Below are 41,699 nucleotides of genomic sequence, written 5' to 3'. Positions count from 1 at the left end.
AACACGACCGCGAATACCGCATCAACACCGAACGCGCCCGCAACGCACGCGAACTCGCCCTCGAACACACCCGCGGACAGACCCCGCCCACCTACCCGCGACCACCGACAAACCGAACCCACGGCTACTTCGCCACCACCACCACCTACACCGACAGCGACCCGCCACCGTTTTAGCGTTGCCTGTCAGCGACTTTCAGCGGCGATACCCGCAGAGCGGGCTGCCAGCGGCGAGTCGCGCGCAGCTTCGCGATGCCCAGCACCGCGAGGACACCGGCGACCGTCGCGAGCAACAGCGCGAGCACGATCAGCGGCGGGTAATAGATCACGGTCGTCATCGCCGGCTCGCCCTCCAGCACGGGTGGCAACTGCTCAGCCGAACGGGATGCGAGCCAGCTGAGGACACTGCCGATCAGGGCCACGACCGCCGCCGACAACTGGGCCACCGCGGTCCGCCTCATGTCACCGGCTCCCCGACCAGCGACTCCAGCGCCGCACGCAGGGTGCGATGCTTGCGCGCCCAGGCCTGTCCGGTCCGCTTGTCGGTCAACTTGATCCCGATCCCGGTCCGGCCGCGCGGCACCCCGCTCAGCTCTCCGAACGCGCGGTAGGTCTGCCACTTCTCGCTCTCACCGCGTTTGAGTTCCGGGTAGATCTTCACGATGTCGGCGATCAACACCCGCTCGGTGCCCTGCCGCAGGATCGTCGGCGTCAGTTCCACCGAGGTGTGGATTCGGGCCGCCTTGATCTGGATGGCCAGGAATCCGCTCACCAGGATGCAGAACATGGCGGGGACGCCCAGGCGCCAACCCGCCCCACCGGACACCTGGATCAGCGCCATCGCCAGGCCGGCTGCCGGCCCGGCGAGCAGCCACCACCAGGTCCCTCCCGGCTCGTGGAAGAGCACCGGCTCGGTGGCCAGGTCCCGCTCGCCCGCGTGCTGGTCCGTCATTGCACTTCCAGGTACCAGTCCGAGGCCGCCGGCCGCATGAACAGGGTCGCCCCGATCACCACCGGGACCACCCCGAACAGCGTGGGCAGCGTGACGGTGAACGGCGCCAGCAGCGTGAGTAGGAAGACCATCACCGCCACCGCGACGGCCATCACCACGACTGACCGGCGGAACCGCAGATCACCGTTACGGGCCCGTCCCACCAGAAAGCTCAGTGCCATTCCGACCAGGACCCACAGCACGCTCAACCCGCCCAGCAGGATACGAAGGTTCTGCACGGCATCCGGGGACACATTCTTGCCGAACACCGCATCCTCTGCGCTGACCGCGACGCTGATTCCCAGCAGCCCGCCCGACAGCAGCAGCACCGCACCCACCAGAACCAGCCAGAAGGCGATGTTCACGATCGTCGGACGCGCGGGCGATGTGGGTTGGGTCATGATCCGGGCAGCCTATCGGGTGAGATATTCGTGGGCGTCCTTGCGGTGCAGCAGCACCACTCCCCCGATGATGAGCACCGAACCGATGATGGTGCAGGCGGCATACCCGAAGGCGGCGGCAGCGGCGCTGCGGTGCACGGTGAACAGACTGGTCACCGAGTACACCACCGCTGTCAGTCCACCCGCGGTCAGCAGAGTGCGCGGCCAGCGGTACCCGTAGCGCAACAGCCAGGTGAACGCGGCCGTCACCGCGGCGACGACGATGACGAACAGCACGGAAGCGGCGTAGACGTATCCGGCAACCTCGAGCGGCGCGGTGAACAGATCGATGAGGTAGCCGATGACCATCAACACGAGCGCAATCGCGAACAACCACACGCCGGTGTCGACATCCTCGGGACGACCGGCGGGGGCCGGCGGTTGTTCGGTCACGCCAGCCAGCCGGCAGCCTCGGCTGCCCAGTAGGTCAACACGATGTCCGCGCCCGCGCGCCGGATACCGGTCAGCGACTCCAGTGCCGAGGCCTGCAGATCGATCCAGCCGTTCGCGGCGGCGGCGTTGATCATCGCGTATTCGCCGGAGATCTGGTACGCCGCCACGGGTACCGGCGAGATCTCGGCGGCGGCCGCGACCACGTCGAGGTAACTCATGGCGGGCTTGACCATCACCATGTCGGCGCCCTCGTCGATGTCCAATGTGATCTCGTGTACGGCCTCGCGCGCATTGCCCGGATCCTGTTGGTAGGTGCGCCGATCGCCGGACAGGCTCGAATCCACCGCCTCCCGGAACGGCCCGTAGAACGCCGAGGCGAACTTGGCCGCATACGCCAGGATCGCGACATCCTCATGCCCGGCAGCGTCCAGGCCGTCACGGATGGCGGCGACCTGGCCGTCCATCATGCCGCTCGGGCCCACCACGTGCGCACCGGAATGCGCCTGCGCCACAGCAAGTTTGATGTACTGATCATTGGTCGCGTCGTTGTCGACCCGGCCGTGCGCGTCCAGCACGCCGCAATGGCCGTGATCGGTGAACTCATCCAGGCAGGTATCGGCCATCAGCACGGTGGCATCACCGAGATCGGCGCTCAGGTCGCGCAATGCGGCGTTGAGGACACCATCGGGATCCAGACCCACCGAACCCGAAGCGTCCTTGTCCTCGGCCCGCGGCACCCCGAACAACATCAATCCGCCGACCCCGGCGGTCACCGCGTCGGCGGCCGCGCGGCGCAGCGAATCCCGGGTGTGCTGCACCACGCCCGGCATCGACGATATGGGCCGAGATTCCGAGATACCGTCGGCGACGAACATCGGCAGCACCAGATGCCGGGGCTCCAGCGTCGTCTGCGCGACCAACCGGCGCATGGCCGGTGTGGAACGCAGCCTGCGTGGACGGATCCGCATCTATTCTTCCCGTCGCATAGCTCGGCCGGATCTAGCGCCGGCGGCTCTTCTTGCGCGGCGGCGGCAGTGCACCCTCGGCGCGCAGCCGGGCGGCGTGCTCGGCCAGCGCCTCGACCAGCGGTCCGACGGCGGCCGTCTCGGGCTGCACGTCGACGCGCAGACCGAATTCGACTGCGGTCTCGGCGGTCTTGGGCCCGATGCAGGCAACGATGGTGCGGGCGTGCGGCTTACCGGCGATACCGACGAGGTTGCGCACCGTCGAGCTCGAGGTGAAGCAGACCGCGTCGAACCCGCCGGTCTTGATCATCTCGCGGGTGTGCGCCGGCGGCGGTGCCGCGCGGACGGTGCGGTAGGCCGTGACATCCTCGATCTCCCAACCGCGTTCGCGCAGGCCTTCGGCCAGCGTCTCGGTGGCGATATCGGCGCGTGGCAGCAGCACCCGGTTCACCGGGTCGAAGATCTCGTCGTACGGCGGGAACTCGTCGAGCAGACCCAGCGAGGACTGCTCGCCGACGGGCACCAGCTCGGGGTTGATACCGAAGGCACGCACCCGATCCGCGGTGGCCTGACCGACGCAGGCGATCTTCACACCGGAGAACGCGCGGGCATCCAAACCGAACTCGTTGAACTTCTCCCAGACCGCCCGCACCGCGTTGGTGGAGGTGAACACCACCCACTGGAACCGACCGTCCACCAAACCCTTTACGGCCCTTTCCATCTGGGCCGGGCTACGCGGGGGCTCGACGGCGATGGTCGGCACCTCGACCGGCAGCGCGCCGTGGGTGACCAGCCGGTCGCTCATCTCGCCGGCCTGATCCTTGGTGCGCGGCACCAGCACGGTCCAGCCGTACAGGGCGCGGCTCTCCCACCAGTTCAGCTTGGCGCGGTTGGCGACGGTCTTGCCGATCGTCACCACCAGCGGGCCGGACAGCGGACCCGGCGTCCCACCGGACGGCTCGGCCGCATTGAGGATCGCCTTGTCGCCCAGGCCGACCAGCGTGGTCTCCACCGAATGCTGCTGGCAGGTGGTGCCGTGCGCGGTGACCACGGCCGGGGTGTTCTCGGCCAGGCCGTACTCGACGAGCGTGCGGGCCGCGTCGGCCAGGTGCGTCGCGGTCGCGTGCAGGATCAGCGGACCGGGGGCGGCGGCCAGCGCAGCCCAGTCGACGTTCGGGTCACGCACATCGGCGACCGTGTGCGAGGAGCCCAGCGGCAGACCGGCGTAGGTCGGCACCGCGGTCGTGTCCGGCAGGCCCGGCACGATCTCGAAGTTCAGGTGGGTCCGGGCCAGCGTGTTGACCTCGGTGATGACCGCGTCGATCGACAGCGGGTCACCGGCGACCAGGCGGACCACGTCGACGCCGTGCCGAGCCTCCGCGGCCAGCGTCTTGGCGACCTCGGCGGGGTCACCGAGGGCGGGCCGCACATCGGGACCACCGGGGACCACCGCGGTGACCGTCTCTCCGTCGGATGTCTCGGTCGCGGCCGGCTCGGGACCCGAGGCCGGCGGCAGTTCGCAACCGACCAGCGCGAGCACCGCCTCGGGCACATCGGGATCGGTGAACACCGTCGCGGCGTTGGCCAGCACGGCCCGCGCGCGGGATGTCAGCAGGCCCGGATCACCCGGGCCGGAACCCACGAAGGTGATGCGGCCGGGCCGAATCTTGCGGCCCCGGTTACCTGCGTGCCCAGTCATCTGTCACTCCCAGCATCTGCCAACACGTCCCGTGCGCCCAGTTCGAACAGCTCCGCGGCCACCGAGAGCCCCAGCTCTCGTGCCCGCTCGGGAGTCCCGATGCCGGACGCACGGATCACGTCGGATCCGTCCAGCGCCGCCACGCAACCGCGCAGCGACAGCTCTTCGAAGACCCGGCCGTCCTCATCGATGGACTCGACCACCTCTGCGATGGCGCCCACCGGTGCGGAGCAACCCGCCTCCAGTTCGGCGAGCAGGACACGTTCAGCGATGACCGCGGCGCGAGTGTCGGCGTCATCCAACTCCGCCAGCGTCGCGGCGAGGCCGTCGTCCCCGGCGCGACACTCGACCGCAAGCGCCCCCTGAGCCGGTGCCGGCAACATCTGCACCGGTTCCAGGGCCTCGGTGACAACGTCCAGCCGTCCGATACGGGCGAGGCCCGCTCGGGCGACGACGACGCCGTCGAGATCACCGCTGCTTACCCTGTTCAACCTGGTGTCTAGGTTGCCTCGTAGGGGGCGGATTTCCAAACCGAGACCCAGTGCTCTAAGCTGCGCGGCCCGGCGCGGGCTCGACGTGCCGATCACCGAGCCCGGCGGCAGCTCTCCGAGCACCAGTCCGTCCCGCGCCACCAGCGCATCCCTGGAGTCCTCGCGGGGCGGCACGGCGGCGATGGTGAAGCGCGGGTCGACCGCCGTCGGCAGGTCCTTGTAGGAGTGCACGCAGGCGTCCACCTCGCCGGCGGCCAGCGCCTCGCGCAGCGCGGCGGTGAACACGCCCACCCCGATCTCGGCGATGGGGCCCTGATTGCGGTCGCCCTCGGTGGAGATGATCACGAGTTCGGCGGCATGCCCGTTCGCGATCAACGCGTCGCGGACGGTGCCGGCCTGGGTGGTCGCCAGCAGGCTGCCCCGGGTACCGATTCGGATCACTGAGTGTCGTTATCTGATGCGATCAAAGGCAATTCGCCACCGGCGACGGCGTCGACGGCCTGCGGGTCGAGCTCGAACAACTCGCGCAGCGCCTCGGCGTAGCTGTCCCCGCCCGGGGCTCCGGCGAGCTGCTTGACCCGCACCGTGGGCGCGTGCAGCAGCTTGTCGACCACCCGGCGGACCGTGCGGGCGACCTCGTCACGGTGGGTGGAATCCAGCCCCGGCAGTCGGTTGTCCAGGCGCAGCAACTCGGCCTCGACGACGTCGGCCGCGCGCTGGCGCAGCGCCGTGACCGTCGGGGTGACCTCGGCCATGCGCTGGCCGGCCAGGTAGTTGGCGACCTCGTTGGCGACGATCGTGCGGGCGGCCTCGGCATCGGAGGAGGCCGCCCGGGCGCGGGGCTCACGCTGGATGCGCTCCATGTCGATGACGTGCACGCCGGGCAGGCCCTTGACCGCGATGTCGATATCGCGGGGCATGCCCAGATCGCACATCACCAGCGGACGTTCCTCGTCGTCGCGGGCGGCCAGCGCGTGGTGCACATCGGCCAGCGTCATCACGGGACGGACGGCGCCGGTGCTGCTGACGACGACATCGGCGGTCGCCAGCACGGCGGCGATGTCCTCCAGCGGGTAGGCCTCGGACTGCACGCCGAGCTCGGAGATGTTGTGCGCCAGCCGGCGGGCGCGCGGGAGCGTGCGGTTGACGACGTCGATGCGCTCGACACCGGCCCGGACCAGGTGCTTGGCGGCCAGGGCGCCCATGGCACCGGCGCCGACGACGACGGCGGTGGCCCCGGCCAGACCGCCGACCCGCTTGTCGGCCATCTCGAGTGACACCGAGACCACCGAGGCGCCCGCGGAGTCGATCCCGGTCTCGGTGTGCACGCGCTTGCCGACGCTCAGCGCACGCTGCGCGAGTTCGTGCAGCGTGCGGCCGACGCTGTGGTTGGCCTCGGCGGCGGCGTAGGCGCGGCGGACCTGGCCGAGCACCTGCTGCTCACCCATCACCAGTGAATCCATGCCGCTGGTGACCGAGAAGAGGTGTTCGACGGCCGCCTCGGCGTACCGCACATAGGCGTATTTGGTGAGGTCGTTCAGGCCCATCCCGGAGTGCTCCGAGAGCACCTGCCCGATGACCGACAGACCGCCGTGGAAGGCGTCGACGACCGCGTAGATCTCCACGCGGTTACAGGTCGAGAGCACCATGGCCTCGGTGACCAGCGAGGATTGCAGGATCTGGTCGACGATCTTGGCCTGATCAGCCTCGTCGGTGCTCAACTGCTCCAATACGGACACCGGCGCGCTGCGGTGCGAAACCCCGAATAGCAGTACGCTCACGGCATCATCACCACGGGGTCCAAAGTAGCCTTTACCAGCGCAGCCACCAAATTAGCTGAGATCTTTCCGTAACTGGGCCACGTCGACCTCCCAGTAGCTGTGTTCGGCGCCGTCGAGCAGCACCACGGGCAGCCGATCGCCGTACTCGGCACGCAGCGCGGGGTCACCCGCGTCGGCGGCCGCGTCGACATCGGTCGACTCACATACGAAGCCCAGTTCGGCGGCCAGTCCGGCCAGTGCCGACGCGGCTTTCTCGCAGAGACTGCAGCCTGCGCGTGTGAGCAACAACACCTGATGGTCCACACACCCAGTATCGACCCGGCGTGACTTAATGTTGAACGGTGTCCGAGACGCCCCCGCCGCCGCCGCCGGACCTGACCGCGGCAGCGTTCTTCGACGTCGACAACACCCTTGTGCACGGGTCATCGCTGGTGCACTTCGCCCGCGGGTTGGCCGCACGCAAGTACTTCACCTACCGCGATATCGCCGGAATCGTCTACGCGCAGGCCAAGTTCCAGTTCACCGGCAAGGAGAACAGCGACGACGTCGCCGAGGGCAAACAGAAGGCGCTGGCGTTCATCGAGGGCCGCTCGACCGCGGAGCTGGTCGCCCTGGGCGAGGACATCTACGACGAGATCATCGCCGACCGGATCTGGCCCGGCACCCGGGCGCTGGCCCAGATGCACCTCGACGCCGGCCAGCAGGTGTGGCTGGTGACGGCGACGCCCTACGAGCTGGCCGACACGATCGCCCGCCGGCTCGGCCTGACCGGTGCACTGGGCACCATCGCCGAATCCGTCGACGGTGTGTTCACCGGACGCCTGGTCGGCGACATCCTGCACGGCGCGGGCAAGGCGCACGCCGTGCGGTCGCTGGCGATTCGGGAGGGGCTCAACCTGCGCCGGTGCACGGCGTACTCGGACAGCTTCAACGATGTGCCGATGCTGTCGCTGGTGGGCACCGCGGTCGCGATCAACCCCGACGCGGCGCTGCGTGACGTCGCCCGCGAGCGTGGCTGGGAGATCCGCGACTTCCGGACCGCACGCAAGGCGGCCAAGATCGGGGTGCCCTCCGCGCTGGCCCTGGGCGCGGTCGGCGGGGCACTGGCCGCGGTGGCGTCCCGCCGCGACGCCGGTCGCTGACTGCGCGCGCGGTAAGCTCACCCGCCATGGGCATTGCCGAAGAGATCGTGGGAACCCACTACCGGTACCCCGACTATTTCGAGGTCGGCCGCGAGAAGGTCCGCGAGTTCGCCAACGCGGTGCAGGATTTCCACCCTGCACACCACACCGAGGAGGGTGCGGCCGAGCACGGCCACGACACCATCCTGGCGACGCTGACCTTCATCGCCGTGGCAGGCCGCCGTGTCCAGCTGGAGATCTTCAACCAGTTCGATGTGCCGGTGAACCTGGAGCGCGTGCTGCACCGCGACCAGAAGTTGATCTTCCACCGCCCGATCAAGGTCGGCGACAAGCTGTGGTTCGACTCGTACCTGGATTCGGTCATCGAATCGCACGGCGCCATCCTCACCGAGGTCCGCGCCGAGGTGACCGATGACAATGGGGAGCCGGTGCTCACCAGCGTCATCACCATCCTGGGCGAGGCCGAGCACGAGGGTGAGGCCGACGAGGTCACCGCACAGATCGCCGCCGCGCGTGACGCCACCATCGCGCGGATGGTCGCCAACCAGAACAGCTGACCTCGCGCCCGCCGCTCGCCGCGAGATCGACGTTTACGCGGCTTGGGGGCCCGTTCGAGCGCAGAAGCGTCGACCTCACGCATGCCATCCGCGGGACAGCAGCGCGGTACGAGCCTCCGCAATGATGTCGCGTGGCCGGTCTTCTTTGATCACGTGTAGGACGTGCCAGCCGAGTCGGCGCAGTTTCCGGTCCACGAGGACGTCGTTCACATAATCGGAGCGACTGGTCAGGTGCTGCTGGCCGTCATATTCCGCGCCGACCTTGAACTCTTTCCAGCACATGTCGATGCGACGGATGTACGTCCCGTCGACGTCGTAGATCACGCACTGCGTCGTCGGCCTCGGCAGCCCGGCGTCGACGAACAACAGCCGCAACCAGGTCTCCTTCGGAGACTCCGCGCCTCCGTCGACCAGCGGCAGAGCGGTCCGCAGCTGCTTCAACCCACGAGCCCGCGGATGCCGCTCGGCGATCATCGCCACCTCGTCGACGGAGAACCGGCGCACCCGTTGCAACGCGTCCAGCCGGGCGACGGCGCGATCACGCGGATGGCAACGGGCCAGGTCGAAGGCGGTCCGCGCCGGCGTGGTGACACGGACACCCGAGATCGTCATCACCTCGTCGGGACACAGGAAATCATTGCGTATGACGAGTCCGGACTGCGCCCGGCGCCCTCCCATCACGACTTCGATGGGCTCGTCAGCGGCGACCCACTTCGCGCCGTGCAGCGCTGACGCGGCCACCCCTGCGACTATCGCCCCTGGCGCGGCCAATCCGAGTCCGATGACGCGATCTCGGAGCGTGACCTCATGATCGGCACGGACGTAGATGCCGCGGTAGATCGGGCGGTACCAACGACGCAGCTGGAACGGTGTCAGCTCGCCCGAGGCGATCGCGCGCGAGCCGACGAACGGGGTACGCATATCCGATCAGACGCAGCAGCCGACCGATCGGCTCCATCGAGGTCGTGAGATCAACGCTTCTGCGCTCAGTTGGCGCCGCAGACCACAGAAATGTCGATCTCGCGGCCCCAGCCGGGACTCAGCCCAGGAACGTGTTCCGGCGATTGGCCAGCAGCTGATACAGCGTGTGCTGAATCGTCTCGCGGACATGGTCGGTCAGCTCGAAGGTGACCATGGGGTCATCCGCGGCGGACTCGTCGTAGCCCTCGGTGGAGATCGGCTCACCGAACTTGATGTGCCACTTCGACGGCAACGGCACCAGACCCAGCGGACCGGCCAGCGGGAACAGCGGCGTGACCGGGAAGTACGGCAACCCGAGCAGCCGCGCCAGCAGCTTGATATCGCCGATCTTGGGATAGATCTCCTCGGACCCGACGATCGAGCACGGCACGATCGGCACCTGCGCGCGCAATGCCGCGGAGACGAACCCGCCGCGGCCGAAGCGCTGCAGCTTGTAGCGGTCCTTGAACGGCTTGCCGAGGCCCTTGAACCCCTCCGGGAACACCGCGGTCAGCTCGCCGGCCGCCAGCAACCGGTGCGCATCCGAGGTGCAGGCCAGGGTGTGGCCGGCCTTGCGGGCGGCCTGGCCGACCACCGGCAGATCGAACACCAGGTCCGCGGCCAACGTGCGCAACACCCGGTGGCGCGGATGATGATCGTGCACGGCCACCGAGGCCATCAGTCCGTCGAAGGGCAGCACCCCCGCGTGATTCGCCACCACCAGTGCCGCACCGTCGAGCGGCAGGTTCTCGATACCGCTGACCTCGACCCGGAACCAGTTCCGGAAAAGCGTACGCAGCAAAGGCAATACGACGGCGTCGTTGAGGTGCGGATCGAAGCCGAACTCGTCGACGGTGTAGTCGCCGGTCATCCGGCGGGTGGCGAACTCGGCGATGGCCGCGATGGCCTTCGACAGCTCGTTGGGGACATCCTCGGCCGGAACACCGGTCGAGGAGTTTCCGCGGTGCTGATCGATCTCGCGGACGACGGCGGCGATGTCCTCGGCCGACGCCCGGCCGTCCGGGTCAGTGAGCAGCGAGGGGTGCCTGCGCGCGCTGTCGGCACGCTGCGCGGCCCGTCGCGCGGCCGTTGTCCGACCCGAATTCGCGCGCAGCGGAATCACTTTCGCTTTTGATTCACCCGCCACGTGTCAACCTCTCCCCAAACTCCGACTTCGAGCCGTCCCCTAGCCGCCGCAGCGCTGCGCCAGCGCCACCGCCCGGCTTTCCACAGAGCGTACCCAGTTCGGGTCCACGATCGGAGTCAGACCACGTCCCCGTACGTAATCGTCGAATGCCTCCGCAGTGGTCCACTTCGGGTTATAACCTAGGTCGTTTCGCATCCGCGAGGTGTCCATCACCCGGCCGTAACTCATGTAGTTGAGCTGCTCGCGGTCGAGCTCGGTGTAGCGGGTGGCCCGGCGCAGCGAATCGACGGCGGACAGTGCGGCGCGCGGCACCGGAAGCGCCACCCGGCCGGACCGCCGGATGGCCTGACTCATCATGATGATGCCGGCGGCGCCGACGTTGAACGTGCCCGGCCGCCCGGCCACGGTGGCGCGCTCGAGCACCCCCAGAGCGTCCTGCTCGTGCAGTAGTTGCAGTCGGGCGTCCCGGCCGAGCACCGACGGGACGACGGGACCGGCGAGGTACCGCGAGAGCGCGGTGTCCATGGCGGGGCCGATCATGTTGGCCAGCCGAAGGATGGTGACCGCGATGTCCGGGCGCCGCCGGGCCAGCCCGCGGGCATAGCCCTCGATATCGATACTGTCCCGGGCGAAACCGTCGCCCGGGGGCCGGCGCGCACTGCCGTCCTCGGTGAAGTACACCGGGTCGCGGGAGCTGGAGCCGTAGACCTCGGAGGTCGACTTGAGCACCACCCGTCGCACCGACGGCGCCTTCTGCGCGGCGGCGAACAGCTGGATGGCACCCATCACGTTGAGCTCTTTGAGGGTGGCCCGACCGCCGGCCCGCGGCGCATAGGACGCCGCGGCGGCGTGCACCACGGTATCGACGTTGCCGTTACGGATGACCTTGGCGATGAACGGATTACGGATGTCGGCGCGCACGAACTCGGCGCGCCCCATCCGGCGCAGCAGATCCTTGCTCGGCGCGATGGCATCCACCGCGATGACATGGTCGATCGCGGGATTCTGCACCAACCGCGCGGTCAGGTACCCGCCGAGAAATCGGCAGGCTCCGGTGACCAAGACGACCTTCGGTGCGGATCCCTGCTCATCCATCGGGTCAGCCTAACGGCCGAAGCTGAAAGCTACTTGCCGAGTTTTCTGCGCTGCACCCGAGTGCGACGAAGCAGCTTACGGTGCTTCTTCTTCGACATGCGCTTACGCCGCTTCTTGATTACTGAACCCATGAACTCCGCTACCTACCGATGAGTGAACTGACCGAGTCACCTTACCCGGGTGCCCCAGCCGGAAACCAATCAGCCGGCGTCGAAGTACGACGTCTCCAGCAGGTCGTGCACCGCCTTGGCGTGCACGCGGAAGGAGCGGCCCACCCGTACGGCAGGCAATTCACCGTTGTGCACCAGGCGGTACACGGTCATCTTGCTGACCCGCATCAAGCTGGCAACCTCTGCGACGGTGAGAAATTGAGCCTTCGGCTGGCCGTCGCCAGCGGAATCCCGCGCCGATGGCCCGTTCATTGACGTCATCGCAACCCAATCCATAAGGCACGGCCGGGCCAGCGGCTTCCCCACCGCTGGCACGTACGCGTGCATACACGAGGAGAATAGCGTGGCCACTGGGGTTATTGCGACGGGTGTGGGCTAATCCGTTCGAAATTCATGAACTACTCGGATGTAATTCCTAGCTGCTCAGAGCGTGTTTTTGCCGCTTGTACGGCATCCGCCACGGCGCTGCGCAACCCCCCACGCTCGAGTTCTCGCAGACCAGCGGCGGTGGTCCCACCCGGTGAGGTCACGATAGCCCGCAGCGCGGCCGCAGAGGTGTCCATTGCGCCGACCGGTGTGGAATCCCGACGGTCCAGCAGCATGGCGGCCGAACCTGCCATGGTGTGCACCACCAGTTCGGTGGACACCTCGCGCGAGAGCCCGGCCGCGACACCCGCATCGACGAGCGCCTCGACCATCAGGAAGAAGTACGCCGGCCCCGAACCCGACACCGCGGTCACCGCGTCCATCTGGACCTCGGTCACCGTCAGCACATCCCCGACCGTGTCGAAGATGGCCGCGACCTCCTTGAGCTGTTCGGGTGTCGCGAACCGGCCGGGAGCCACCGCGCTGACGCCCCCACCGACGACCATCGGCGCATTCGGCATCACCCGCACCACCGGCGAGCCGGCCGGCAGCTTGTTCTCGAAGAAGGTGGTGGCCACGCCCGCGGCGACGCTGACGAAGACGAGCTCATCGCTGTCGTTGTCGGCCTTGGCGACCACCTCGGCGATCTCGGCGGTGACCGCCCCGACGTCGCCGGGCTTCACCGCGACGATGACGTACTGGGCGTTCTCGACGGCGTCGGCCACCGAGGTCACCAGCACCTGATGGGTTTCGGACAACTGTCGGGCGCGGTCGGGATGTTTCTCGGCGACCACCAGATCCTTGACCTGACGACCCGCCCTCAACAAACCCGAGAGCAGCGCCTCGCCGATGCTGCCTCCGCCGATGATCGCAATTCTTGCCACCGGGAAAGCATGGCACGCGCCTGCCGGGGCGAGCGAAGCGACGGGAGAAGGCTCCGGGGCGAGCGAAGCGACGGGAGAAGGTTCAGGAACCGGGCACCAGCGCCAGCTGCCGGCTCTGCACGATGATGCGGCCCCGCGCGTCGACCACCACATGGTCCTCGTCGAACCAGTCCTGACCGATCTGGGTCGTGGTGCACAGCACCCGCAGCCAGCCGTCGGCCGGCACGGCCCGCAGGAAGGCCGTCAGCTGCACGGTGGGCGCCCAGCCGAACCGGTTCACCCCGAAGGTCACCGGGGCCGACACATCGCCACACAGCAGCGCGAACAGCACGTCGGGTGCGGCACCGCGCGGCCGCACCCAGTACTCGATGACCGGCGGGCCGCCGTCGGACCGCGGCTCCATGGTCGTCAAGGACGGCCGGATGTCGCAGCCGTGGGCCAGGTGCACGATGTCGGCCATCGGATGGCCCGGGCCGATCGGCTCCAGCCCGGGCGGGGGCTCGGGCGTCATCAGCGGCACCACCGGATTGGTGGACAGCAGCGGGACGGTCTCGTTCTCCGGGGTGCCCAGGGTGATGGCCGCGCGGACGGCGACCCGGTCGCCCTGCTGCAGCTCGACGTCGATCAGGCTGATCCGGCGGCCACGCTTGCGCACATCGGTCACGACGCGCACGGCCCCGGGGTCCGGAGCCCACAGGAAGTTGCCGGACACCGCGATGGGTTCGACACCCGCGACCCCCAGCTCGGTGCGCGCGGCATTGGCGCACAGCGCCAGCATGGCCCCGCCGTGCACCTTCGGCCCGATGGTCCAGTGCTCGTCGAGCACGCCGAGATAGACGCCGTCACCGGCGGCCTCCAGCCGCATGGCGTCGGTGAACAATGCGCTCATCGCAGCAGATGCTCCCGGGCGAACAGCAGGGACTCGGTCAACAGGGCCTCCCGTTCGGCGGCGGTGCGCGCCCCCGAGGTGGTGACCTCGAGGATGACGTGGCCGGTGAAATCGGAGCCGGCCAGTTGCCGGCAGATCTGCGCGGCGGGCTGGCTGCCGCGGCCGGGGACCAGGTGCTCGTCGGTGGACGCGCCGCTGCCGTCGCACAGGTGCAGATGCACCAATCCCTCCCCCATCCGTTGCGCCATCTCCAGGGCGTCGGTGCCCGCGGTGGCGCTGTGCGAGAGGTCCAGTGTGTAGTGGGCGTGGCCGCCGTCGAGCGGGTCATAGGACGGGGCGAACGCCGAGATCGCCGGGCCGGGGTGGCCGCCACGCCTGCGCATCCGCTCGATCGAGGGCTGCCCGGTGCCCCAGAACCGGTCGGCGCGGAACGGGAACATGTTCTCCACCGCGACCAGCACATCGCTGCCGGACTCCAGTTCGGCGACCTGATCGCTGAATCCCTCCGCGTAGCGGCGTTGCCAGCGGAACGGCGGATGCACCACCACCGTCTGCGCGCCGAGCTGTTCGGCGGCGCGCACGCTGCGTTCCAGCTTCGCGATCGGGTTGGCCCCCCACACCCGCTGCGAGATCAGCAGGCACGGCGCGTGTACCGAGAGCACCGGGATGTCGTATGTGCGCGACAGCTCCTCGATGGCGTCGATGTCCTGGCTGACCGGCTCGGCCCACACCATCAGCTCGACCCCGTCATAGCCCAGCCGTGCGGCGTGCTCGAAGGCCGCCTCGGTGCGCAGCGGATACACCGAGGCCGTCGACAGACCGACCTTGATCGCGGGACGCACTAGCTCGGCATCAGGTGGACTGCAGCAGTGCCAGCGGCCCGAGCGTCACCATGGCACCCACCGCCACGGCGATCAGCGTGCTGGCGATGTCCTCAGTCTTGCGGACCACCCGGACACCCACCACGAGGCCCAGGATGACCAGCACCGACAGCGCCAGCGCGACGATGTTGTTCCACTTCCACAGCTGGTCGAAGGCGATGAACAGGCCCGCACCGAGGGCGACCGCAAGCACGCTCTGTACGACGATCCACAGGCCCCGCATGAACGGGGAGCCCTCGTGCTCGTCGAGCCCGTCGTCGAAGCGGTGCACCTCGGTGTCGGCGGTGCCGTCGAGGTCGATGTCCTCGGGCCCGGGTGTGCGGGTGCGCCTGGTCGCCTCGTCGGCGACGGAGTCGCCACCGAACAGCGTGTCGGCCGGCGACTTCAGATACCCGGGACGCTCGACATCGCTGGCGACGGCGGCGTCGACCTCGGTGTCGTCGTCGAGCAGCGCATCGGGGCTCATCTCCTCGGCGGCGGTCGCCTCGGTGTCGGTCGCGGCAGCGCGTCGGGTGAATCCGTGCGCGCGGCGGCGCGGCGTGAAGGCCACCGGCGCGGGCTCGGCGTCGCGCTGCTGGATGTGCGCGTCGTAATCGGTGGCTGCCGTGTCGGTCTCGGTCTCGGGCTCGGGCTCGGGTTCGGGCGCGGGTTCATCGTCGAGCACCGGATCCTCGACGACACCCTCTTCGGCGGTCGGCGCCTCGGCGAGGGTCTCTTCGACGATGGCCTGCTCGGCCGGTGTCGGGTCCGCGGGCGCCGCGTCCTCGACAGCCGACTCCTCGACGGGCACCTCGGGTGCGGGGTCCTCCTCGACGGGAGCTGCCGGCGCGACAGCCTCCTCGACGGGGGGCTCGTCGACCACGATCGGGATCTCACCGGTCAGCTCGGCGACGGTCACCGCGTCGGCATTGCCACGTCGACGGCGGCGGCGGCCACCGGGGGCCGGGGCGCCGATGGACCCGTTCTTGGCCAGCAGCTCCGCGACGGAGATGGGTCGGGTGGCGGTGTTGTCAGGTTCAGTCATCGTGTTTTGCCCTTGGGAGTGGCTGGGATGGTCTCGACCAGGGCGGTCCCGTCGGCTTCACTGTCGAGTTTGCGCAGAATGAGTCCCTCCCGCAATGCCCAGGGACAGATCTCCACCGTCTCGACACCCAAGGCCCGCATGCTCGCCTCGGCCACCAGCGCTCCCGCCACGATCTGCGGCGCCCGTTCGGCACTCACCCCTTCCAGCTCGGCTCGGTCGGCCGTAGTCATCCTAGAGATGAATGCGATGAGTTGACGGAGACCGCTCGCGGTCAGCGTGCGCTTGACCCGCGGACCCGCCCCCGACGGCGCCGCGCCGGTGAGCCGGGCCAGCGATCGGAAGGTCTTCGACGTCGCGACGGCCAGATCGGGGGTTCCGGCCTCCTGGATCACCGAACCCGCCTCGGACAGTTCGGTGGCCAACCAGTCGCGCAGCATGGCGACCCGGCGCCGCCCCGGTGGATCCTCGGCCAGCCATTCGCGGGTCAGTCGGCCCGCGCCGAGCGGAAGCGACAGGGCCACATCAGGCTCCTCGTCGACCCCACTGGACAGTTCCAGCGAGCCGCCACCGATGTCGATGTTGATGATGCGGCCGGCGCTCCAGCCGTACCACCGGCGCACCGCCAGGAAGGTGAGCCGGGACTCGTCGACGCCGCTGAGTACCCGCAGCGAGACCCCGGCCTCGGACTGCACCCGGGACAGCACCGCCTCGGAATTGGTGGCGTCGCGCACCGCCGAGGTGGCGAAGGCCATCAGCTCCGCGCAGCCGGAACTGGCGGCGATCTTGGCGAACTCGTCGACGGTGTCGACCAGCTTGTCGGCACCCTTGCGGGTCAGCTTTCCGGTCGAGTCGATCGCCTCGGCCAGACGCAGGGCGGCCTTGGTGGAACTCATCGGGGTCGGATGCCCACCGCGGCGGGCGTCGACGACCAACAGATGAACCGTATTGCTGCCCACGTCCAGCACGCCCAATCGCACGCGACCAAGGTTAGTGGGTTTACCGTTGACAACTGTGAAGACGTCACACGTCGGCGGTCCGCACGTCGGAGGAGTGGGCGGGGAAGTCGAACTCGACTTCGCCCGGGAGTGGGTGGAGTTCTACGACCCGGAGGATCCCAACCATCTGATCTCCGCGGACATGACGTGGTTGTTGTCGCGCTGGACATGCGTTTTCGGCACGCCCGCCTGCCAGGGCACGGTTGCCGGCCGACCCGATGACGGCTGCTGCTCGCACGGCGCCTTCCTCTCCGATGACGATGATCGGGCCATGCTCGACGATGCGGTGGCGAAGCTGACCGACGAGGACTGGCAGTTCCGGGCCAAGGGCCTAGGGCGCAAGGGATACCTCGAAGACGACGAGTACGACGGCAAGCCGAACAAGCGGACCCGCAAGTACAAGGGCGCCTGCATCTTCTTGAACCGGCCCGGTTTTGCCGGCGGGATCGGGTGTGCGCTGCACTCCAAGGCCCTCAAGCTGGGCGTGGAGCCGTTGACCATGAAGCCCGAGGTCTGCTGGCAGCTGCCGATCCGCCGGACCCAGGACTGGGTGACCCGGCCCGACGGGACCGATGTGCTCAAGACCGTCATCACCGAATACGACCGCCGCGGCTGGGGCGAGGGCGGTGCGGACCTGCACTGGTACTGCACCGGCGACCCGGCCGCCCATGTCGGTGCCCGGCCGGTCTGGCAGTCCTATGCGCCCGAGTTGACCGAGTTGCTGGGCGAGAAGACGTACGCGGAATTGGCCGCGATGTGCCGGCGCCGGGGCCAGCTCGGTCTGATCGCGGTGCACCCGGCGACCCGCGCCGCCGAGTAACCCCGGGTTCACCTCCCCGTCACGCCGGCGTCCCCGCGCCGACGATGCCGCGCCACCGCGTTGCAAAGCTAACGTCGGAAGCTTTGCTATTATCGCGTTAGTTAAATCTTTTCCGTGGTCGTTCTCACATCGGCACCGGTTGTGTGGATAGCCATACCTGGTTAGAGTCCGTAGCTATTGCACACGCGCGGAGGCCCGATCGACCGGGATTCTGCCGACCGAGAAGGCAGACACGATGACGTCGATCGATATCCGACCGCCGGCAAAAACCACCGTTGAGCACCTGAAACTCGTCACCGACGAAGACCAGGCCGGCGCTCTGGTCCGGACCGGATCCGGCCGACGCGCGCCGGTATCCCCCGGCGAGCAACGGCGCAAGAAGCTTGCCAGAAGCATTGTCCTCAGCGACGTGGCCGTTATTTGCTGTGTCGTCACCTTCGTGCACATTTTGGTATTCGGCGGGACCGCCACCGAGCTGTGGCTCGGGGCCACCGGTCTCGGCAGCGTCAGCTACGCCTGGTTCTCGGCCGCACTCGTGGTCGCCTGGCTGGGATTCCTGGCCCTGGGCACCTGGTCGCCGCGGATCACCGGACGGGGCACCGAGGAATACGTCGTTCTCGGCTTCGCCACGCTGCAGCTGTTCGGCCTCATCGCGATCGTCTCGCTGCTGTTGTCGGTCGACATCTCGGCGCGCTACCTCGGCATCGCGCTGCCGGTCGGCCTCATCGCGTTGATGATCAACCGCTGGGTGTGGCGCCGGGTGGTGGCACGCCGCCGGCGGCAGGGCATGGACAAGGCCGCGCTGCTGATCGTGGGTACGGAACCGGCCGCCCGCGATATCGCCACCGAGATCGCCAAGGATCCCTGGGCCGGCTACCGCGTCGCCGGGGTGTGCACCCCCGCCGGACCGACCATCACCAAGCAGTCCATCGACATCAACGGGACCATCGTGCCGATCGTCGGCATGGACCAGGCGATCGTCGACGCGGTCACCCGCACCGGGGCGGAGACCGTCGCACTGGCCGCGACAGATCACCTACGCCCCATCGAGATCCGCAGGCTGATGTGGGAACTCGACGAGGTCGGCGTCGACCTGATGATCGCGCCCGGCCTGATCGACGTGGCGAATCAGCGTCTGGTCAGCCGCCCGGTGGCCGGGATGGCCATGCTGGAGGTCGCGAAACCGCAATACAGCCAGGCCAATTCACTGGTGAAGCGCACCTTCGACATCGTCTTCTCGCTGACTGCGCTGTTGGCGGCGTCCCCGGTGCTGATCGCCGCCGCCATCGCGGTGAAGCTGTCCAGCCCCGGGCCCATCTTCTATCGCTCCGAGCGCATCGGCATCGACGGCACCGAGTTCCAGATGACCAAGTTCCGCAGCATGATCACCGGCGCCGACGCCATGATGGCCGAACTGATCGCCAAGAACGGCGGCAACTCGCTGTTCTTCAAGCTCAAGGACGACCCGCGCGTCACCCGGGTGGGCAAGTTCCTCCGCAAGTACAGCATCGACGAGCTGCCCCAGTTCCTGGACGTGTTGCGCGGCGATATGAGCGTCGTCGGGCCGCGCCCGCAGGTGCGCCGCGAGGTCGACTCCTACGACGACCTGGTCGGTCGTCGCCTGACCGTCAAGCCCGGCCTGACCGGACTGTGGCAGGTCAGCGGACGCTCGGATCTGGAAGCCGAGGACGCCGTCCGGCTGGACCTGTCCTACGTCGAGAACTGGTCGATCATGCAGGACGTGCTGATCATCGCCAAGACGGTCAGCACCGTGCTGCGCGGCGACGGCGCCTACTGACCCAGCAACTCTCGCGGCCCGGCCGGCCAGGACGATGGGTCAAGACCGTGGGTGCGCAACAGCGCCAAGGCGATCCGCTCCATGCCGAAGCCCACGCAGGCGCTGTGGGCCACCTCGCCGCCCGCACCGCGCAGACCGAAGGTGTCGCCGAAGTGATCGCGGTGGCAGTTCGCCGAGACCACCGCGGTGCCGTCGTCCAGGTCGCCGTAGAGCCGGATCACCAGTTCGGTCTTGAGGTCGTCATCGCGCTGGTTGGCGGCCAGCATCTTGCCGGCCCGGCCGAAGAACGGGTCGTTGGCCGCGACCGCCGTCGCTTCCAGTCCCAGCTGCGCCAGCACCTCGAGGCCGTGCCCGACCCACGAATCCCGGTGCAGCCGGGCTTGTTCCGGACTGCCGACCAACACATATTCGTGCATGCGGAACGCCTGCATGCGGGCCGGATCGATGGCCGGTTCATGCCGGAAGCAGTAGCCGTAGACGTCGAGCAGGATGCCCTCGTCCGCAATGACCGTCGGCAGCGTCGCATAACTGGGATGGCAGGCCGCCGACACGAGCATGGTTCCCGCCGGGTGCAGGTGACCATCCCACGGACGTCCGGCCTCCCGGTCGGCGAGCAGAGCCCGGTGGTCACGGTTGTCGCCAGTGAAGGTGGACACCGCGCCGGTCAGATTGGGAAATGACGCGATGTAGTCGGTCTTCTCGAAGGCCTCCCGCGGATACAGCGGTGGGAACCGTCGGGTCAGCGCGCGATCACCGTGCACCGCCCGGCCCTTGGCCACAACGACGCGATCGATTCCGTCGATGATCCCCTCGAAGACACCGCTACGGCCGTAGAGGCCGTCGATCCCCAGCGGTATCAGCAGTCCGGCGGCGACCAGATCGTCCCGGAACAGACGGCGCGCTTCGTCGAGATCACTGGGGGTGGTCACCGCCTCATCTTGCCATTTCCGGCCGCGCCCGGTTCGAACATCCATGCGCAAGGCCACCGTGCTTTGCTAAAAATGCACACTGGCGACATGTTTCGCTCGATGCGCCTAATTGTGACGTATCCCTCACCAGTACGGACCGGCCGTCTCACCCGGACCCGACTCTGCGCCATATACGCAGTTCAAAGGCCGTCTACGGTAACCGCGCGGCTCACCATACGACGCCGGCGCATCGCCGCCGGCCCGAGATTCGATCGATGCATTCCGATCGACTCCTGAAGTTAGCCATGTTAGTCTCAGCGAACACGTTTCGAGAGAAAAAGTTGGGGACAACCACATGCAAGACCGGATCCGGGAAGTCTTGGCAAACCAGGGGCGGATGCCGGCGGACCCGCGCACCATCGCCGCCGACGCCGATCTGTACGAAGCCGGCCTCACCTCGCACGCCTCGGTGAACGTCATGCTTGCCCTCGAGGACGAGTTCGACGTCGAGTTCCCGGACGACGCCCTCAACAAGACGACGTTCGCCACGATCGTCAGCATCGAGCAAGCCCTCTCCCAACTCACCGCGGCCGCGGTCTGACACCGGTCACACCAGTGAGCGCTCCGAGCGAAACGCCGACGTACTTCGGCCCCAACGAATCTCCGCTGTTCGGCGTGGTCCACCTGCCCGCCGACCGGCGGGTGCGGGGCGCCGTCCTCATCTGCGGCTCGCTCGGCAAAGAAGGTATGGACAGCATCCGATTCCAGCGGATCCTGGCCGAGGATATGGCGCGAAACGGTTACGCCGTACTGCGTTTCGACTATCTCGGCACCGGCGACTCGGCGTTCGGTCACCATCGTGACGACGCGGTCGCCATGTGGTCGGCCAGCATCCGACACGCCGCCGATCACCTCCTCGATATCGGTGCCCCCTCGGTCTCGGCCGTGGCGCTGCGCGCCGGTGGTCTGCTCGTCGACCACGCCATCGCCGCCGGAGCGCCCATCGACCGTGTCGCCTACCTCGACCCCCCTGCCTCCGGGCGACGGCACCTGCGCGAACAGGCTGCGCTCTACCGGTTCACGGTCGGACCCGAAGCCGCTGAGCCGGAGACGGTTTCGATCATCGGGGCCCGGCTCAGCGAACGATCCGCCAAGACCTTCGGTGCCCTCAAGCTCACCGGTCCGGCATCCGCGCAGCTGTATGTGGTGCGCCCCGAGGACGCCGACCGGCACTCGGCGGGTGCGCACACCGTGGTCACCACCGCCGCCGGTCTGCCGGAGTTCGCCCAGACCGCCGACGTGGTGGTCGCGATGCCGATGGGCGCGCTCGATCAGATCGTCTCCTGGTTCCGCGATGTCGCCGAGACCGACCCGCGCGTCACCGTGCAGCCACACGTCGTCACCGAGGCCCGGATGCCCGTCAGCACCCCCGACGGCCCGGTGACCGTGCTGGAAACCATCGAATCCTTCGGTCCGAAGGGCCTGTTCGGGATCCGGACCCGTCCGGTGAACACCATGCCGGCCAAGGGCCGGGTCGTGCTGTTCTTCGCAACCTCGAACGATCCGCACGTCGGGCCGGCCCGGGGCTGGGTCGAACTCGGCAGGCAGATCGCCGTCGGCGGCGCGCAGGCGTTCCGGTTCGACGGTGCGGGTCTGGGCCACTCCCCCGCGATCGTGCGGGATCAGTGGCAGTCGATCTACACCAGCAGGCGTATCGCCGATGGCAACGCCGCCGGTCGGCATGCCGCGGAGGACCCCCGCCAGCTCACCGTCGTCGGCATCTGCTCGGGATCGTGGTACGCCGCGCACACCGCCCGCGAACTGGCAGTCGGCTCGGCCCTGCTGGTGAACGCCGGCAGCTGGAGCTGGCACTCCGGGGCATGGGCGTGGCAGTGGAATGTGCGGCGCGACATCATGGCCTCCGCCGCCGGGCATCAGCAGAGCGCCACCCCGGACCCCGCCGCCGCCTGGCCGTTACGCAGGCGCATCATCGAATCACTCAAGCCCGCCCGGGACCGGTTGAAGGCATTGCTGCGCAACCACTTACCGCACGCGCTGCTCAAGATGCTCGGTCAGGCCGGGTTGGCACAGGTACCGGAGGTCCTGCTGGCTCCGCTGCTGCAGAACGGCACCGACACCGTGCTCATGCTCTGCCCCTTCGACGTCGACCTGTTCACCGAGTTCGACGGTTTCGCCACCGTGACGATGCTGCGCCTGGACGGGCTGCCGGTGCGCGTGGTCGAGCTCGGCGACGGCGACCACGCCGCCTACCACCAGGCCGTCCTCGACGGCATCCGCGACGAACTGCTCGGCCCTCCGTGCAAGCAGAGTTTGGCATTGGGCTCATGACCGCAGATCACAACGGCGCGAAATCCGAGCTGCGCCGCAGCTTCTCCACGCGGGTCCTGGCCGCCGCGGTAGGCATGGTGGCCACCTTCCTGCTCACGGTGATCGTGGTGCGGTTCCTGAACAACCGCGATGCCGCCGCATTTTTCGGTGTGCTCGCCGCGCTACCGATCGGCTCCATCGTCGGGCGGGTCGGTTTGGGCAACAACGTCGTCCGCCTCATCCCGTCCGAGCCGGACCCGGCACTCAAACGGATCATCGCGGGGACCCACCTGCGGGCCACCTTCATGATGAGCCTGCCGACCGCGCCGATCATCGCGCTGCTGGCCACCGGCGGCCTGATCGGACACGGGAACTTCATCCCCGCACTGCTGCTCACGACACTGATGGTGCTCATCGAGTCGATCCGCATGATGCTCAGCGACATCTACGCCGCGGTCGGCCGGGTGTTCGCCTCGGTGGCCACCACCCACTACGTGCGCAGCGTCGTGGTGCTGCCGGTGGTCACCATCGTCGCGTTCACCGTCGAACAGCCGACGCTGGTGGAGATGCTGGTCGCGTATGCGGCCGTCTCGGGCGGACAGGTCGTCATCGCACTGGTCGTCGGGCGCGCCGAGATCGCACTGCGCCACGCCCCCGGCCTGGCCGCCCTGCGGCAGACCGTCGCCTCCGGCGCACGGCTGTTCACCCTGGAGCTCACCGCGTTCCTCATCGTCTCCGGGACCATCTGGCTGTCCAATGCCGCGCTGGTGCCGACCGAGGCCAAGCTCTACGCCGTCGCCACCACGATCGCCATCCAGGTGACCATCCTGGAGAGCCTGGCCGCGACGGCGGTGCTGCCGCCGGCGGCGCGGATGTGGGTGGCCGGACGCCGGACCGAGGTCGTCCGGATGCTGTCGAACCTGTCGACCATCAACACCCTGATCACCACGACCGTGGTGTTGACCCTGGTGTTCTTCGGCGGGTTCTTCCTCGATCTGGCGTACGGGGCGGGCATGCACCAGGCCAACATCCTGCTCGTCATCCTGGCCATCGGCGGCATCCCGCAGGCCGCGCTCAGCGTGAACACCTCGCTGTTGATCATCGCCGGGCATCTCGACGCCGTCTGCCGCACGTCGCTCGTCGTGCTGGCACTGGTCGTGCCGAGCGCGGTCGCCGCGGCGATCCTCGGCGGGGCACTGGCGTTGGCCATCGTGGCGGCGTGCGGACTGGCCTCGCTCTACATCGGCCTCTGGCTGGCCGCCCGCCGAATCTTCGGTCAGACACCGAAACCGCACTGGAACGTCGCCGCGGCCGCGCGCGAGCTCGTCACCGAGCGCGGCGAGGATGCTGAACAACCCAGGGCGACGGCGGTGTGACGGAAATGCCCACACTGACAACGCTCATCCGGCCGCGGGGCGCCGCCGCCCGCGCACCGCTGTCACCTCGGCCCGCGCTGTGGTGGCTGTCCCCGGTCGCCATCGCGCTGATCATCGGCGCCGCGTCGATCATCCCGACGGCCCTGGTGGGCGACGAGAGCTTCCGGACGCTGTGGCGCACACCGAAATCGATCACCACCGAGACGCTACTGCTGTTCGGATGCGGGGCGATCGCACTGGCTTTCGGCGCGCTGATCGCATTCGCGGTGTACGCCGCCCCACGCCCGGGCGTGACCCGCTGGCCGGCGCTGGATGAAGACACCCTGCGGCTGCTGAGCAGGGCGGGCACGGTGCTGACCGCCCTGACCGTCACCGGCTACGTCGGTTTCTGCTTCCTGATCCTGCGCTCGGGCCTGTCTTTCGGACAGTTGTTCGCCGGCTCCGAGGACGACGGGTATCTGCCCGCCAAGGACGCCATCGGCACGATCCCCGGGCTGACCACGATGACGCAGCTCGGCGTCGCGGCTGTCGTGATCGCCACCACAGTTGCGGTGCAACGATTCTCGTGGGTGGAAGTGGCCAAGGTCGCCATCGTCATCGGGCTGGCCGTGCCGCGAGCCTACATCTACGCCGAGCGGCTGGCGATCCTGGAACTGGTCATCCCGGTCAGCGTCATCGTCGCCGCGCACCTGTCGGTGGGCCGGCGCCGCCAGCGCGCCACCGCCCGACTGCTGCCGCTGGCCGGACTTGCGCTCGTCGTGGTGGTCTTCAGCGTTTTCGAGTACAACAGGTCTTGGTCCTACTACCGCACGCACGGGCAGACCTCGTTCCTCGAGTTCGCGCTGAGCCGGCTGGCCGGCTACTACGTCACCGCGCTGAACAACGGCCAGCTGATCCTGCAGCACCTCGACTGGCCCGGCCGTTGGCCGTTCGACACGATCGACGGGTTCTGGAGCGCGCCGGGCATCGAGCAGGCCGGCGTCTACGAGCGGCTCAGCGGCTACCCGCCGCCGTACGCGCGCGGCAACGTCTCCCCGTACTTCGACACGCTGGCTCAGTTCGGCAACCCCGAATTCAACAATCAGAGCGGCTATGTGGGGCCGTTCATCGACTACGGCTGGTTCGGCGGACTGCTCTTCATGTTCGCCATCGGCGTCGTCGCCGGCCTGCTGTACCGCCAGTTCTGCCACGGCCGCCCGCTCGGGCTGCTGGTGTACCCGGTCTTCTTCGTCGGCCTCGTCGAGATGCCGCGCTACGTCTACTGGGGCCAGGGCCGGGCCACCTACGCCTGGCTGGCCATCGCGATCGTGCTGTTCCTGCTGTACCGACGCCGCAGCCGGGTCCGCCTGGTGCACCGAACGGAGCTGTGAACCATGCGCAACGTTGCTCGTGCGCTGGCTGTCTCGCTGATGACGGTATCGATGGTGGCCTGTCAGGCCGCTCCGTCGAGCGGTGAGACGCCCCTGGACAGCACCGCCGGCCTGCAGGGCATGCTCAACGCGCTGAAGCCCGGCGACACCCTGACCCTGGAGCCGCGGGTCTACGAGCACAGCGGTGTCCTGACCGTCGACGTGCCCGATGTGCACATCGTCGGCAACGGCGCCACCCTGCACGCCACCCACGACGACACCTCGGCGGTGCAGATCGTCGCCGACGGTGTCTCACTGTCCGACATCCGGCTCAGCGCGCCGCTGGAGGGGCCCCGCTACATGGCGCCCGACGAGCACAAGCTGGTGCTCGCGGCGAACAACGTGCAGGTGTCCGGGGTCGACATCGACGGATCCGCCGGAGCGGGCATCTTCGTCGACGGGGCGCAGAATTTCGCGATCCGTGATGTCGACATCTACGGCACCCGGGCCGACGGGATCCACATGACCAACGGCGCGGGTAACGGCGTCGTGGACAACGTGCGCACCGACCAGACCGGCGACGACGGCGTCGCCGTGGTGTCCTACGGCGCGGATCCGGCCAGCTGCCACAACATCACCGTCACCAACGCACGCGTGGGCAGCACCCGGTGGGGCCGCGGCATGACCGTCGTCGGCGGCACCAACATCACCATGCGCGGATTCAGCATCGCCGACACCGATTCGGCGGGGTTGTACGTCGCCACCGAGGGCGACCCGTACTACACCCGCACCGTGCAGAACGTCACCATCTCTGACGGCACCATCTCCCGCGCCAACCGCAACGGGGGCATCGTCCAGGGCGCGGTGCTGGTCGCCGTCGAGAACCCCGGCACCGCCGTGCGCAACGTGACGATCTCCGACGTCGACATCGCCGCGACGCCGCCGTCGGCACAACGCAACGTCGCCGTCTACACCCCGACCGGGTCGATCGACAACATCCGGCTGGACCGGATTTCGCTCGACTCCACCTCTGTTCCAGCATTTTTCAGCAACGCCGACGCCAAGTCCCTCGCGCTGACGGGGTGGACGGCCGGCGGTGAACCGATTGCGGTGGATTGACATGACCACAACCATGATCGTGCACGTGACCGAGTCGTTCGCCAGCGGGACCGCTTCGGCGATCGGCGATTTCGTGCGCAACTATCCCGAAGCCGAGCATCACCTGGTGTACACGTTGCGACCGGAGGCACTGGTGGACCCGCGGGAGCTGCAGCAGTTCACCTCGGCCACCGCGATGCCGGCGGGCACGCTGGCCCGGGTGCGCTTCGTGCGCAGCCATCTGCGCGGCGTGCGCGACCGGTCCGCCGGACCGGTGATCGTGCATGCCCACTCCAGCAAGGCCGGCGCGTATGTGCGTGCCGCGGTGCGCCGTTCGCCGGCGATGCCGCTGGTCTACACCCCGCACTGCTACGCCTTCGAGCGGCTCGACCTGAGCCGGCCGGCCCGGCATGTCTTCCGTGCGGTGGAATGGCTGCTGTCGTTCAACACCACCGCCTACGGGGCCTGCTCACCGCGCGAGGCCGAGCTGTCCCGCTGGCCGGCCAGTGCGCCCCGGGTGCACAGCGTGCCGAACGTGACACCGCCGGGACTGTCCGGACTGGGCAGCGCCGACGTGGACCGTCCGCTGCGCATCGTCGGCAACGGCAGGCTCGGGCCGCAGAAGGATCCGGTGTTCTTCGCCGAGGCGTTCGCCGCCGCGCGCGCTCAGCACCCCGATATCGAGGCGCTCTGGGTCGGTGGTGGTGACGACCAGTACGTGGACACGTTGCGCGCGTGCGGAGTTCAGGTCACCGGCTGGCTGCCGCGTACCGAGGCCCTGCGCGCCATGGCGTCGGCGGATCTGTACCTGCACACCGCCGGGTGGGAGGGGTTCCCGATCTCCATCATGGAGGCCGCCGGGATGGGGCTGCCGGTGGTCTCCCGGCGGCGGCCCTATCTGCTGGGTGTGGATCTGCCGATCACCATCGACGAGCCCGCCGACTTCGCCTCGGCGGTAACCCAATTGCGACAGGGCGACGCCCTGGACAAACTACGCCGGCGCACCCAGGAGGCGCTGGCCGACAACACCGACGCCGGCCAGCGGGTGGCGTTGCTCGACCTGTACGGCCCCCTGAACGGAGCACAGTGATGACCAAGGTTCATGTCAACGGCAAGTGGCTGGCGCAGCGTCTCACCGGGACACAGCGCTATGCCACCGAGATCGTGCGGGCGATCCTGGCCACCGACACCGTGGATCTGGTGATCCATGTCCCGTCCGGCACCGATGTCCCGCTGTACCTGGAGCATCCGCGCGCGCTGATCCGGCAGGCACCGGTCAAAGGTCAGCTGTTCGAACAGGTCTACCTGCCCGCAGCGACCGCCGGGAAGTTGCTGATGAATTTCGCCGGGCCGGCACCGCTGCTCAAGCGACGCCAGCTGGTGACGATGCACGATGCGACGCCGTTCCGGTACCCGCAGACGTTCACCAAGTCGTTCGCCCGGTCCTATCTGGTGGTCTACTACCTGTTGGGGCGGCTGGCGAAGCGGCTGGTGACGGTATCGCATTTCAGTGCAAGCGAATTGGACGACGTGCTGGGTATCCCGGAGGACCGGTTCGTGGTCGCCGGCTGCGCGGCCGACGCCCTGACCGGTCTGGAGCCGGTGCGTCCCGACATCGACGGTATCGACGAGCAGTTCTACCTCGTGGTGGGAACGCTTGCGGTGCACAAGAACCTGGTGGCTCCGGTACACGCCGTCGCCGAGTCGGGCCGCAAGGTGATCGTGGTGGGCGCGTCCGGTAACCGCGCGGTATTCTCGGCAGCGTCGGAGCTGACCGGCAACGCGTTCGTCGCCGGACACCTCACCGATGCCGAGCTGGCGTGGCTGTACCAGAACGCGAACGCGCTGATCTTCCCGTCCAAGTACGAGGGTTTCGGCCTGCCTCCCCTGGAGGCTCAGTCGATGGGTTGCCCGGTGGTGATCTCGCACGCCGCGTCGCTGCCCGAGATCGCCGGTGACGCAGCGTTGTTCTTCGATCCGGACGACACGTCCTCGCTACTGGCCGAGCTCGACCGGCTGGATTCGGAGAGTGGACTTGCCGACGATCTGCGTCAGCGCGGCACCGTCAACGCGAAGCGCTACTCGTGGGACGAGTCGGCGCGCACGATCCTGGCATCCCTGCAGCTGACCTAGTTTCGGCGCAGCGGGCCGGTCGGCATCGCCGCCGGTGCAACCACAACGGGCGTCTGCTGTCGCTGTGCGTCAGCCCAGGATTCCGCCGCGGGTGCACACCACGGCGGCGGGCACATCGCTGAGATTGATGGCGACACCGACCTCGGTCAACGTGTCGTGGGCCAGCCGCGCCACGATCAGCACCTGATCGGCGCGTTCTGCGACATCGATCACCTGCGACGACCCGGTCAGTGATCCGCCGTCGACGATGACGCTGCTCAGCCCGTCGCCGGTGTCCACCGCGTCGAGCATTTCGTTGACCGCGACGGTGTTCTTGCCGCTCAAGTCGGCCACACTGATGGACGTCGCGTTGACGTGTTCGCCGGCCGCGCAGGACAGCAGCCGCGCCACCTCGGCGGTACCCGAGCCGTCGGAGGCGCCGACCACCAGGATGACCCCGACGCGGGGCTGGGGCAGCTGGCTGTACAACGCGCGGGCCAATTCCAGTGAGCGGCGCGACCTTCCGAGCTTCACCACCGGTGCGATCACCGGGATCGGCTCGATCTCGCGCTGCAGCTGGGCCACCGAGGACACCACACCGGAGCGGCTGCGCCAGGCCAGCGCGCCGCCGAGGGCGAGCAGCCCACCCAGCAGCGCCCCGCCGATGCCACCGAGCAGGCGGGTGCTCGCGCCCGCGGCCGATTCCTCGACCGTCGATTCCACCGGCTGGATGGCCGGCGCGCGGTCGATCTGCGACTCCAGCGACACCCGCTTGCCGTCGAGTTCCCGTGTGCGGTCGTTGAAGACGACCTCGTCGAATGGCGCACCGAGCCGGGCGGCATCGGCCACGGCCTGCTCACGCAAGCGCACCACGGCTCCGTTCACGGCGTCCAGCGCCGACTGCACGCGCACCTTGTTGACGTCGTAGACATGACCGCTGTACACCTTCAGCGCCGCATCCACCGTGGCCTGCGCGGCGGCGGTGTCGGGTGCGGTGGCCGAAATGGCGATGATCGAGGTCTGGCCCTGCTGGGTGGCCGTCAGCGCCGGCGGCTCGTCGGCGCCGAGCTCGCTGCCGACAGCATCGGAGAATCCGGTGGAGGACAGGTAGGCGACCTCGCCGGACAGGTAGCCCTGCAGGGTGTCCGCGGGCATGGGGCTGCTGGTGATGATCTGGTTGGGGTCGACCGGCGGGTCGATGCGGATCTGCGTGGTGGCCGTCGCGGCATCGGTGCTGACCGACAGCGCCGCCACCGTACCGATGACGACTCCGATGAGAATGCCCACGATGGTCACCGGCCAGATCGGAGTCAACAATCCGAAGAATGTGGCCCGCAACCGCTTCTGCATTTCGACTCCCCTGTTGTCCAGTTCGGACTCATAGTACGGCCGGGGTCGAGCAAAGCAAATTCGCCGATGTTTGCCTGAATCCTCTCTCAGGAACATTTTCGCTAATTATCAGCATTAAATGCCCAGTAGAGAGATAGCCAAGCCGTATCTGGGCGATTGCGCCAGCAATCCGGGTGTGACCGATTCAACGCGGTGTCGTCAGCCCTCCAGCTTGTAGCCGAGCCCGCGGACGGTCACCAGGTGCACCGGACTGGCCGGGTCGGACTCGATCTTCGAGCGCAGCCGCTTCACGTGCACGTCGAGGGTCTTGGTGTCACCGACATAGTCCGCGCCCCACACCCGGTCGATGAGCTGTCCGCGGGTGAGCACCCGGCCGCTGTTGCGCATCAGGTATTCGAGCAGGTCGAATTCCTTGAGCGGCAGCGTGATGGGTTCACCGTTGACGCTGACGACGTGGCGCTCGACGTCCATCCGTACCGGTCCGGCTTCCAGCACACCGTCGGCGATGCCGACCTCGTCGCTGTCGGCGCCGCGGCGCAGCACCGCGCGGATCCGGGCGATCAGCTCGCGGGCCGAATAGGGCTTGGTGACGTAGTCATCGGCGCCCAGCTCGAGGCCGACCACCTTGTCGATCTCGCTGTCGCGCGCGGTGACCATGATGACCGGGACGCTGGAGCGTGACCGCAGTTGCTTGCAGACATCGGTGCCGCTCATCCCCGGCAGCATCAGGTCCAGCAGCACGATGTCGGCACCCGCGCGCTCGAATTCGGCCAGCGCCGACGGCCCGTCGGACACCACGGTGGCCTCGAATCCCTCCTTGCGCAACAGGAATGCCAACGGATCGGCCAAGGACTCTTCATCTTCCACGATCAACACACTGGTCATCAGAGTGCCGTGCCTTTCTTACTCATCTTCATCGTCGGCCGAATGGCCGTCAGGTATGGCCGGAATGGACAGCGTGAACGTCGAACCGGTGCCCGGCTGACTCCACAACCGGATGGAACCGTTGTGATTGGCCGCCACGTGCTTGACGATGGCCAGTCCCAGACCGGTGCCGCCGGTGGCGCGCGAGCGCGCCTTGTCGACCCGGAAGAACCGCTCGAACACCCGCTCTTGGTCAGCGCGCGCAATACCGATCCCGCGGTCGGTGACCGCGATCTCGATCTCGTCACCGCGCCGGCGCCGGCTGATCGACACATCCGTACCGTCCGGCGAGTAGGCGATGGCATTGGACACCAGGTTCGCGATCGCGGTGATCAGCAACCGCTCGTCACCGAGCACCCGGTAACCCGTCGGCGCATCGGTGGTGATGTTGATGTGGGCACTGTCGGCCGCCACCTTGTACCGCGACACCGCCTCGGCCACGACGCCGTCGACGTCGACGCTCTCCAGGTCCGGCAGTGCCTCGGCACCCTGCAGACGGGACAGCTCGATCAGCTCGCCGACCATGTTGGCCAGCCGCTCGGACTCGACGATCATCTTTCCCGCGAACCGACGCACGGTGTCGGGATCCTCGGTGGAGGCCAGCATCGCCTCGGCGAGCACGCCCATCGCCCCGACCGGGGTCTTGAGCTCATGGCTGACGTTGGCCACGAAATCGCGCCGCGTCGCCTCCATCCGGGCCTGCTCGGACTGGTCGCCGACGAAGACCACCGCGAACTGATGCGCCCCCTCGACCAGCAGACGCACGTGGCCGCGGACCGCCAGGCCCGAGCGGCCCTCCTTCTTGCGCCTGCGCGCCGAGAGGTCGATGTCGACGTCCTGCCCGGTGGCCAGGCAGCGCTGCACCGCCTGCCAGGCACGGTCGTCGAGCAACCGATCCCGCACCAGGCCCAGCTCGGTGGCCTGGTCGTTCATGTAGACGACGTCCCGGAAGGTGTCGACGACGACGATCCCCATCGGCGACATCGCGGCGATGTGGGAGAGCATCTGGGAGACGGTGATACCACCGCCTTCTTCGATGTCGCGCTCGGTCCGGCGTTCACCGATCCGACGCATCGCCACCATCCCGATGGCGATGCCGATACCCAGCGCGAGCAGAGCCAGCGCTGCCGCCAACAGCAGCGCGGAACCGACACTCACGCGAAAATCGTACGCATCGGGTGAACGACATCCCAGCAGCGTGCGGCCGAATCGGGACAAGTCACACGTTCAAAGACCAGTGTTCGGCAGCCGTTTACGCGGTGCTCATCTTCGCGCGGCACACCGAGCGCTCATTTGGCGCCCTGGGCCGCCACGGCCGCAGCCCCGGCGGCCGCCGCCTCCGGGTCCAGGTACGTGCCGCCGGCGACCGTGGGCTTGAGGTCATCGTCCAGTTCGTACAGCAACGGGATCCCGGTGGGGATGTTCAGGCCGACCACGTCGGCGTCGGACATCCCGTCCAGGTATTTGACCAGTGCCCGCAGCGAGTTACCGTGCGCGGCGATCAGCACGGTCTTGCCGGCCTTGAGGTCCGGCACGATGGTCTGCTCGAAATAGGGCACGAACCGTTCGACGACGTCCTTGAGGCATTCGGTCAGCGGGGCGCCACCGGGGATGTCGGCATAGCGCGGATCGGCGTCCTGGCTGAACTCGCTGCCCTTCTCGATCGGCGGGGGCGGGGTGTCATAGCTGCGCCGCCAGGCCATGAACTGCTCTTCGCCGTACTTCTCCTTGGTGGCCGCCTTGTCCAGGCCCTGCAACGCGCCGTAGTGCCGCTCGTTGAGCCGCCAGTCGCGGTGCACGGGAATCCAGTGCCGGTCGGCGGCGTCGAGCGCCAGGTTGGCCGTCGTGATGGCGCGACGCATCAGCGAGGTGTAGAGCACGTCGGGCAGCACCCCCTGCTCGGCGAGCAGCTTGCCGCCGCGCACCGCCTCGGCCCGGCCCTTGTCGGTCAGGTCGACATCGACCCATCCGGTGAACAGGTTCTTCTGGTTCCAGTCGCTCTCGCCGTGGCGCAGCAGGATCAAGGTCGGCATGACTGGAATCTTGCCATGGCCGGTCAGTCCTCGATGAGGTGCTGGAAGGCCTCGAGATTCTTCAGCGACTCGCCGCGGGCCACCCGCCACTCCCATTCCTTCTGGATGGAGGAGCGAAAGCCCAACTCCAACAATGTGTTGAAGTCGCTGTCGACGGCTTCGAGCACCTGCCCGAGCACCCGGTCGATCTCGTCGGGATCCACCGAACTGTTCGCCATCCAACCCACGAGATAGATGTCGCCGAGGTTGTCCAGCGTGTAGGCCACCCCGTAGAGCCGGCGGTTGCGCTTGAGCAGGAACTTGTAGACGGCCTCGAAGTTCTCGTCGGGGCGGCGGCATACGAACGCCTCCACCCGCACCGAGTGCTCGCCGACGCTCAGGATCGTGTTGGTCTTGAGCCTGCGCTCGCCCGGCAGCGCCACCACCAGCCCCGGCAGCCCGCCCTTGACGCCCTTGTGGTGGGCGTATTCGAGGTCGTTGGCGGCCAGGGTCTCCTCGATGATCGCGGTGATGCTCATGCCCGCACCCCGCGGCGCAGCGCGAACCGACGGCCGGTGCGCCGCGTCGGCACCTCGGCGCGCGGATGGCGCGCCCGGTAGTCGGTGATCGCATGGCTGTAGCTGTCGAGCAGACCGTCGACGGTGTGCGCCCAGGAGAAGGTCGCCGCATGTGCCACGGCCGCGGCACTGAGCGTGTCCGGGTCGGCCGCCAACACCGAGTCCAGCGCCATGGCCCAGTCGCCGGCGTCGTGACCGGCCACCAGCGCGCCGGTCACCCGGTCGCGCACGGCCACCGGCAGACCACCCACCTCCGCGGCCACCACCGGCGTTCCGCAGGCCTGCGCCTCCACGGCCACCAGACCGAAGGACTCGTTGTAACTGGGGACGGCGACGATGTCGGCGGCGCGGTAGACGCCCACCAGTTCGTCGCGGGATTGGGGAGGGAGGAAGGTCACGCGATCGGTGATACCCAACTCCGCGGCCAGTCGAACAAGCCCGTCGGGGGTCGCCATCCCCGAGCCCGACGGTCCCCCGGCGATCAGCACCTTCACCGACGGCAGCTTCGCGGCGGCGCGCAGCAGCACGTCCGGGGCCTTGAGCGGCTGGATGCGCCCGACGAAGGCCACCACCTTGTCGTGCGGGTCCAGGCCCAGCGCCGCCCGCGCCTGCCTGCGTGACCCCGGGGTGAACACCGACAGGTCGACCCCCGGATATACCACGTCGATACTGCGCCGGTCCGCGTGGTGCAGCGAAACCAGTTGCTGCGCTTCGATTTCGGTGTTGACAATCAACCGGTCGGCCTCGTCGACCACCTGCTGTTCACCCACCGAGCGCAGCGCGGGTTCGGGGGCGTCACCCTCGGCGAGGGCGGCGTTCTTCACCGCGGCCAGGGTGTGCGCGGTGTGCACCAGCGGCACCGCCCAGCGGTCGGCGGCCAGCCAGCCGACCTGCCCGGAAAGCCAGTAGTGCGAATGCACGATGTCGTAGTACCCCGGTTCGTGGGTGGCCTCGGCGCGCAGCACGCCGGCGGTGAATGCACACAACTGGGTCGGCAGATCGTTCTTGTCCAGGCCCTCGAACGGCCCGGCCACCACGTTGCGTACCAGCACCCCGGGCGCCACCTGCACCACCGGGGCGTCGGCCGAGGATGTCGCCCGGGTGAAGATCTCGACCTCGACCCCGCGACGCGCGAGTTCCAGCGCGGTCTGCAGGACGTAGACGTTCATCCCGCCGGCGTCACCGGTACCGGGTTGCGAGAGCGGCGAGGTGTGTACCGACAGGACCGCGACGCGACGGGCGTCCGTCAGACCGGACGTTTCGGGGACGACACGCACAGGTTCATGTCTACACCTGCGCGAAAATGCCTGAGCCTGCGGGATCAGGAGGCGCCGAGCACACCGGCTTCACCGCGGCGCAGCTGTGCGCGGCGCATCGCGGCGATCGGATCGGCGTACAGACCGCCCAGGGACACCACGCCGGCGCCGGCCTCCTGCACGCGGTTGCCGAAGGCCGTCACCCGGATGTCGCGCGAACCCAGCACCGACCGCGCGGCGAACGCGCGCTCCACCAGTTCCATACCCTCCGGGTACTCGGTGAAGGCCTGTCCGCCGACCACCAGATCGTCCGGGTTGAGCATGTCGCGCAGCAGCGCCACCGCCTCGCCGAGCACGCGGGCCCGCTCGGCGAGCAGGCCGCGGGCTCCCTCGTGTCCGCCACGGGCGGCGCGCAGTACCGAGGCCAGCGTCGAGGTGGGGCCCTCGGCCGGAATGATGCGCTGCGCCCGGGCCGCGGTCAGCACCGCCTCGTCGCTGACGGTCGACTCCAACTTGCCTGAGCCGCCGAGCAACTCGGAGTTCACCGGCAGCGCGGCGATGGTGCCCGGGCCGCTGGAGGGCGAATGCACGCGGCCGCCGATGGACAGCGCGTAGCCGACGGTTTCGCGGGCGTAGACGTAGAGGCTGGTGCCGGCCTGCGCGTTGGGGCGGCGGACGCCGAGCAGCAGTTCGGCACCGGCCATCGCGTCCACATGGGAGGCCACCGAGACCGGCAGGCCGAGCGTCTCGGCCAGCACGGGACCGACCGGGGCCTCGGTCCAGCCCAGCCGCGGATGGTCCAGGTAGCCCGAGGTGCTGTCGACCACACCACCGGCCGCGACGCCGACCCACAGCGGGCGGCGGCGGTGCCAGCGACTCAGGTAGCGGCGGGCGCTGCCGGCCAGCGAGGCCAGCGCCGCGCTCTGACTGCCGCGCGGGGTGGGCGTCTCGACGACGTCAAGGGTGCGGCCGAACAGATCGGTGGCCACGATGCTGGTGGTCCTGGCGCCGATGTGCAGGCCCAGGGTGAGGAACGGCTCGTGGTTCACCTCGACCGGGACGCGCGGCCGCCCGATCGCGCCGGACACCGCGAGATCGGCACGCTCACGCAGCACACCGGCGTCGAGCAGGGCGGTGACCTGGCGGTTCACCGTGGCGATGCTCAGTCCGGTGACCCGGGCGATGGCATCGCGGGCGATCGGGCCGCGTTGGCGGGCGGCGCCGAAGACGGACGCCGCGGCGGCGTCGGCGACCTTGAGCGACGGCGCGACGATGTGGTGCCGGGCCAACAGCGCGCGCTTGGCGTGCGCCGCGGGAGCCTGGCGGGTGGCGGCGGGAGCGGGAGCGATGGTGGTCACGATGGTGTCCTCTGGTCTGAGTCGGATGTGGGTGGGCTTCTGCCACACCGGCGACTCAGCGGGACGAAAAAGTCCTCAGGTCAGCAGGGCGCGGCGGGTGCGCAACAACAACACGCACTCCGCACGGCGAGACGGCTCGCCTGACTGATCGAGATCACGTCGACAACGTAGCACGACGGACGGGCACCACGCGTAGGTCGAATGGTGCGGCCTAGTGTTGACGACATGACGACCTCAACAGATCAGCGCCGCGTCGCGGTGGTCACCGGAGCCAGCGCCGGAATCGGTGAAGCTACCGCCAAAACCCTTGCCTCCCTTGGGTTTCATGTAATCTGCGTGGCGCGCCGCGAGGCTCCGATCCAGGCCCTGGCCGCCGAGATCGGCGGAACCGCGATTGTGGCGGATGTCACTGATCCGGCCGCCGTGGCGGCGCTGGCGCAGCTCCTGGATCGGGTGGACGTGCTGGTCAACAACGCCGGCGGTGCGCGCGGCCTGGAGTCGGTGGCCGAGGCCGACGTCGAGCACTGGCGCTGGATGTGGGAGTCCAACGTGCTGGGCACGTTGAACGTCACCAAGGCGCTGCTGGGAAAGCTGATCGCCTCCGGCGACGGGCTGATCATCACCGTCACCTCGATCGCCGCGGTCGAGATCTACGACAACGGCTCGGGCTACACCTCGGCCAAGCATGCCCAGGGCGTCCTGCACCGCACACTGCGCAGCGAACTGCTCGGAAAGCCGGTGCGGCTCACCGAGGTCGCGCCGGGGATGGTCAAGACGGACTTCTCGCTGAACCGGTTCGATGGTGACGCCGAACGCGCGGACAAGGTCTACGCCGGGGTCACCCCGCTGGTCGCCGAGGACATCGCCGAGGTGATCGGCTTCGTCGCCAGCCGGCCGTCGCATGTCGACCTGGACCTCATCGTGGTGCGTCCGCGCGATCAGGTGACCGGCGCGACCGGGTCCCGGTTCAACCGCCAGGGGTGAGCGCGGGCGTGGTCGTCGGGGTGCCCGACAGCGTCGGCGCCCCCGACGGGGTGGCCGGGGCGCTGTCCGGGATGCCGGACGGCGGCGCCTGCTCCGAGAGCGCCGACATGGAAACCCATTCGTTCCAGTCCACCGCCCAGTCCCAGATGTCGCCGTCGGCATAGGACAACTGGATGCGGGTGCCGGTGACCTCCACCGGGTCGCCGTACATGGCGGTGTTGAAGTACTGCTGGGAGTTCTCCAGGTTCAGGTTGATGCACCCGTTGGTGACATTGGTGTTGCCCTGTGCGCCAATGCTGTTCGGGTTGCAGTGAATGAACTCACCGTTGTTGGAGATGCGCACCGCAAACCGCTCGTGCACGTTGGCGTAGCCGGCGGCGGGGTTGGTCATGTAGAAGTCCTCGTACTTCTCGGTGACCACGTGGATGCCGCTGCGGGTGACGTTACGGTCCAGATCGCCTTCCCCGTAGCTGCACGGGAAGTCCATGATGACGCCCTCATCGGTGATCACCTGGATGCGGTGACTGCTCGCCTCGGCCTTGACGACCTGCCGGCGCCCGATCGTGAAGTCCAGGGTCGAGTCGGCCGCTCCGTAGGCCGACGGACCGAACTTCACCCCGTACATGTCGGCGTCGACGTGCACGGTGGTGCCCGCCGGGTAGTACTCCTTGGTCCGCCAGTGCACCCGGGAGCCGCCGGCCTCGTCGGGCAGCCAGGCCCAGCTGCCCTCGACCTGCGGGGTCGTGGTGACCTTCAGCGACTTCTCCACCGCCGCCTTGTCCTCGTCGGCGATGGCGGCGTCGAACTGCAGGATGATCGGGGCCGCGACCCCCACCGTCTGGCCGTCGGCGAGCTGGAACCGGCCGTTGACGGTGGTCTGCGGGTTGACGGTGCTGAACCCGCCGGTCACCGGCACGGCCTGCCCATCCTGCCCGACGACCGAACCCGACCAGGTGTATTCGGCGCCGTAACCCAGCGGTTCGGTCACCGTGAACTCGGTGCGGTCGCGGTTGAGCTTGCCCGCGACCACCTTGCCGTTGGCATTGGTCAGGGCGATGCGCTGAAACCAGCCGTCGCTGACGGACACCCCGGCGGCCGCGGTGGGCACGATCTCGGTGGCGGCATCATCCGGAGTCAGGGTGATCGTCGGGGACGTGGACTGCGCCTGTTCCTCGGTGGCCGGCGCCCCGCCGGTGGTCTTGCCCGCGCAGGCGGCCAGGAATCCGGCGCCACCCAGGCCCAATACCGCGAGCGCGCGGCGCCGACTCAGCGGTGCGTTCTCGAACTCGGCGGTAGGTCTCACGTGGACCAAGGGTACCTAGAGGGCGCACCCGATCAGTACGGGCTCGGGTGTGAGTTCGATCCCGAAGCGGGCCTGCACACCGTCGCGCACGGCTCTGGCCAGGGCGAGGATATCGGCCGTACCGGCCGTTCCGCGGTTGGTCAGGGCCAGCGCGTGCTTGGTGGACAGCCGTGCGGGTGCGTCGTGACCGGGATAGCCCTTGCCGAAACCGGCCTGCTCGACCAGCCAGCCGGCTGCCAGTTTCACCCCGTCGGGCGCCGGATAGTGCGGTAGCCGGCCGTCGACAGCGTCGCGCAGCCTCTCGAACACACTCGCCGGCACCACCGGGTTGGTGAAGAAGGAGCCCACGCTCCAGGTGTCGTGGTCGTTCTCATCGAGCACCATGCCCTTACCGGCACGCAGCGCCAGCACGGCGTCGCGAACCCGTCCGGCATCGATGCGCCTGCCCGCCTCCGCGCCCAACCGGGTCGCCAACTCGCCGTAGCGCAACGGCGCAGACAGCCCGTCCGGATCGAGTGTGAACTCGACCTCCAGGACGATGACGGCCGACTGATGTTTGAGCACGCTGTGCCGGTAGCCGAAGCCCAGCCGGTCCGGGCCGACCCATTCGTCGACACCGGTGCGCCGGTCCAGCAGCCGCACCCGGGAGATGGTGTCGGCGACCTCGGCACCGTAGGCGCCGACATTCTGGACCGGGGTGGCCCCGGTCGATCCCGGGATCCCGGACAGGCACTCCAGGCCGCCCAGTCCGTGCTCCAGCGCGGTGACCACGACGTCGTCCCATGGCGCACCCGCCTCGGCGCGCAGCACCGGCCCGTCCACGCGCACCCCGGTGTTGGCGACCGCCACGACGGTCAGGCCCGGGCGGTCGTCGGCCAGCACCACATTGGAACCGCCGGCGAGCACCAGCACGTCCTCGGAGATCGGCAAGGCCGACAGCACGTCGATGAGTTGGGCCGTGGTGTCACAGCTGATCAGGCGCTTAGCGACCGGTCCGATGCGCAAGGTCGTCCGCGATGCGACCGAGACATTCTCGGTGACCGCCGCACCGGCGAAAGTCGGACTGACCACGGACGCTAACGGTAGCGTGCCGACTATGCCGCGTACTCATGACATGGCGGCCGCGTATGGATGCAGCGTCGCGCAGTTGTTCGAAGCCTTCTCCGACCGGACGTACTGGATCGAGCGGCTGGAGAAGTCCGGTTGCGACGCGGTCAACCTCGACGAGCTGACCACCCGCCCGGACGGCGGCCTCGACATCGCCACCACCCAGATCGTGCGGTTCGCTCGGCTGCCCGGCGTGGTCGCCCAATTCCATTCCGGGGACCTGACACTCGTGCGCACGGAGTCCTGGGAGCCGATCGTCGACGGGCGGACCTCGGGCACCATCACCGGCGCGGTGCCGGGTGCACCGGTGCGGGTCACCGGCGCGGCGGCGCTGCGCGACAGTGCCGACGACGCCCAGCTCGACGTGCACGTCGTGATCGAGGTGCGGATCCCGCTGGTCGGCGGCAAGATCGAGAGCTTCATCGGTGGCCAACTCGCCGAGATGGTCCGCCTGGAGCAGGAGTTCACCACCGAGTGGATCCGCGAACACATCTGAACAAGCCGGTCGGCACGCCACAGGGCAAACCGGTCGGCACGCCACAGGGCAAACCGGTCGGCACGCCGACGCGTGGCACCACGGGTTACAACCGGTTACGCCGCAGCGACCGCTGGCTCGTGCACTCTCCGCGGGTGCGCACCGCCCTGCAGGCCGCCGCCGACCCGCTGGTGGTCGATCTGGGCTACGGCGCGCTGCCCGTCACGACACTGGAGTTGGCCGCCCGATTACAGACGGTGCGCCCCGATGTCCGCGTGGTGGGCCTGGAAATCCATCCCGAGCGGGTGCGCACCGCGCAGCAGGCCGCCGTCCCCGGTGTCGAATTCGCCCTCGGCGGTTTCGAATTGGCAGGCTTGCGACCGGTGCTGGTGCGGGCGTTCAACGTGCTGCGCCAGTACCCGGTCGACGATGTCGAGCCGGCCTGGTCACAACTGCAGGCCCGGTTGGCCCCGGGCGGGCTATTGGTCGACGGGACTTGCGACGAGTTGGGCAGGCGCTGCTGCTGGGTGCTGCTGGACGCCGACGGGCCGATCAGCCTGACCCTGGCCTGCGACCCGTTCGCCATCGACCGGCCCTCCGATCTGGCCGAGCGATTGCCCAAAGTACTGATCCACCGCAATATCGCCGGGGAACCGATCCACGCGCTGCTGGAGGCCGCCGACCGGGCGTGGGCCAGTGCGGCCGGACACGGCGTGTTCGGGCCGCGGGTGCGGTGGCGGGCGATGCTGGAGCAGCTGGCCGCCGAGGGTTTCGCGGTCGAGCCGCCACGCCGACGGCTGCGCGACGGGGTGCTGTCGGTGCCCTGGGCGACGGTGGCCGCATCGGGCTAGCCTGCAGATATGCGGATTGCCCTGGCACAGATCCGGTCCGGCACCGATCCGGCGGCCAACCTCGAGCTCGTCGACACCTACAGTCGCGAGGCCGCCGCGGCCGGGGCCGAGCTGGTGCTCTTCCCCGAGGCCACCATGTGCCGGTTCGGGGTGCCGCTGGCCCCGGTCGCCGAACCACTGGACGGGCGGTGGGCCGACGGCGTCCGCGCGATCGCCGCCGATGCCGGCCTCACGGTGGTGGCCGGGATGTTCTGCCCGTCCGGGGACGGCCGGGTCACCAACACCCTCATCGCCTCCGGTTCCGGCGTCGACGCGCACTACGACAAGATCCACCTCTACGACGCGTTCGGCTTCGCCGAGTCCGACACGGTCGCGCCGGGCTCCCGACCGACCGTCATCACGGTGGGAGACGTGCAGGTGGGGCTGACGCTGTGTTACGACGTCCGCTTCCCCGAACTCTATCTGGACCTGGCCGACCGCGGCGCGCAGCTGATCACCGTGCACGCCTCCTGGGGCACCGGGCCCGGCAAGCTCGACCAGTGGACGTTGCTGGCGCGCGCCCGCGCCATCGACACCACCGGGATCGTGGCGGCGGTGGACCAGGCCTATGCCGGAGCCGAGGTGGCGGCGGGACCCACCGGGGTGGGCGGCAGCCTGGTCGCCTCGGCGACGGGCGAGATCATCGCCGCGGCGCACGATGATCCGCAGCTGGTCGTGACCGATATCGACCTCGCCGGCGCGGCCAAGACCCGCGAGACCATTGCGGTGCTGCGCAACCGCGTCGAGTTCGCTAAGGCACAATCGACTGCGTGACCGATCCCTGGGCCCGCCCCGCCGATGGCG

General features: G+C 68.6%; 44 protein-coding genes. 15 read left to right on the top strand and 29 right to left on the bottom strand.

Features of this window, described 5'->3' with window-relative positions:
- Nucleotides 1-172: 172 nt before the first annotated feature.
- The 9 genes from BST17_RS26200 to BST17_RS26160 are packed head-to-tail and all read right to left on the bottom strand — an operon-like array spanning nt 173 to nt 7,062.
- Entirely contained in the window at nt 173-460 is a 288-nt protein-coding gene (locus BST17_RS26200) for a hypothetical protein (protein WP_083061886.1), read from the bottom strand.
- Nucleotides 457-951, bottom strand: a complete 495-nt coding sequence (locus BST17_RS26195) for a transport-regulating membrane protein Mce1N (RefSeq protein ID WP_083061884.1) — start codon at nt 949-951, stop codon at nt 457-459. The genes BST17_RS26200 and BST17_RS26195 overlap by 4 nt, the downstream gene beginning before the upstream one ends.
- Nucleotides 948-1,391 (bottom strand): hypothetical protein, encoded by a 444-nt coding sequence (locus tag BST17_RS26190; protein ID WP_133053602.1) that lies wholly within the window; start codon nt 1,389-1,391, stop codon nt 948-950. Before BST17_RS26190 ends, BST17_RS26195 begins: the two co-directional genes overlap by 4 nt.
- 12 nt (nt 1,392-1,403) lie before the next feature.
- Complete coding sequence (locus BST17_RS26185) at nt 1,404-1,823, bottom strand: hypothetical protein (RefSeq protein WP_083061880.1); 420 nt, start codon at nt 1,821-1,823, stop codon at nt 1,404-1,406.
- Entirely contained in the window at nt 1,820-2,791 is a 972-nt protein-coding gene (gene hemB, locus BST17_RS26180; RefSeq protein WP_083061878.1) for a porphobilinogen synthase, read from the bottom strand. Before hemB ends, BST17_RS26185 begins: the two co-directional genes overlap by 4 nt.
- A gap of 31 nt (nt 2,792-2,822) precedes the next feature.
- A complete protein-coding gene (locus BST17_RS26175) occupies nt 2,823-4,487 on the bottom strand; it encodes a bifunctional uroporphyrinogen-III C-methyltransferase/uroporphyrinogen-III synthase (protein ID WP_083061876.1) in 1,665 nt (554 codons plus the stop codon).
- Nucleotides 4,484-5,419, bottom strand: a complete 936-nt coding sequence (gene hemC, locus BST17_RS26170) for a hydroxymethylbilane synthase (protein WP_083061873.1) — start codon at nt 5,417-5,419, stop codon at nt 4,484-4,486. Before hemC ends, BST17_RS26175 begins: the two co-directional genes overlap by 4 nt.
- A complete protein-coding gene (locus BST17_RS26165; protein WP_083061870.1) occupies nt 5,416-6,759 on the bottom strand; it encodes a glutamyl-tRNA reductase in 1,344 nt (447 codons plus the stop codon). The genes hemC and BST17_RS26165 overlap by 4 nt, the downstream gene beginning before the upstream one ends.
- A 51-nt stretch (nt 6,760-6,810) precedes the next feature.
- On the bottom strand, nt 6,811-7,062 hold the full coding sequence (locus tag BST17_RS26160; protein ID WP_234807838.1) for a glutaredoxin family protein: 252 nt from the start codon (nt 7,060-7,062) through the stop codon (nt 6,811-6,813).
- 38 nt (nt 7,063-7,100) lie between these two features.
- Between BST17_RS26160 and BST17_RS26155 the strand changes: the two genes are divergently transcribed.
- Both BST17_RS26155 and BST17_RS26150 read left to right on the top strand, forming a co-directional pair.
- Nucleotides 7,101-7,901 (top strand): HAD family hydrolase, encoded by an 801-nt coding sequence (locus BST17_RS26155; protein ID WP_083061867.1) that lies wholly within the window; start codon nt 7,101-7,103, stop codon nt 7,899-7,901.
- Nucleotides 7,902-7,927: 26 nt separating this feature from the next.
- Nucleotides 7,928-8,458 (top strand): FAS1-like dehydratase domain-containing protein, encoded by a 531-nt coding sequence (locus tag BST17_RS26150; protein ID WP_083061865.1) that lies wholly within the window; start codon nt 7,928-7,930, stop codon nt 8,456-8,458.
- A gap of 75 nt (nt 8,459-8,533) precedes the next feature.
- Here the strand turns inward: BST17_RS26150 and BST17_RS26145 are convergent, their stop codons facing one another.
- The 10 genes from BST17_RS26145 to BST17_RS26100 all read right to left on the bottom strand — a co-directional run bounded on the left by BST17_RS26145 (nt 8,534) and on the right by BST17_RS26100 (nt 16,851).
- Nucleotides 8,534-9,379, bottom strand: coding sequence for a type IV toxin-antitoxin system AbiEi family antitoxin (locus BST17_RS26145; RefSeq protein ID WP_083061862.1), 846 nt, complete (start codon nt 9,377-9,379; stop codon nt 8,534-8,536).
- Nucleotides 9,380-9,497: 118 nt separating this feature from the next.
- Nucleotides 9,498-10,565 carry a lysophospholipid acyltransferase family protein gene (locus BST17_RS26140; RefSeq protein WP_083061859.1) on the bottom strand — a complete coding sequence of 356 codons (1,068 nt, stop codon included), beginning with the start codon at nt 10,563-10,565 and terminating at the stop codon, nt 9,498-9,500.
- 39 nt (nt 10,566-10,604) lie between these two features.
- The gene (locus BST17_RS26135) at nt 10,605-11,660 is read right to left on the bottom strand and encodes an NAD-dependent epimerase/dehydratase family protein (RefSeq protein WP_083061857.1); all 1,056 of its coding nucleotides are present in this window, start codon (nt 11,658-11,660) and stop codon (nt 10,605-10,607) included.
- A gap of 29 nt (nt 11,661-11,689) precedes the next feature.
- Nucleotides 11,690-11,791 (bottom strand): 30S ribosomal protein bS22, encoded by a 102-nt coding sequence (locus tag BST17_RS26130; RefSeq protein ID WP_003402602.1) that lies wholly within the window; start codon nt 11,789-11,791, stop codon nt 11,690-11,692.
- Nucleotides 11,792-11,860: 69 nt separating this feature from the next.
- The gene (locus tag BST17_RS26125) at nt 11,861-12,091 is read right to left on the bottom strand and encodes a cell division/environmental response transcriptional regulator (protein ID WP_023985266.1); all 231 of its coding nucleotides are present in this window, start codon (nt 12,089-12,091) and stop codon (nt 11,861-11,863) included.
- A 137-nt stretch (nt 12,092-12,228) separates the two neighbouring features.
- Complete coding sequence (proC, locus tag BST17_RS26120; RefSeq protein ID WP_083061855.1) at nt 12,229-13,080, bottom strand: pyrroline-5-carboxylate reductase; 852 nt, start codon at nt 13,078-13,080, stop codon at nt 12,229-12,231.
- An 82-nt stretch (nt 13,081-13,162) separates the two neighbouring features.
- Entirely contained in the window at nt 13,163-13,969 is an 807-nt protein-coding gene (locus tag BST17_RS26115) for a thioesterase family protein (protein ID WP_083061853.1), read from the bottom strand.
- Entirely contained in the window at nt 13,966-14,811 is an 846-nt protein-coding gene (locus tag BST17_RS26110; RefSeq protein WP_083061851.1) for a sugar phosphate isomerase/epimerase family protein, read from the bottom strand. Before BST17_RS26110 ends, BST17_RS26115 begins: the two co-directional genes overlap by 4 nt.
- Before the next feature lie 10 nt (nt 14,812-14,821).
- The gene (locus tag BST17_RS26105; protein ID WP_083061850.1) at nt 14,822-15,874 is read right to left on the bottom strand and encodes an Rv0497 family membrane protein; all 1,053 of its coding nucleotides are present in this window, start codon (nt 15,872-15,874) and stop codon (nt 14,822-14,824) included.
- Nucleotides 15,871-16,851 (bottom strand): Ppx/GppA family phosphatase, encoded by a 981-nt coding sequence (locus tag BST17_RS26100; protein WP_083061849.1) that lies wholly within the window; start codon nt 16,849-16,851, stop codon nt 15,871-15,873. Before BST17_RS26100 ends, BST17_RS26105 begins: the two co-directional genes overlap by 4 nt.
- 34 nt (nt 16,852-16,885) lie before the next feature.
- On the opposite strand from BST17_RS26100, the gene BST17_RS26095 reads away from it, so the two are divergent.
- Together BST17_RS26095 and BST17_RS26090 are read left to right on the top strand one after the other, a co-directional pair.
- Nucleotides 16,886-17,689, top strand: a complete 804-nt coding sequence (locus BST17_RS26095) for a DUF3109 family protein (protein WP_234807837.1) — start codon at nt 16,886-16,888, stop codon at nt 17,687-17,689.
- Between the two features lie 235 nt (nt 17,690-17,924).
- Nucleotides 17,925-19,487 (top strand): sugar transferase, encoded by a 1,563-nt coding sequence (locus BST17_RS26090; protein ID WP_083061846.1) that lies wholly within the window; start codon nt 17,925-17,927, stop codon nt 19,485-19,487.
- On the opposite strand, the gene BST17_RS26085 is transcribed toward BST17_RS26090, so the two are convergent.
- Entirely contained in the window at nt 19,481-20,461 is a 981-nt protein-coding gene (locus tag BST17_RS26085; protein ID WP_083061894.1) for an amino acid--[acyl-carrier-protein] ligase, read from the bottom strand. The two genes, BST17_RS26090 and BST17_RS26085, sit on opposite strands and share 7 nt — an antisense overlap.
- A 289-nt stretch (nt 20,462-20,750) precedes the next feature.
- Between BST17_RS26085 and BST17_RS26080 the strand changes: the two genes are divergently transcribed.
- Genes BST17_RS26080 through BST17_RS26050 form a run of 7 tightly spaced genes read left to right on the top strand, consistent with a single transcriptional unit; the run spans nt 20,751 to nt 28,679 of the window.
- Nucleotides 20,751-20,996, top strand: a complete 246-nt coding sequence (locus tag BST17_RS26080) for an acyl carrier protein (RefSeq protein ID WP_083061844.1) — start codon at nt 20,751-20,753, stop codon at nt 20,994-20,996.
- A gap of 14 nt (nt 20,997-21,010) precedes the next feature.
- Nucleotides 21,011-22,744, top strand: coding sequence for an alpha/beta hydrolase family protein (locus BST17_RS26075; RefSeq protein ID WP_083061842.1), 1,734 nt, complete (start codon nt 21,011-21,013; stop codon nt 22,742-22,744).
- The gene (locus BST17_RS26070; protein WP_083061840.1) at nt 22,741-24,099 is read left to right on the top strand and encodes a lipopolysaccharide biosynthesis protein; all 1,359 of its coding nucleotides are present in this window, start codon (nt 22,741-22,743) and stop codon (nt 24,097-24,099) included. Before BST17_RS26075 ends, BST17_RS26070 begins: the two co-directional genes overlap by 4 nt.
- Nucleotides 24,100-24,104: 5 nt before the next feature.
- Entirely contained in the window at nt 24,105-25,469 is a 1,365-nt protein-coding gene (locus BST17_RS26065) for an O-antigen polymerase (protein ID WP_234807835.1), read from the top strand.
- Nucleotides 25,470-25,472: 3 nt separating this feature from the next.
- Nucleotides 25,473-26,567 carry a right-handed parallel beta-helix repeat-containing protein gene (locus BST17_RS26060; RefSeq protein WP_083061837.1) on the top strand — a complete coding sequence of 365 codons (1,095 nt, stop codon included), beginning with the start codon at nt 25,473-25,475 and terminating at the stop codon, nt 26,565-26,567.
- A gap of 1 nt (nt 26,568) precedes the next feature.
- Nucleotides 26,569-27,636, top strand: coding sequence for a glycosyltransferase family 4 protein (locus tag BST17_RS26055; RefSeq protein WP_083061835.1), 1,068 nt, complete (start codon nt 26,569-26,571; stop codon nt 27,634-27,636).
- Complete coding sequence (locus BST17_RS26050) at nt 27,636-28,679, top strand: glycosyltransferase family 4 protein (protein WP_234807834.1); 1,044 nt, start codon at nt 27,636-27,638, stop codon at nt 28,677-28,679. The genes BST17_RS26055 and BST17_RS26050 overlap by 1 nt, the downstream gene beginning before the upstream one ends.
- A 69-nt stretch (nt 28,680-28,748) precedes the next feature.
- Here BST17_RS26050 and BST17_RS26045 read toward each other — a convergent pair whose 3' ends face one another.
- The 7 genes from BST17_RS26045 to BST17_RS26015 form a co-directional block, all read right to left on the bottom strand.
- On the bottom strand, nt 28,749-30,008 hold the full coding sequence (locus BST17_RS26045) for a GumC domain-containing protein (RefSeq protein WP_083061830.1): 1,260 nt from the start codon (nt 30,006-30,008) through the stop codon (nt 28,749-28,751).
- 198 nt (nt 30,009-30,206) lie between these two features.
- A complete protein-coding gene (regX, locus tag BST17_RS26040; RefSeq protein ID WP_083061828.1) occupies nt 30,207-30,893 on the bottom strand; it encodes a two-component sensory transduction protein RegX in 687 nt (228 codons plus the stop codon).
- Between the two features lie 18 nt (nt 30,894-30,911).
- Entirely contained in the window at nt 30,912-32,090 is a 1,179-nt protein-coding gene (locus BST17_RS26035; protein WP_083061825.1) for a sensor histidine kinase, read from the bottom strand.
- A gap of 131 nt (nt 32,091-32,221) precedes the next feature.
- Entirely contained in the window at nt 32,222-32,965 is a 744-nt protein-coding gene (locus tag BST17_RS26030; RefSeq protein WP_083061822.1) for a phosphoglyceromutase, read from the bottom strand.
- A gap of 23 nt (nt 32,966-32,988) precedes the next feature.
- The gene (locus tag BST17_RS26025; RefSeq protein WP_083061820.1) at nt 32,989-33,483 is read right to left on the bottom strand and encodes a type III secretion system chaperone family protein; all 495 of its coding nucleotides are present in this window, start codon (nt 33,481-33,483) and stop codon (nt 32,989-32,991) included.
- Nucleotides 33,480-34,799, bottom strand: a complete 1,320-nt coding sequence (gene mshA / locus BST17_RS26020; protein ID WP_083061818.1) for a D-inositol-3-phosphate glycosyltransferase — start codon at nt 34,797-34,799, stop codon at nt 33,480-33,482. The genes BST17_RS26025 and mshA overlap by 4 nt, the downstream gene beginning before the upstream one ends.
- Before the next feature lie 44 nt (nt 34,800-34,843).
- The gene (locus BST17_RS26015; RefSeq protein ID WP_407937770.1) at nt 34,844-36,136 is read right to left on the bottom strand and encodes an ROK family protein; all 1,293 of its coding nucleotides are present in this window, start codon (nt 36,134-36,136) and stop codon (nt 34,844-34,846) included.
- Between the two features lie 225 nt (nt 36,137-36,361).
- Between BST17_RS26015 and BST17_RS26010 the strand changes: the two genes are divergently transcribed.
- Nucleotides 36,362-37,120, top strand: a complete 759-nt coding sequence (locus BST17_RS26010; protein WP_083061816.1) for an SDR family oxidoreductase — start codon at nt 36,362-36,364, stop codon at nt 37,118-37,120.
- On the opposite strand, the gene BST17_RS26005 is transcribed toward BST17_RS26010, so the two are convergent.
- Both BST17_RS26005 and BST17_RS26000 read right to left on the bottom strand, forming a co-directional pair.
- Nucleotides 37,104-38,423, bottom strand: a complete 1,320-nt coding sequence (locus BST17_RS26005; RefSeq protein ID WP_083061814.1) for a L,D-transpeptidase — start codon at nt 38,421-38,423, stop codon at nt 37,104-37,106. The two genes, BST17_RS26010 and BST17_RS26005, sit on opposite strands and share 17 nt — an antisense overlap.
- 15 nt (nt 38,424-38,438) lie before the next feature.
- Nucleotides 38,439-39,494 carry a UDP-N-acetylmuramate dehydrogenase gene (locus tag BST17_RS26000; RefSeq protein WP_083061812.1) on the bottom strand — a complete coding sequence of 352 codons (1,056 nt, stop codon included), beginning with the start codon at nt 39,492-39,494 and terminating at the stop codon, nt 38,439-38,441.
- 25 nt (nt 39,495-39,519) lie between these two features.
- On the opposite strand from BST17_RS26000, the gene BST17_RS25995 reads away from it, so the two are divergent.
- Genes BST17_RS25995 through BST17_RS25985 form a run of 3 tightly spaced genes read left to right on the top strand, consistent with a single transcriptional unit; the run spans nt 39,520 to nt 41,669 of the window.
- Nucleotides 39,520-40,026 carry a DUF2505 domain-containing protein gene (locus BST17_RS25995; RefSeq protein ID WP_083061809.1) on the top strand — a complete coding sequence of 169 codons (507 nt, stop codon included), beginning with the start codon at nt 39,520-39,522 and terminating at the stop codon, nt 40,024-40,026.
- Entirely contained in the window at nt 40,023-40,856 is an 834-nt protein-coding gene (locus BST17_RS25990; protein WP_083061888.1) for a class I SAM-dependent methyltransferase, read from the top strand. The genes BST17_RS25995 and BST17_RS25990 overlap by 4 nt, the downstream gene beginning before the upstream one ends.
- 9 nt (nt 40,857-40,865) lie before the next feature.
- Nucleotides 40,866-41,669, top strand: a complete 804-nt coding sequence (locus BST17_RS25985; protein ID WP_083061806.1) for a carbon-nitrogen hydrolase family protein — start codon at nt 40,866-40,868, stop codon at nt 41,667-41,669.
- The last annotated feature ends 30 nt before the right edge of the window (nt 41,670-41,699 follow it).

This window comes from Mycolicibacterium bacteremicum (assembly GCF_002086115.1).
Lineage (GTDB): Bacteria > Actinomycetota > Actinomycetes > Mycobacteriales > Mycobacteriaceae > Mycobacterium > Mycobacterium bacteremicum.
The sequence above is the reverse complement of the archived record's forward strand: the minus strand, read 5'-3'. Positions and strand labels throughout refer to the sequence as shown.

Coding starts and splice junctions, on each gene's coding strand:
- BST17_RS26200 (WP_083061886.1), bottom strand. CDS start 460: ATGAGGCGGACCGCGGTGGCCCAGTTGTCGGCGGCGGTCGTGGCCCTG.
- BST17_RS26195 (WP_083061884.1), bottom strand. CDS start 951: ATGACGGACCAGCACGCGGGCGAGCGGGACCTGGCCACCGAGCCGGTG.
- BST17_RS26190 (WP_133053602.1), bottom strand. CDS start 1,391: ATGACCCAACCCACATCGCCCGCGCGTCCGACGATCGTGAACATCGCC.
- hemB (WP_083061878.1), bottom strand. CDS start 2,791: ATGCGGATCCGTCCACGCAGGCTGCGTTCCACACCGGCCATGCGCCGG.
- BST17_RS26175 (WP_083061876.1), bottom strand. CDS start 4,487: ATGACTGGGCACGCAGGTAACCGGGGCCGCAAGATTCGGCCCGGCCGC.
- BST17_RS26150 (WP_083061865.1), top strand. CDS start 7,928: ATGGGCATTGCCGAAGAGATCGTGGGAACCCACTACCGGTACCCCGAC.
- BST17_RS26145 (WP_083061862.1), bottom strand. CDS start 9,379: ATGCGTACCCCGTTCGTCGGCTCGCGCGCGATCGCCTCGGGCGAGCTG.
- BST17_RS26135 (WP_083061857.1), bottom strand. CDS start 11,660: ATGGATGAGCAGGGATCCGCACCGAAGGTCGTCTTGGTCACCGGAGCC.
- BST17_RS26130 (WP_003402602.1), bottom strand. CDS start 11,791: ATGGGTTCAGTAATCAAGAAGCGGCGTAAGCGCATGTCGAAGAAGAAG.
- BST17_RS26125 (WP_023985266.1), bottom strand. CDS start 12,091: ATGACGTCAATGAACGGGCCATCGGCGCGGGATTCCGCTGGCGACGGC.
- BST17_RS26115 (WP_083061853.1), bottom strand. CDS start 13,969: ATGAGCGCATTGTTCACCGACGCCATGCGGCTGGAGGCCGCCGGTGAC.
- BST17_RS26105 (WP_083061850.1), bottom strand. CDS start 15,874: ATGACTGAACCTGACAACACCGCCACCCGACCCATCTCCGTCGCGGAG.
- BST17_RS26090 (WP_083061846.1), top strand. CDS start 17,925: ATGACGTCGATCGATATCCGACCGCCGGCAAAAACCACCGTTGAGCAC.
- BST17_RS26085 (WP_083061894.1), bottom strand. CDS start 20,461: ATGGATGTTCGAACCGGGCGCGGCCGGAAATGGCAAGATGAGGCGGTG.
- BST17_RS26080 (WP_083061844.1), top strand. CDS start 20,751: ATGCAAGACCGGATCCGGGAAGTCTTGGCAAACCAGGGGCGGATGCCG.
- BST17_RS26070 (WP_083061840.1), top strand. CDS start 22,741: ATGACCGCAGATCACAACGGCGCGAAATCCGAGCTGCGCCGCAGCTTC.
- BST17_RS26065 (WP_234807835.1), top strand. CDS start 24,105: ATGCCCACACTGACAACGCTCATCCGGCCGCGGGGCGCCGCCGCCCGC.
- BST17_RS26060 (WP_083061837.1), top strand. CDS start 25,473: ATGCGCAACGTTGCTCGTGCGCTGGCTGTCTCGCTGATGACGGTATCG.
- BST17_RS26055 (WP_083061835.1), top strand. CDS start 26,569: ATGACCACAACCATGATCGTGCACGTGACCGAGTCGTTCGCCAGCGGG.
- BST17_RS26050 (WP_234807834.1), top strand. CDS start 27,636: ATGACCAAGGTTCATGTCAACGGCAAGTGGCTGGCGCAGCGTCTCACC.
- BST17_RS26045 (WP_083061830.1), bottom strand. CDS start 30,008: ATGCAGAAGCGGTTGCGGGCCACATTCTTCGGATTGTTGACTCCGATC.
- regX (WP_083061828.1), bottom strand. CDS start 30,893: ATGACCAGTGTGTTGATCGTGGAAGATGAAGAGTCCTTGGCCGATCCG.
- BST17_RS26030 (WP_083061822.1), bottom strand. CDS start 32,965: ATGCCGACCTTGATCCTGCTGCGCCACGGCGAGAGCGACTGGAACCAG.
- BST17_RS26025 (WP_083061820.1), bottom strand. CDS start 33,483: ATGAGCATCACCGCGATCATCGAGGAGACCCTGGCCGCCAACGACCTC.
- BST17_RS26010 (WP_083061816.1), top strand. CDS start 36,362: ATGACGACCTCAACAGATCAGCGCCGCGTCGCGGTGGTCACCGGAGCC.
- BST17_RS25995 (WP_083061809.1), top strand. CDS start 39,520: ATGCCGCGTACTCATGACATGGCGGCCGCGTATGGATGCAGCGTCGCG.
- BST17_RS25985 (WP_083061806.1), top strand. CDS start 40,866: ATGCGGATTGCCCTGGCACAGATCCGGTCCGGCACCGATCCGGCGGCC.